The following is a 57260-nucleotide window of genomic DNA, read 5'->3' as shown; positions in this document are numbered from 1 at the left end:
TCAAGCGCAACCCGGACCTGCGCTCGATCGGGCTGCGCACGCGCGAGGGGAGGCTGGTGGTGGCCATCGGCGAGCACGCGCGCAACTGGCTGCCGATCGACGGCGCGCATGCCAGCGACGCGCAGTTGCAGGTCACGCTGTACGCGGCCGACCAGCCCTGGGGCCAGCTGGAGATGCGCTTCGAACCCACCGGGCCGCATGGCGTGATGGGCGTCGTGCAGACGCCGCTGGTGCTGCTGCTGGCCTTCGCCGGCCTGCTGTGCGTGCCCTCGTTCTACGTGTACCTGAGCCGGGTGCTGCGCCACCTCGATCCTTCGCGCGCCATCCCGTCGCGGGTGCGCTCCGCGCTGGACTCCCTGACCGAGGGATTGTTGGTCATCGACCAGAAACAGAACATCGTGCTGGCCAACGAGGCATTGACGCGCCTGCTCGGAAAGACGAACGAGCGCCTGATGGGCCGGCCGGTGGGCGAGATCGCCTGGCTGCAGGAATCCGGCGAGCCGCTGGCGGGCCGCCCTCCCTGGAGCGTGGCGCTGGAGACGGCCACCGTGCAGCGCGACGTGAACCTGAAGCTGCAGGACACCGAGGGCGGCCTGCGCAGCTTCGTCGTCAACTGCTCGCCGGTGCTGGCGAGCGGCGGCAAGGCCTCGGGGGTCCTGATCAGCCTGGAAGACATCACGCTGCTGGAACGCAGCCGCGTGGAACTGCGCTCCGCCCGGGACGAGGCCGAGGCCGCCAACCGCGCCAAGAGCGAGTTCCTGGCGAACATGAGCCACGAGATCCGCACCCCGATGAACGCGATCCTGGGGTTCACCGAGCTGCTCAAGCGCGGCTTCGGCAAGAGCGAGCGCGAGTCCTCCCGCTATCTCGACACGATCCACCAGAGCGGCAAGCACCTGCTGGGGCTGATCAACGACATCCTGGACCTGTCGAAGGTGGAGGCCGGGCAGCTGCAGGTGGAGAAGATCGCCTGCGCCCCGCACCAGGTGGTGCAGGGCGCGCTGCTGGAGCTGGGCCTGAAGGCGCAGGAGAGGGGCCTGCGCCTGTCGCTGCGGCTGCTGACGCCCGTCCCGGAGCGGGTGCAGTCGGACCCCGCGCGCCTGCGCCAGGTGGTGCTCAACCTCCTGAGCAACGCGGTCAAGTTCACGGAGCGCGGCGGGGTGGAGGTGGTCCTGGGCTGCAACGGCACCAGCTACACGGTGGAGGTCAACGACACCGGCATCGGCATGGACCCGGCCAAGGTCGAATCGATGTTCGACCCCTTCACGCAGGCCGAAGCCTCGACCACGCGGCGCTACGGCGGCACCGGCCTGGGACTGGCGATCAGCCGCCGGCTGGCGCGCGCGCTGGGCGGCGACCTCACCGGCAGCAGCCAGCTGGGCGTGGGCACGAGCATGCTGTTCACCTTCGCCACCGGCCCGCTGGAGGGCGTGCGGATGCTGGATGCCACGCATCTCGCGGCGCAGGGCAGCGAACGGGCGCCGCAGCACCGCACGCGCTGGCGCATCCCCTCGGCGCGCGTGCTGGTGGTGGACGACGGCCCGGAAAACCGCGAGCTGCTCTCGCTGGTGCTCACCGAGCAGGGGCTGTGGGTCGACGAGGCCGAAAACGGCCAGGTCGCCCTCGACAAGCTGGCGGCCGCCAGCTACGACCTGGTGCTGATGGACATGCAGATGCCGGTGATGGACGGCTATGCCGCCACCCGCGAGCTGCGCCGGCGCGGCCTCGCGATGCCGGTGGTGGCGCTCACGGCGCACGCGATGAAGGGCTACGAGGAGGAAGTGCTGCAGGCAGGCTGCACCGCGTACCTCACCAAGCCGGTGGACATCGACATCCTGCTGCAGCAGGTGGGCCTGTCGTTGGGCGGCTCGCCGGAGGAAGTGCCCGTGGAGGCGCCGAGTTCCGTGTTCATCGACCTGAGCGAGGAGCCCGTGGCCGAGGGGCCGATCCGCTCGCGTTTCGCCGACAACGCCAAGCTGGTGCCGATCGTGCGCAAGTTCGCCGCGCGCCTGCAGCAGCAGCTGGAGCTGACGCGCACCGCCCTGCAGGCCGGCGACCTGCCGGAGGTGGAGCGGCTGGCCCACTGGCTGGCCGGCGCCGCCGGCACCGTGGGCTACGACGACTTCACCGAGCCGGCCCGCGAGATGGAGGCCGCCGCCAAGGCGGGCGATCGCGAGACAACCGCGGGCGTTCTGCAACGCATTGCACGGATGGCCGACCTGCTCGAGGTGCCGGAGGTCGCCATCGGGTGATCCCCGAGGCACAATGTAACGATGAGCAAAATCGAAGGCGTCGGGAGACAGCGCCGCGACAACACGGACAGCGACAGCGATTCCGATCGCGACATGCTGGCCACCCAGCCGACGGTGTTCGCCCCCGGGGAGGACCGGCTGTCGATGAAGGAGCTGCGCGCGCTCGCGCCGCAGGACGAGGCCGGGCGCAACCGCTCGATGGGCCTCTCGGAGGCGTTGATCATGATGGTCGACGACGAGATGCTGAACATCGAGATGACCGAGGCCTTCCTGGCCGATGCCGGCTACCGCCATTTCGTGCACACCGACCAGCCCGAGCGCGCGGTGCCCATGATGCGCAAGGAGCCGCCGGGCGTGCTGCTGCTGGACCTGAGCATGCCCAAGGTCAGCGGCCTCGACATCCTCGCGGCGATGCGCGAAGACAGCGTGCTGCGCCACGTGCCGGCCATCGTGCTCACGAGCAGCACCGACGCGCAGGTCAAGCTCAAGGCGCTGGCGCTCGGCGCGATGGACTTCCTGTCCAAGCCGGTGGACCCGAGCGAGCTGGCCCTGCGCATCCGCAACACGCTGGCCGCCAGCGCCTACCGCGAGTACCTGGGCCAGCATGACGGCCTGACCGGCCTGCCGAACAAGCAGCGCTATCGCAAGGACCTGGCCTCGGTGCTGGACGAGGCGCTCGCCAGCGACCATCCCGGCGCGCTGATCCACGTCGGCGTCGACAATTTGGGCCGCATCAACGACGCCCTCGGCCGCGGCGTGGGCGACCAGCTGCTGCAGCGGGTGGCCAAGCGCCTGGCCAGCTGCGTGCAGACCGAGCACGGCGGCGAGCTCAGCTCGGAGCAGCACAACCCGAGCCTCTACCGCTTCGACGGCGACGAGTTCGCCATCATCGTGCCGTACATGGAGGGCGTGCCGAGCGCCGCCTTCATCAACAAACTGCTGGAGGACTCCACGGTGAGCTTCCAGCGCTCGGGCTTTCCCGAGCTGTTCGTCACCTGCAGCGTCGGCGTGTCGGTGTTCCCGAACGACGGCAGCGAACCCGACGTGCTGATGCGCAACGCGGGCCTGGCGCTGCGCCATGCCAAGCTCGCGGGCCCGCACCGCTACGAATTCTTCTCGCCGCAGTTCAAGGACCTGGCGCTGAGCCGCCTGGACCTGAGCGCCGGACTGCGCCACGCGGTCAGCCGCGACGAGATCGAACTGCTGTACGAACCGCGCGTGGAACTGGCCAGCGGCCGCGTCGTGGCCGGCGAGGCTTTGCTGCGCTGGAAGCACCCCTCGGGCCGCATCATCGAAGGCGACGAGCTGATGGACCTGGCCGGCAGCTCCGAGATGGACGTGGTGCTGACCGAATGGCTCTTCGAGCTGCTGATGAAGCACATGAAGAACTGGCGAAGCGCGGGGCTGCAGGCGGTGCCCATCGCGGTCAAGGTCTCGCTGGCCAACATGCGGCCGAGCGACCTCGTGCACCTGGTGAACGCGGCGCTCGCGAACGGCGTGGACGCGCGCCAGCTCTCGCTGGAGCTGCAGCAGGTCTCGGCGCTGGACAACCTGCCGGCCAAGGAGGCCACGGCCATCGCGGGGCTGCGCAAGAAGGGCGTGCGCATCGCGCTGGGCCGCTTCGGGGCGAGCGCATCGATCTCGCACCTGCGCCAGCTGCCCTGCGACGAGATCATGCCGGATGCCTCCTTCGTGCGCGACGTGGAGCGCGATGCGACGGTGCAGGCGATGCTGCTCGGGATCGCCGACATCGCGCGGCGGCTCAGGCTGTCCTGCGTGGCCTGCGGCGTGGAGACGGCGCAACAGCTTGCCTTCCTGAAGAAGAACGGCTTCGAGCAGGCCCAGGGCCGCCATCTGGGCGAGCCTGTCACTGGGCTGGTGTTCGCCGCGAAGTGGTTGACGCGCGGCGGGCGCCCCGTGCGCATTTCGACCCCAGGCGATCTTTCCTGAGCTTCGTCAACTGCGCGCTCTGCTCTTCGTAGTGGAATCCACCGAGAGGCAGCCTGCGCACCAGCGGCGTAGACTGGAAGAGGCCCATGAAACGGGCCGTGCAGTCCAGGAGGGTTCTTGCAACCGACCAACATCGCCAATCCGGCGTATTTCCACAAGGTGGTGGATTGCCAGTGGGCTTGTCCCGCGCACACCCCCGTCCCCGAATACATCCGACTGATCGCGCAGGGCCGCTACGGCGACGCCTACATGATCAACTGGGTGTCCAACGTCTTCCCCGGCATCCTCGGTCGCACCTGCGACCGTCCGTGCGAACCGGCCTGCCGGCGCGGGCGCGTGGAGAAGAGCAACGCCGGTGAGCCCGAGCCGGTGGCGATCTGCCGGCTCAAGCGCGTCGCCGCGGACCTCAAGGAGGACGTGAAGAAGCGCATGCCGCAGCCGGCGCCGAAGCGCAACGGCAAGCGCATCGCCTGCGTCGGCGCGGGCCCGGCCTCGCTGACCGTCGCCCGCGACCTCGCGCCGCTGGGCTACGAAGTGACCGTGTTCGACGGCGAGCCCAAGCCCGGCGGCTTCATGCGTACGCAGATCCCGCGCTTTCGCCTGCCCGAATCGGTGATCGACGAGGAGATGGGCTACGTGCTCGAACTCGGCGCCCGCTTCGTGGGCGGCCAGCGCATCGACTCCATGAAGGCGCTGATGGCGCAGGGCTACGACGCCATCTTCGTCGGCTGCGGCGCGCCGCGCGGGCGCGACCTCGAGATCCCCGGCCGCAAGGAGGCCGCCGCCAACATCCACATCGGCATCGACTGGCTCGCCTCGGTGTCCTTCGGCCACATCACCACGGTGGGCAAGCGCGTGATCGTGCTGGGCGGCGGCAACACCGCGATGGACTGCTGCCGCTCCGCCCGCCGCATGGGCGGCACCGACGTGAAGGTGATCGTGCGCAGCGGCTTCGAGGAGATGAAGGCCTCGCCGTGGGAGAAGGAGGATGCCATGCACGAAGGCATCCCCATCATCAACATGCACGTGCCGCTCGCCTTCGTGCACGAGCACGGCCGCCTCACCGGCATGCTGTTCGAGATCGTGCGCGCCGAGTACGACGACAAGGGCCGCCGCAGCCTGGTGCCCACTGGCGAGCCGAATGCCTTCTTCGCCTGCGACGAGGTGCTGATCGCCGTCGGCCAGGAGAACGCCTTCCCCTGGATCGAGCGGGATTCCGGGCTCGAATTCGACAAGTGGGGCCTGCCCGTCCTGGACAAGGTGACCTTCCAGTCCACCGTGCGCAACGTGTTCTTCGGCGGCGACGCGGCCCTGGGGCCGAAGAACATCATCACCGCGGTGGCGCACGGGCACGAGGCGGCGGTGTCGATCGACCTGCTGCTGAGTGGCCAGGACCCGCACGCGCGGCCGTCGCCGCTGACCAACCTGATGTCCCAGAAGATGGGCATCCACGAGTGGAGCTACGACAACGAGACCTCCCTGGACATCCGCTTCAAGGTGCCATGGGCGCAGGCGGAGAAGGCGCTGGCCAGCATCCGGGTGGAGGTGGAACTGGGCTTCGACGCCAAGACGGCGTTCAAGGAAGCGCAGCGCTGCCTGAACTGCGACGTGCAGACCGTGTTCAACCAGAGCGCCTGCATCGAGTGCGACGCCTGCGTGGACATCTGCCCGATGGACTGCATCACCTTCACGCCCGACGGCGCGGAGCCCGAAGTGCGCCAGCGCCTGAAGGCGCCGGCCCTGAACCTGGCGCAGGACCTGTACGTGTCCGGCCACCTGAAGACGGGACGGGTGATGGTGAAGGACGAAGACGTGTGCCTGCACTGCGGCCTGTGCGCCGAGCGCTGCCCGACGGGCGCGTGGGACATGCAGAAGTTCATGTTCAAGAACGCGCTGGCGGGCAGCAGCCGCCGCGAAGCGAGCAAGCAGCAGGAGGTGGCGGCATGAACCGCATCGAAGCCGTCAACGACTTCGTCGTCAAGTTCGCGAACGTGAATGGCTCGGGCTCCGCCTCGGCCAACGAGCTGTTCGCCAAGTCCATCCTGCGCATGGGCGTGCCCGTGAGCCCGCGCAACATCTTCCCGAGCAACATCCAGGGCCTGCCCACCTGGTACGAGGTGCGCGTCACCGAGAAGGGCTGGCTGGGCCGGCGCGGCGGCGTGGACATGCTGGTCGCGATGAACCCGCAGACCTGGGACGCCGACGTGGCGGAGCTCTCGCCCGGCGGCTACCTGTTCTACGACAACACGCGGCCGCTGCCGCCGTCGAAGTTCCGCGACGACGTGCACGTGATCGGCATGCCGCTCACGGAAATCTGCAACGCCGTCTACGACGATCCGCGCCAGCGCCAGCTGTTCAAGAACATCGTCTACGTGGGCGCGCTGTCGGTGCTGCTGGAGATCGACGCCAAGGAGATCGAGAAGCTGTTCGGCGAGCAGTACCGCGGCAAGGAAAAGCTGCTCGCTTCCAACGTGCAGGCGCTGCACCTCGGGCGCGAGTTCGCCGAGGAGCACCTGCAGTACCCGCTGGGCATCCGCGTGCGCCGGTCCAACCGCGTGGGCAACCGCATCTTCGTGGACGGCAACAGCGCCTGCGCGCTGGGCGCGGTGTACGGCGGCGCCTCGGTGATGGCCTGGTACCCGATCACGCCTTCGTCGTCGGTGGCCGAAGCCTTCCAGAAATACTGCAGCAAGCTGCGCGTCGACAAGGACACGGGCCAGAACAACTACGCGATCGTGCAGGCCGAGGACGAACTCGCCTCGATCGGCATGGTGGTGGGCGCGGGCTGGAACGGCGCGCGCGCGTACACGGCGACGTCGGGCCCGGGCGTATCGCTGATGACCGAATTCATCGGCCTGGCGCAGTTCGCCGAGATCCCGGTGACCATCGTCAACGTGCAGCGCGGCGGCCCCTCCACCGGCATGCCCACGCGCACGCAGCAGGCCGACATCCTGTGCTGCGCCTACGCCTCGCACGGCGACACCAAGCACGTGCTGCTGCTGCCGGAAGACCCGCACGAGTGCTTCGAGCACACGGCCAAGGCGCTGGACCTGGCCGACCGCCTGCAGACGCCGGTGTTCGTGATGACCGACCTCGACATCGGCATGAACCAGCGCCTGTGCAATCCCTTCGAATGGGAAGAGGGCAAGGAGTACGACCGCGGCAAGGTCATGACCTACGAGGAGCTCGAAGCCGGCAAGGACTTCGGCCGCTACAAGGACGTCGACGGTGACGGCATCCCCTGGCGCACGCTGCCCGGCACGCACCCCACCAAGGGCTCGTACTTCACCCGGGGCACCACGCGCGACCCGTACGCCCGCTACTCGGAGCGCGGACCCGACTACGTCTACAACATGGAGCGGCTGGTCCTCAAGTTCAAGACTGCGGCCACGCTGGTGCCGCAGCCGGTGGTCCGGCGCGCGGTCAGCAACACGAAGCTGGGCGTGATCTTCTATGGCTCGACCAGCCCCGCGATGAACGAGGCGCTCGAAGTGCTCGCCGGCCAGGGCATCCACGTCGACTCGATGCGCCTGCGCGCCTTCCCGTTCCCCGACAGCGTGGCGGACTTCATCGCCAGGCACGACAAGGTGTTCGTGGTCGAACAGAACCGCGACGGCCAGATGCGCTCGCTGCTGGTCAACGAACTCGAGGTCGATCCCGCCCGGCTGGTGAAGGTGGTGCACTACGACGGCACTCCGATCACCGCCCGCTTCATCACCCAGGCCATCACCGCGCAAGTGCAGGACAAGAGGGAGAAAGTGGCATGACCTATATCGCGAAGCCGCCGCTTCACCATCCGTCGCTGGAGAAGAACCGCGTCGGCTACACGCGCCGCGATTACGAGGGCAAGATCTCCACGCTGTGCGCCGGCTGCGGCCACGACTCGATCTCCGCCGCGATCATCCAGGCCTGCTGGGAACTCGACATCGAACCGCACCGGGTGGCCAAGCTGTCCGGCATCGGCTGCAGCTCCAAGACGCCCGACTACTTCCTGGGCGCCTCGCACGGCTTCAACACGGTGCACGGGCGCATGCCTTCGGTGCTGACCGGCGCCAACCTCGCCAATCGCGAACTGCTGTACCTCGGCGTCTCCGGCGACGGCGACTCCGCGTCCATCGGCCTGGGCCAGTTCGCCCACGCCATGCGGCGCGGCGTGCGCATGGCCTACATCGTCGAGAACAACGGCGTCTACGGCCTCACCAAGGGCCAGTTCTCCGCCACTGCCGACGCGGGCTCCAAGAGCAAGAAGGGCGTGATCAACAGCGACAGCCCGGTCGACCTGGTGGGCATGGCCCTGCAGCTCGGCGCGACCTACGTGGCGCGCAGCTTCTCGGGCAACAAGGCGCAGCTGGTGCCGCTGATCAAGGGCGCGATGTCCCACGGTGGTGCGGCGTTCATCGACGTGATCAGCCCCTGCGTGGCCTTCAACAACCACCCGGGCAGCACCCGCAGCTACGACTACGTGCGCGAGCACAACGAGGCGGTGAGCCGCATCGACTTCATCACGCCGCGCAGCGAGATCACCGCCGAGGCGGCCCCGGGCGAAGCGGTGGACGTGCGCCAGCACGACGGCACGCTGCTGCGCCTGCGCAGCCTGCACAAGGACTACGACCCGACCGACCGGCGCCGGGCGATGGCCTTCATGCAGGAGCATCAGGTGCGCGGCGAGATTGTCACCGGGCTGCTCTATGTTGACCCTCTGGCGACCGACCTGCACACGGCGCTGAACACGACGGCGCGTCCGCTCAACACGCTGGAAGCGCCGCACCTGTGTCCGGGCGTTTCGGCGCTCGAAAAGATCAACGCGTCATTGCGCTGAAACCGACTTCCCCGTAAAAAGGGGGACCAGCACTGACAAGGAAAAGGGGGTCGCCATGGCCGAACGTACCGTCTTCCAGTCGATCCCGAAGCGGGTCATCCTGAGCCTCCAGCCGCAGGCCAGCGTGTGGGAGGCGGCCTGCGCCATGACGCGGGCCAACTTCAGCAGCGTGCTGGTGATGGAGCCGCCCGACAAGCTGCTGGGCATCGTGACCGAGCGCGACCTCACCACCCGCGTGCTGGCGCGCGCGCTCGACCCGAAGCAGACCACGCTCGCCCAGGTGATGACGTCCAACCCGCTGTGCGTGACGCCGACGACCAAGGTCTCGGACGCCGTGCTGATGATGATCGAACGGGGCTTCCGCCACCTGCCGATCATCGGGCCCGAGCACAAGGTGATGGGCGTCTTCTCGGTGCGCGACGCGCTGCCGCGCGAAGTCGACGCGGCGCTGTCGCAGACCGAGTTCAACGAGCAGGTGAACGACGCGCTGGGTTGAACGCGTTCCATCGCTGGGGTTCGCGCGCTGGCGCGGCTCACCGCCAGCCTACGGGAAGCACGCGTCGGGCAGGCTGGAGGTGAGCGCCGCAGGCCGAACCCCGGCGCTCCAGCCTCAGAACGTCGTCGTGACGGTCAGGCGCGCCGACCGCGGCGCGCCCACGGTGATGTTGTTGTCCCCATCCGCCGTCGGGTAGTACTTCCTGTCCGCCAGGTTTTCCACGTTGAGCGCCACCCGCGTCCTGCCGCCCGCGAAGGTGTAGTACACCGCGCCATCGGCACGCGTGAACGCCGGCAGCTTCACCGCATTGCTGATCGAGGCGAACGATTCGCCCTGGTGGACGAGCCCCAGCGCCGCGGCCCAGCCGGCGCCGATCTCCCAGCGGTTCCACAGCGACAGCGTGTTGCGCGGCACCAGCGCGATGCGCCGCCCCACGGGGATCGCGGCGGCGTTCGCGTCCGTGCCCGTGTTGAGCGCCTTCCTCACCTTCGCGTCGAGCTGCGCATAGCCGCCGTACACCTGCCAGCGCGGCGTGACCTGGCCCTGCAGCCCGAGCTCCATGCCCTGGGTGCGCTGCTGCCCGGTCTTGAGGAACAGGCCGCTGCCGGCGGGGTCCCTGGCCCGCACGTCGTCCTTGTCGAGGCGGAACGCGGCGGCCGACAGCGTCAGCCGCGGCAGCACGTCCCAGCGCGCGCCGATCTCGTAGTTGGTGGATTTCTCCGGCGCGAGGTCCGCGGTGCTGGTGGCCAGTCCGAGCTGCTCGCCCGAGGGCAGGAAGGCGTAGCCGTAGCTCACGTAGTACGTGGAGCGCGCATCGGGCGTCCAGGTCAGCCCCAGGCGAGGGCTGAACGCGCGGTCGGTGCGCTGCAGGTCGGTGGGCGTGAGGGTGGTGCGGCGATCGTCGAAATCGACCTTGAACACGTCGTAGCGCAGGCCGGCCAGCAGCTTCCACGCGGACGTGAGCGCGAGCTGGTCCTGCGCATAGAGGCCCAGGATGTCGGACTTCACGCGGTTGTTGGCGTCGGTGCCGCGGAAGTCGAAGCCGGTGGCGGTGGCGACCGGGTTGCTCGCGGGAACGCCGTTGATCGTGCCCACGGTGCTGCCGAAGAGGCCGCTGCGGCGCTCGTTGCGGCTGTCCTGGTGCCCGAGCTCCAGGCCGGCGAGCAGCGTGTGGTCCATCCCGCCCGCCTTCAGCTTCGCCGTGAGGTCGGTCTGGTTGAAGACGTTGGTGCGGTCGTTGGCGTTGTTGTACGCGGAGATCCCCATCGTGCCCGCCGCGTTCACCGCGCTGCCCGGGAACACGTTCTGGTAGAACTTGTCGTAGCGGGTGGCGCGGAAGGTGTTGCGCAGGGCCAGGCCGCGGCCCAGGTCGTGGTCCAGGATGGAGTAGAGCGAATCCACCGTGCTGCGCGCGTGGCTCTGGTCCGCGTTGCCGAAGAAGCTGCCGCGGCCCGTGTCGAAGGGCAGGCCGTTGCGCGAGGGGATGCCGCGGTCGGCGGTGCGCTCGTCCTCGGTGTGCTCCAGGCCCAGCGTGACGGCGGTGGCGGCGCCGGCGGCCCAGGTCACCACGGGGTTGATCGCGGCACGCCGCAGGTCCACCCCGTGGCGGAAGCTGTCGGCGTGTTCGGCCATCGCATCGAGGCGCCAGGCGAGCGTGTCGCTCGCCTTGTTGCCGATGTCCACCGTGCCGCGCGCCTGGCCGAAGCTGCCCGCGGTGAGGCTGGCTTCGGCAATGCGGCCGAACACGGGTTTCTTCGTCACGCGGTTCACCACGCCGCCCGCGCCGCCGCGGCCGAACGCCATGCCGCCGGGGCCCTTGAGCACCTCGACGCGCTCGAGGTTGTAGACGTCGCGGAACACCTGCGCGTCGTCGCGCACGCCGTCGACGAAGAAGTCCGCCGTGGTGCTGTTGCCGCGCAGCACGACCTGGTCGCGGTTGCCTTCGCCCTGGTGCACGGTGGCGCCGGGCACGTAGCGCAGCACGTCGTCCATGCCGCGCATGGCCTGGTCCTTCATCAGGTCGGCGGGCACCACGGTGATGGAGGCGGGCACCTCCTTCAGGGGCGTGTCGGTCCTGGTGAAGGTGGAGGAACGCCTGGCGCGGTAGCCCTGCACGGGGCCGTCGGCGCGTTCGGGTTGGGCCTGGACTTCGACCTCCCGCAGCGTCGTTTCGGCGAAGGAAAGGGCGGGGAGGGCGGCGAGAACCGCGACGAGGCAAGGCTGCAGCCGGAAGGCACGCACCATGAGGAAGCTCCTGGATGGTTGCGGCTGGCTGGAGGGATGAACCGGGTCTGGCTCGCCGAGGGTGGACGATGAATGAGGTCGCCAGTATCGTCTGGATGAGAATAATTCGCAACTGGAAAGTGAAGTTGCGTTGCCGGTGGGCGGCGCGGGACGTAGGCTGGCGGTGACGCGCGACAGCGCCGGAACCCCAGCGCTTCGCGCATCGCTGGGGTTCGCGCGCTGCGCGGCTCACCACCAGCCTACGAATGCCGCGCGTTCCCGGATCGGAGGCTAAGCCCCCCGCTTGGCCCGCGCGCGCGCCAGTGCCGCCTCGATCACCGCCTTCTTGCGCGCGAGCTCCTCGCCCTCGGCCCCATGCGTGAGCGCCGGCAGGTCGGCCAGCTTGGCGCGGGCCTTCTCCTCCAGGCGCACGGCGTGGTCCCGCGCCTCGCGCTCCTTGCGCACCTTGCGCTCTTCGTAGCGCGCCAGCGCCTGCCGCGCCTCGGAGTCCGACCACGCCTGCCAGCCGGTGCGCTCGCCGCTGGCGTTCTCCAGTGCGATGCAGTCGACCGGGCACACCGGCACGCACAGCTCGCAGCCGGTGCAGTAGCGCTCGATCACGGTGTGCATGCGCTTGTTGCCGCCCAGGATCGCATCGGTGGGGCAGGCATCGAGGCACAGGGTGCAGCCGATGCACCAGTCCTCGTCGATGACGGCGACGGTGCGCGGAGCTTCCACGCCGTTGGCGGGATTGAGCGGCAGCACGGGCCGGCCGGTGATGGCGGCCAGGCGCGCAATTCCTTGCGCGCCGCCGGGCGGGCACTGGTTGATCTGCGCCTCGCCCGCCGCGACGGCCTCGGCGTATCCGGCGCAATCCGGGTAGCCGCAGCGGGTGCACTGCGTCTGGGGCAGCGCGGCGTGCAGCCGCGCCGCCAGCGGCGTCACTTGCCCGCGGCGCGCTTGCGGCTCGAAGCGCGCGGCGCGGTGGTGCGTGCCTCGCCCGTGCTGCGGCGCGCGGCGGCCACGGCCTGGCGCGCCGGCGCCTTGCGGGCCGGCATCGGCGCGATGTCGTGGAAGCGGGCGATGAAGTCGCGCACCTGCGGGTACACGGCGTCGCGCCAGCGGCGGCCGCTGAAGATGCCGTAGTGGCCCGCACCCTTGACCTCCAGATGCTTCTGGCGGTCCTTGGGCACGTTGAAGCAGAGCGCGTGCGCGGCCTCCGTCTGGCCGGAGCCGGAGATGTCGTCCAGCTCGCCCTCGATGGTGAAGTGCGCGGTGGTCGTGATGTCCTCCGGGCGCACGCGTTCCAGCTCGCCCTCGGGGCTGGCCACGTCCCAGGTGCCGTTGACGAGGCGGAATTCCTGGAACACGACGCGGATCGTGTCGAGGTAGTAGTCCGCGTCCATGTCGAGGACGGCGTTGTACTCGTCGTAGAACTGCCGGTGCGCCTCGGCGGAGGTGTCGTCGCCCGCGATCAGGTGCTTGAAGTAGTCGTAGTGGCTGGAGAGGTGCCGGTCCGGGTTCATCGCGACGAAGCCGGAGTGCTGCAGGAAGCCCGGGTACACGCGCCGGCCCTCGCCCGGGAAGCCTGGGGGCACGCGGTAGATCACGTTGCTCTCGAACCAGTTGTGGCTCTTGTTCATCGCCAGGTTGTTCACCGCGGTGGGCGACTTGCGGGCGTCGATGGGGCCGCCCATCATGGTCATCGTCAGCGGCGTGAGTTCGCCGCGCGTGGCCATCAGGGACACGGCCGCGAGCACCGGCACCGTGGGCTGGCACACGCTGATCACGTGGCAGTTGCCGTAGCGCGCCTGCAGGTGCCGGATGAACTCCTGCACGTAGTTGACGTAGTCGTCGAGATGGAACCGGCCCTCGGACAGCGGCACCATGCGCGCGTTGCGCCAGTCGGTGATGTACACCTTGTGGTCGCGCAGCATGGAGCGCACCGTGTCGCGCAGCAGGGTGGCGTAGTGGCCGGACAGCGGCGCCACGATCAGCACCGCGGGCTGCCCGTGCAGCGTTTCCAGCGTGTGCGGATGGTCGGAGAAGCGCTTGAAGCGGCGCAGCTCGCAGAACGGCTTGTTGATCTCGATGCGTTCCTGCACGGCGATGTCGACGCCGTCGATGTCGAGCGTCGTGATGCCGAATTCCGGCTTCTCGTAGTCCTTGCCCAGCCGGTACATCAGGTCGAAACCGGCGGAAATGCGCTGCGCGAACGGGTGTTGCCCGAACGGGGAAAGCGGGTTGCTGTACAGCTTGGAAGCCGCCAGCGCGAAATCGGCGAAGGGCTCCATGAGCGAGCGCTGCGCCTCGTAGATCTGGTAGAGCATGGGGGCTCCGGGGGTTTGTTGCACTGCAATATACCAGCCGCGACCCCACGCTGCCTGACGCCGGGCCAAGGATGAGTCAGGAAGCGGCCCGTTCGTCGAAAAGGTAAGGAAATCTTTCACGGCGCCGGCGGAGTGCCGGGCTGCCGAGCCTAGATCGCCTGCATCACCGAGGGCCCGACGGCATGCTGCTCTACAGGCGTGTCGCCGACGATGCCCAGCATGGCGCGCGCCACCGCCTCGGCCACCTCGATGCCGTCGACCCCCGCCGACATGATCCCGCCCGCGTAGCCCGCGCCTTCCCCGGCCGGGTAGAGCCCGCGCACGTTCAGGCTCTCGTACTGCCGGTTGCGCGTGATGCGCAGCGGCGAGGAGGTGCGCGTCTCCACGCCGGTGAGCACGGCGTCGCGCATGGCGAAGCCGGCGATCTGGCGGTCGAAGGCAGGAATGGCCTCGCGGATCGCATCCAGCACGTAGGCCGGCAGGCTTTCGCGCCCCGGCTGCGCCAGGTCCGTCAGGTGCACGCCCGGCTGGTAAGAGGGCAGCACCTTGCCCATGACGCTGCTGGCCTGCTTCTTCACGAAGTCGCCCACCAGCTGCCCCGGCGCGCGGTAGCCGCCTTCGCCCAGCTCGTAGGCGCGCGATTCCCAGAAGCGCTGGAAGCGCATGCCATCGAGCGGGTTCACGGGCCCCTCGGCCAGGCCGTCCTGCCGGTAGTCCTGCGGCGAGATGCCGACCACGATGCCGGCGTTCGCATTGCGCTCGTTGCGCGAATACTGGCTCATGCCGTTGGTCACGACGCGCTCGGGCTCGGAAGTCGCCGCCACCACCGTGCCGCCCGGGCACATGCAGAAGCTGTAGACGCCGCGCCCGTTCTTCGCGTGGTGCACCAGCTTGTAGTCGGCCGCGCCCAGGATGGGGTTGCCCGCGTTGGGCCCGAAGCGGGCGCGGTCGATCACGCCCTGCGGATGCTCGATGCGAAAGCCCACCGAGAAGGGCTTGGCCTCCATGAACACGCCGCGTTGGTGCAGCATCGCGAAGGTGTCGCGCGCGCTGTGGCCCAGGGCGAGCACCACGTGGTCCGCGCGCAGCTGCTCGCCCGAGGCGAGCGTCACGCCGCGCAGGTGCAGGCCCGCGCCATCGGGCTCGATCAGCACGTCCGTCACCTGCTGGCCGAAGCGGATCTCGCCGCCGAGCGCCACGATCTCGGCGCGCATCTTCTCCACCATGCCCACCAGCCGGAAGGTGCCGATGTGCGGCTTGGCGACGAACAGGATCTCTTCCGGCGCGCCGGCCTTCACGAATTCCGCGAGCACCTTGCGCGTGAGGTGGCGCGGATCGCTGATCTGGCTCCACAGCTTGCCGTCGCTGAAGGTGCCGGCGCCGCCTTCGCCGAACTGCACGTTCGAATCCGGGTTCAGCACGCCGCGGCGCCACAGGCCCCAGGTGTCCTGGGTGCGCTGGCGCACTTCCTTGCCGCGCTCCAGCACGATCGGCCGCAGGCCCATCTGCGCCAGCAGCAGCGCCGCGAAGATGCCGCAGGGGCCGAAGCCCACCACGATCGGGCGCGGCCGCTCCTGCGCCCGGAAGTCCGCCGGCGCGTGGCCGACGAAGCGGTACGTCGTGTCCGGCGCGGATCGCACGTGCGGGTCGCCCTGGTGCGCCGCCAGCACCGCGGCCTCGTCGCGCAGTTCGCAGTCCACCGTGTAGATCAGGACGATCGCGCTCTTCCTGCGCGCATCCCAGGCGCGCCGGAACACGTTGAACGAGAGCAGGTCGGCGTCGGCGATCCCGAGCCGCCGCGCGACGGCGGGACGCAGGGCGTCCTCGGCGTGGTCCAGGGGCAGGCGAAGCTCGGTGATTCTCAGCATGGGGGTGGCCTGAATGCAAAACGCCGCCCTCGGGCGGCGCGCTGCAGGCGGATGGCGATCAGCCGCCCTTGTGCGGGCGCTTGCCCGGGTTCTTCTTGCTGCGGGTGTGCGAGCCGCGCTCGAGGCTGACCTTCTGGCCGCGGCCGGTCGGGGTCAGCGTGACGCCCTTGGGGGCGGCGGGCCGGGGGGTGGCGCGGCGATCCGCTTCGGTGATGATCTTGTTGCCCATGACTGCTCCGTCGGGTGGTGGGTTGGGGAAAGGAACCGGCGATTATCCCTCAGGCCGCGGCCGGGGGGCCCGCGAGCCACTGCAACACCCCTTGCGCGGCCGTCCGGCCGGTCGCGAAGCACGCCGTCAGCAGGTAGCCGCCCGTGGGCGCTTCCCAGTCCAGCATCTCGCCGGCGCAGAACACGCCGGGCAGGGCGCGCAGCATGCCGTGGCCGTCCAGCGCTTCGAAGCGGATGCCGCCGGCCGTGCTGATCGCCTCTTCGACCGGCCGCGGCCGCGCCAGGGGAATGGGCAGGGCCTTGAGCGCCTGCGCGAGCCGTGCCGGGTCGTGCAGTTGCTCCGGGGTCAGCAGTTCGTGCAGCAGCGCCATCTTCAGGCCCTGGAGGCCGAGCCGGCTTTTGAGGTGCGTGGACAGGCTGCGCGGCCCGCGCGGCCGGCTCGTTTCGGCCAGCACCTGCGCGGCGGTGTGCTGCGGCAGCAGGTCGACGAGGAAAGTCGCCTGGCCGTCGCGCGCGATCTGCTCGCGCAAGGGCGCGCTGAACGCGTAGACCAGGCTGCCTTCGATCCCGGTCTCGGTGACGACGAACTCACCCTGCAGGTAGGCTGGGGTGACGTCAGGAACCCCAGCGATGCGCGAAGCGCTGGGGTTCGCCTGCGGGCTCACCGCCAGCCTACCGGCACCGGCACCGGCACCGGCACCGGCACCGCCACCGGCACCGGCACCGGCACCGGCACCGGCACCGGCACCGGCACCGGAGCCGGAACCGGAACCGGAACCGGAACCGGAACCGGAGCCGGAACCGGAACCGGGCACGCCGACCGCCGCGGCGACCGTCTTCACCGGCTGGCCCGCGAAGCGCTGCCGCAGGTGATCGCTCCAGCCGGCGCGCCCGGGGCCGGTCGGCACCACGTCGAAGCCGCAGTTGGAGGGCTGCAAGGGCGCGATGTCCACGCCGCGCTGCTGCAGCAACGCGACCCAGGCGCCGTTGGATCCCAGCCGCGGCCAGCTTGCGCCGCCCAGCGCCAGCACGGTCGCCGCCGCGGCGTGCACGACCTCGCCCTCCGGCGTGGCAAAGCGCAGGGCGCCATCCCCGGTCCAGCCCGTCCAGCGATGGCGCGCATGCAGCCGCACCCCCATGCCGCGCAGGCGGTGCAGCCAGGCGCGCAGCAGCGGCGCGGCCTTCATGTCCTGCGGAAAGACGCGGCCGGAGGTGCCGACGAAGGTGGGGATGCCGAGGCCCTCGGCCCAGGCGCGCACGGCGGGACCGTCGAAGGCTTCGACCGCCGCGCGCAGGTCGTCGCTGCGCTCGCCGTAGCGGGCGAGCAGCTTCGGTGTCGGCTCGGAATGGGTGAGGTTCAGGCCGCCGCGGCCGGCCAGCAGGAACTTGCGGCCGACCGAGGGCATGGCGTCGAACAGGTCGACGGCGACGCCGCCCTGCGCGAGCACTTCGGCGGCCATCAGGCCCGCCGGCCCGCCGCCGATCACGGCGACGCGGGCGGGCGAAGCGGGGTCGCTACTGGACGACCTTGGCAATGCACTCGACCACGTAATCGATGTTCTTGCTGTTCAGGGCCGCCACGCAGATGCGGCCGCTGTCGATGCCGTACACGCCGAACTCGTTGCGCAGGCGCAGCATCTGGTCCTTCGTCAGGCCCGAGTAGCTGAACATGCCGACCTGCTGCGCGATGAAGCTGAAATCGCGCTTGACGCCGGCAGCCTTGAGCTTGTCGACGATCGCCACGCGCATCTGCTTGATGCGCACGCGCATGGCGGCGAGTTCCTCTTCCCACAGGGCGCGCAGTTCGGGCGTGTTGAGGATCGTGGCCGCGACCTGGCCGCCGTGCGTGGGCGGGTTGCTGTAGTTGGTGCGGATCACGATCTTCAGCTGCGACAGCACCCGCGTGGCTTCGTCCTTGTCGTGGCACAGCACGGACAGGGCGCCCACCCGCTCGCCGTACAGGCTCAGGCTCTTGGAAAACGAGGTGGAGACGAAGAAGTCCTCGCCCGAGGCCACGAACTTCTGCACCGCCAGGCCGTCTTCGGCGATGCCCTGGGCGAAGCCCTGGTAGGCCATGTCGAGGAAGGCGACCAGCTTGCGGGCCTTGACGGCGGCGACCACCTGGTCCCATTGCGCGGGCGTGAGGTCGTAGCCGGTGGGGTTGTGGCAGCAGGCGTGCAGCACGACGACCGTGCCGGCCTCGGCGGTGCCCAGGGCCGTCAGCATGCCGTCGAAGTTGATGCCGCGCTTGTCCGCGTCGTAATACGGGTAGGTTTCGACCGTGAAGCCGGCGTCGCGGAAGATGCCGCGGTGGTTTTCCCAGCTCGGGTCGCTGATCAGGACCTTGGCCTGCGGGTTCAGCTTGTGCAGGAAGTCGGCGCCGATCTTCAGGCCGCCGGTGCCGCCCAGGGCCTGCACGGTGGCCACGCGGCCGGCCTTGACGACCTCCGAATCGGCCCCAAATACCAGGCTCTTGATCGCGGCGTCATAGGCCGCGATGCCATCGATCGGCAGGTAGCCTCGGGCGGCATGCGCCGCCATCATCTTCTCTTCCGCCTTCTGGACGCACTGCAGCAGCGGCAGCTTGCCGTTGTCGTCGTAGTACACGCCCACGCCGAGGTTCACCTTCTTCGGGTTGGGGTCGGCGACGAACTGCTCGGTCAGGCCCAGGATCGGGTCACGGGGCGCCATTTCGACGGCGGTGAAGAGAGACATGGGGTTCCTTGGGATGCGGTGGCAAAGACGCCCGGCCTGTTGTACGCTGGCCGGCTGCCCGCAATTTTAAGGGGTCGTCCCCGGAATAACCCGAATGAGTGCAATCCCCCAGACCGAAGAGGCCCAGCAGCAGGAGAAAAAGGGCACGTTCCTGACGTTCCCGGACTCGCCCTTCGAGCTGTACCAGCCGTATCCGCCCGCGGGCGACCAGCCCGAGGCGATCGAGAAGCTGGTCGAAGGCGTGCAGGACGGCGAGGTCTTCCAGACCCTCCTGGGCGTGACCGGCTCCGGCAAGACCTTCACCATGGCCAACGTGATCGCCCGCCTCGGGCGGCCGGCCATCGTGTTCGCCCCCAACAAGACGCTGGCGGCGCAGCTCTATAGCGAGTTCCGCGAATTCTTCCCGCACAACGCGGTGGAGTACTTCGTGAGCTACTACGACTACTACCAGCCCGAAGCGTACGTGCCGCAGCGCGACCTGTTCATCGAGAAGGACAGCTCGATCAACGAGCACATCGAGCAGATGCGCCTGTCGGCCACCAAGAGCGTGCTGGAGCGGCGCGACACGGTGATCGTGGCCACGGTGAGCGCGATCTACGGCATCGGCGCCCCCGAGGACTACACCCAGATGCGCTTCATCATGCGGGTGGGCGACAAGATCGGCCAGCGCGACGTGATCTCGCAGCTGATTCGCATGCAGTACAACCGCAACGAGCAGGATTTCGCGCGCGGTACCTTCCGCGTGCGCGGCGACACGATCGACATCTTCCCGGCCGAACACTCGGAGCTCGCCATCCGCATCGAGCTGTTCGACGACGAGATCGAAACGCTGCAGCTGTTCGACCCGCTCACCGGCCGCATCCGGCAGAAGGTGCCGCGCTTCACGGTCTACCCCTCCAGCCACTACGTGACGCCGCGCGAGAAAGTGGTCTCGGCGGTCGAATCGATCAAGCTGGAGCTGGAAGAGCGCGTGAAGTACTTCGTGGGCGAGGGCAAGCTGGTGGAGGCCCAGCGCCTGGAGCAGCGCACCCGCTTCGACCTGGAGATGCTCGCCGAGCTGGGGCACTGCAAGGGCATCGAGAACTACACCCGGCACCTGTCCGGGGCGCCCCCGGGCGCGCCGCCGTCCACCCTGACGGACTACCTGCCCAAGGACGCCCTGATGTTCCTGGACGAGAGCCACCAGATGATCGGCCAGCTCAATGGCATGTACGCCGGCGACCGCGCGCGCAAGGAAACGCTGGTGGCGTACGGCTTCCGGCTGCCCTCGGCGATGGACAACCGGCCGCTGAAGTTCGCGGAATTCGAGGCGCGCATGCGCCAGGTGATCTTCGTCTCGGCCACGCCGGCGGACTACGAGAAGACCCATGCCGGCCAGGTGGTGGAGCAGCTCGTGCGCCCCACCGGCCTGATCGACCCCGAGGTGGAAGTGCGGCCCGCAACCCACCAGGTCGACGACGTGCTGCAGGAGATCCGCCTGCGCGTGGAGAAGAACGAACGGGTGCTGATCACCACGCTGACCAAGCGTATGGCCGAACAGCTGACCGACTACCTGGCCGACAACGGCGTGAAGGTGCGCTACCTGCACAGCGACATCGACACGGTGGAGCGGGTCGAGATCCTGCGCGACCTGCGCCTGGGCCAGTTCGACGTGCTGGTGGGCATCAACCTGCTGCGCGAGGGCCTGGACATCCCCGAGGTGTCGCTGGTGGCCATCCTGGACGCCGACAAGGAAGGCTTCCTGCGTGCCGAGCGCTCGCTGATCCAGACGATCGGCCGCGCCGCCCGCAACCTGAACGGCAAGGCCATCCTCTATGCCGACCGGATGACCGATTCGATGGCCAGGGCGATCGGCGAGACGGAACGCCGGCGTGCCCGGCAGGTCACCTACAACCTGGAGCACGGCATCACGCCGCGCAGCATCCGCAAGCAGATCCGCGACCTGATCGACGGCGTCTACAGCGAGAAGGCGAGCAAGGAGCAGGAGAAGCAGGAACTGCAGCGCGCCATGGTGGAGGACATGTCCGAGAAGGACATCTCCAAGCGCATCAAGCAGTTGGAAAAGCAGATGCTGGAGCATGCCCGCAACCTCGAATTCGAGAAGGCCGCGCGCGTGCGCGACCAGCTGGCGGCGCTCAAGGAGCAGGCGTTCGGGGCGGTGGTGCACGACAACGTCGTGCCGATCCAGGTGGGCAAGAAAGGGTGACCGGCGCGGCACAGGTGAAAATCCCTCCATGCCGACCGTCTTCCGCGTCCTCTTCGTCTGCATGGGCAACATCTGCCGCAGCCCCACCGCCGAGGGCGTCTTCCGCCACATGGTGCGCGACGCCGGCCTGCAGGACCGCATCCGCACCGACTCGGCCGGCACGCACGACTACCACGTCGGCTCGCCGCCGGACGAGCGCAGCGCCCACCATGCCTCGCTGCGCGGCTACGACCTGACGGACCTGCGGGCCCGCCAGGTGCAGGAGCTGGATTTCGAGCGGTTCGACCTGATCTGCGCCATGGACTGGGAGAACCTGCGCCTGCTCGAGGAAGACTGCCCGCCGCAGCACCGCCACAAGCTCAAGCGCCTGATGGAATTCGCGCCGGAAGGGCTGGCCGATGTGGTGGCCGATCCGTACTACGGCGGCGACCGAGGCTTCGAAACGGTTCTCGACCACGTCGAGGCGGCGTGTGTAGGACTGCTCCAACACATCCGCTGCAAGCCCAATCTCCAAGAGGGTTGATGCAGCGCAAAAAGACCGGAGTACCCGAGCCCGGAGCCGGGGCTTCTGGTATACTTGACGGAAACAGTCAGGAACCCAGGATATTCAGAAAACAGCCGGCCCACGTAGGCCGGTCGAGGGCCGGCATTTGCAACACAGCCGGAACCATGGGTGGAGACGGCCTTGCCAGCGGGCGCTGGCAAGGTACGGCAAGCAAGCCAGCAGGAAGGAGCTAGCGATGCGTCTCACTACCAAAGGCCGCTTTGCGGTCACCGCAATGATCGATCTGGCGCTGCGCCAGAACAACGGTCCCGTCACCCTGGCGGCGATCAGCCAGCGGCAGCAGATCTCGCTGTCCTACCTGGAGCAGTTGTTCGGCAAGCTGCGCCGGCACGAGCTGGTGGAATCCACCCGCGGGCCGGGGGGCGGCTACACGCTCGGCCGCAAGGCGGCGGAGATCACGGTCGCGGACATCATCGTCTCGGTCGACGAGCCGATCGACGCCACCCAGTGCGGCGGCAAGGAAAACTGCCATGGCGACGGCGGCCGCTGCATGACGCACGAGCTGTGGTCGGCGCTCAACCAGCGCATGGTGGAATTCCTCGACTCGGTCACGCTGCAGAAGCTGGTCGACGACCAGCTCGCCAAGGGCATGCAGATCGAGGACAAGCCGGCCACCAAGCGCGCGATCTCCAGCGCGCCCGTGGTCAAGCCCATCCGCGTGAACGCTCCGAACTCGGTGTTCGCGCTGGGGAATTCCTTCGCCAAGCAATAAGAACAGCACGACGGATCCAGACGCCATGGACATGACTCCGCACTTTCCGATCTACATGGACTACGGCGCGACGACGCCGGTCGACCCGCGCGTGGTCGACGCCATGGTCCCCTGGCTGCGCGAGCATTTCGGCAACCCGGCTTCGCGCAGCCATGCGTGGGGCTGGGAGGCCGAAGAGGCGGTGGAGAAGGCGCGCCAGCAGGTCGCCGACCTGATCGGGGCGGATGCGCGCGAGATCGTCTGGACCTCGGGCGCCACCGAGTCGAACAACCTCGCGCTCAAGGGGGCCGCGCACTTCTACAAGACGCGCGGCAAGCACCTGATCACGGTGAAGACCGAGCACAAGGCGGTGCTCGACACCACGCGCGAACTCGAGCGCCAGGGCTTCGAGGTGACCTACCTCGACGTGCAGGAAGACGGCATGCTGGACCTGGAGAAATTCAGGGCCGCGATCCGTCCCGACACGATCCTCGCCTCGGTGATGTTCGTGAACAACGAGATCGGCGTGATCCAGGACATCCCCGCCCTCGGCGCGATCTGCCGGGAAAAGGGCGTGCTGTTCCACGTCGACGCGGCGCAGGCCACCGGCAAGACGCCGATCGACCTGGCGAAGCTGCCGGTCGACCTGATGAGCCTGGCCTCGCACAAGACCTACGGCCCCAAGGGCATCGGCGCGCTGTACGTGCGCCGCAAGCCGCGCGTGCGCCTGGAAGCCCAGATGCACGGCGGCGGGCACGAGCGCGGCATGCGCTCGGGCACGCTCCCCACCCACCAGATCGTGGGCATGGGCGAGGCCTTCCGCATCGCGAAGGAAGAGATGCAGAAGGACCTGGAGCACGTGCGCGCGCTGCAGAAGCGCCTGCTGGACGGCCTGAACGACATCGAACAGGTCTTCATCAACGGCAACCTGGAGCACCGGGTGCCGCACAACCTGAACATGAGCTTCAACTTCGTCGAAGGCGAGTCGCTGATCATGGGCATCAAGGGCATCGCGGTGTCGTCGGGCTCGGCCTGCACGTCCGCGTCGCTGGAACCCAGCTACGTGCTGCGCGCCCTGGGCCGCAGCGACGAACTGGCGCACAGCAGCCTGCGCATGACCATCGGCCGCTTCACGACCGAAGAGGAAATCGATTACGCGGTGTCGACGATCCGGCAGAACGTCGCCAAGCTGCGCGAGCTGAGCCCGCTGTGGGAGATGTACCAGGACGGCATCGACATCAGCACCATCCAGTGGTCGGCTCACTGACCAAGGTATACCAGGAGTACGAACATGGCCTATTCCGAGAAAGTCGTCGAACATTACGAGAACCCCCGCAACGTCGGTTCGTTCGCGAAGGGCGATGAGGATGTCGGCACCGGCATGGTGGGCGCGCCCGCCTGCGGCGACGTGATGAAGCTGCAGATCAAGGTCAACCCGGCCACCGGGGTGATCGAGGACGCGCGCTTCAAGACCTACGGCTGTGGCTCGGCCATCGCCTCCAGCTCGCTCGTGACCGAATGGGTCAAGGGCAAGACGCTGGACCAGGCCGCGTCGATCAAGAACAGCCAGATCGCCGAGGAACTGGCGCTGCCGCCGGTGAAGATCCACTGCTCCATCCTCGCCGAGGACGCGATCAAGGCCGCCGTCGAGGACTACAAGAAGAAGCACGCAAATTGAACATGGCCGTCACGCTCACTGAAGCCGCGGCTCGGCACGTGACCCGCTACCTTGCCAAGCGCGGCAAGGGCGTGGGCGTGCGGCTCGGCGTCAAGACCACCGGTTGCTCGGGGCTCGCGTACAAGCTGGAATACGTCGACGAGGTGGCACCGGAAGACCTCGTCTTCGAGAACCACGGCGTGAAGCTGCTGGTGGACCCGAAGAGCCTGGCGTACATCGACGGCACCGAGCTGGATTTCGTGCGCGAGGGCCTCAACGAGGGCTTCCGCTTCAACAACCCCAACGAACGGGATCGCTGCGGATGCGGAGAATCCTTCAGAGTGTGACCCACCCCCGAAGCGCCTGCGGCGCCTCCCCCTCGAGGGGGCGCCACCAGCGGCCCGGCAAAGCCGGTTCGGCGGTGGCACTGGGTTGGAGCCGCCGGATGGCGGCTTTTTATTGCGAATGATGGACCTGAGTACCAGCGACTTCGAACTCTTCGGCCTGCCGCAGCGCTTCGCGCAGGAGCGCTCGGAGATCGACGCGCGCTGGAAGGAACTGCAGCGGGGAGCCCACCCCGACAAGTTCGCGGCCCAGGGCGCGGCGGCGCAGCGCGTGGCGCTGCAGTGGTCGGTGCGCATCAACGAGGCCTACCAGCGCCTGAAGGATCCCCTCAGGCGCGCGGCCTACCTCTGCGAGCTGGCGGGCGCCCCGATCGACGCGCACAGCAACACCGCCATGCCGGGCGACTTCCTCATGGAGCAGATGGACTGGCGCGAGGCGCTCGACGAGGCCGACAGCGAGGACGAGCTCGACGCGCTGTCCGAACGCGTGACGAGCCGCCGCCGCGCCATGCTGGCCCGCATCGCCGAACTGCTGGACGTCGAGCGCGACCCGCGCGGTGCGGCACAGCAGGTCAGAGCCCTCATGTTCATCGAGCGCTTTGCCGAGGACGTCGAGGGGCGGCTCGCGCAACTGGGACAATAGCGGGTTCACCGCACAAGCCATGTCCCTGCTGCAGATCTCCGAACCCGGCGCCTCGCCCGATCCCCACCAGCGCCGCATCGCCGTCGGCATCGACCTCGGCACCACCCATTCGCTGGTCGCCTCGGTGCGCCACGGCGTCGCCGAATGCCTGCCGGACGCGCAGGGCCGCGTCATCGTGCCTTCCGTGGTGCGCTACCTGGGCGAAGGCCGCCGGCAGATCGGCTGGGACGCCATCGCCGCGCACGCCGAGGACCCCGAGAACACGATCGCCTCGGTCAAGCGCTTCATGGGCCGCGGCCTGGCGGACGTCGCCAATCGCGAGAAGCTGCCGTACCAGTTCCTCGACGAGCCGGGCATGGTGAAGCTGCAGACCCGCGAAGGCCCCAAGTCGCCGGTGGAAGTCAGCGCCGAGATCCTGGCCACCCTGCGCTTTCGCGCCGAGGACACCTTCAACGAAGACCTGTACGGCGCCGTGATCACGGTGCCGGCCTACTTCGACGAGGCGCAGCGCCAGGCCACCAAGGACGCCGCGCAACTGGCCGGCCTGAACGTGCTGCGCCTGATCAACGAGCCCACCGCGGCCGCCATCGCCTACGGGTTGGACAACGGCAGCGAAGGCCTCTACGCCGTCTACGACCTGGGCGGCGGCACCTTCGACATCTCCATCCTGCGGCTGTCGCGGGGCGTGTTCGAGGTGGTCTCCACCGGCGGCGATTCGGCGCTGGGCGGCGACGACTACGACCGCGCGCTGGCGGACTGGCTGCAGCAGCAGTCGGGGCTGGTGGCCGGCTCCTCGGCGGAGAAAGCCTCGATCAAGATGCTGGCGCGGCAGGTGAAGGAACGGCTGTCGGACGAGGAAGCGGTGGATGTGCCGCTGGCGCTCGGCGGCCGCAGCGCGCAGGTGCGCGTGACGCGGACTGCCTTCGAATCGATCACGAAGGAGCTCACGGCGCGCACGCTGACGGCGGTGCGCAAGGCCGTGCGCGACGCGAAGGTGCAGCGCGACGAGGTCAAGGGCGTGGTGATGGTGGGCGGCTCCACGCGCATGCCGCAGGTGCGCCGTGCGGTGGCCGAGTTGTTCGGCACCGAGCCGCTGATCAACCTGAACCCCGACGAAGTGGTGGCGCTGGGCGCCGCCATCCAGGCCAACCAGCTGGCCGGCAACAACCCGCAGGGCGAGCTGCTGCTGCTGGACGTGATCCCGCTGTCGCTGGGCATCGAGACCATGGGCGGGCTGGTGGAGCGCATCGTGCCGCGCAACGAGACGATCCCCACCGCGAAGGCGCAGGACTTCACGACCTTCAAGGACGGCCAGACGGCGATGGCGATCCACGTGGTGCAGGGCGAGCGCGACCTCGTGGCCGACTGCCGCAGCCTGGCGCGCTTCGAGCTGCGCGGCATCCCGCCGATGGCGGCCGGTGCGGCGCGCATCCGCGTCACCTTCACGATCGACGCCGACGGCCTGCTGAACGTGTCCGCGCGCGAGCAGGGCAGCGGCGTCGAGGCGCGCATCGAGGTGAAGCCCTCCTACGGCCTGTCCGACGACGAGATCGCGCGCATGCTGCGCGAGAGCTTCACGACCGCCGAGGCCGACATGAAGGCGCGGGCGCTGACCGAGGCGCGCGTGGACGCCGAGCGCATGCTGCTGGCCACCCAGAGCGCGCTCGATGCCGACGGCCAGCTGCTGGAGGCCCAGGAGCGCCAGGCGATCGAGGAACTCATGGCCTCGCTGCGCGCGACCGCCGAGGCCAGCAACGATGCCGGCGTGGTCGAGGCCGCGGTGCAGGCGCTGGCCAAGGGCACGGAGGCCTTTGCCGCCGAGCGCATGAACGAAGGCATCCGCAAGGCCCTTGCAGGACGCAAGCTGGAATCCATCTGAGGGGGATCACCGCACCACTTATGCCCACCATCAAGATCCTGCCCCATCCCGAGTACTGCCCCAACGGCGCGGAAGTGAAAGCGCCCGCCGGCACCTCGATCTGCGAAGCGCTCCTGGACAACGGCATCGAGATCGAGCATGCCTGCGACATGAGCTGCGCCTGCACGACCTGCCACTGCATCGTGCGCGAGGGCTTCGAGTCGCTCAACGAGATGGACGAGAACGAGGAAGACATGCTGGACCGGGCCTGGGGCCTGGAAGCGAACTCGCGCCTGTCGTGCCAGGCGATCCTGGCGCAGAAGGACCTCGTGGTGGAGATCCCGAAGTACTCGATCAACCACGCCAAGGAAAAGCACTGACGCTGGGGTTCCGGCGCTTCGCGCGTCACCAACAGCCTACCGGCGCAGCCCCGGATCGTAGGCTGGCGGTGGAGCGAAGCGAAACCCCAGCGTTTGTTGAAGCTCCACGTGCTGATCACGAATACTGCTTGCCGCGCTCCAGCAGCTCCGCAGTCCCGATCAGGGCATTGATCCCCTCGAAATCCAGCATCTCCCCCCTGAGCGCCGCGGTCGTCCCGTCCTTCTGCAAGGTCCCGTAGTACCGCTGCAGCGTGTGCGCCACCGCCCGCGCCGTGCCGCCCGGGAAGATCACGATCCGGAAGCCGATCGCGCCCAGTTCCTGCGCGCTCAGCACCGGCGTCTTGCCGCCTTCCACCATGTTCGCGAGCAGCGGCACGCGCTGCGCGAAGCGGTCGCAGGCCGCGTGCATCTGCTCCGGCGAGCGCAGCGCCTCGATGAAGAGCGCGTCCACGCCGCAGGCGAGGTAGGCCTCGGCCCGCTCCAGCGCCGCCTCCAGCCCTTCCACCGCCACCGCATCCGTGCGCGCCAGGACCAGGGTCTGAGCGTCGCGCCGCGCATCCAGCGCCGCCCGCAGCTTGCCGCACATCTCCGCCTGCGCGATCACCGTCTTGCCGTCCAGGTGCCCGCAGCGCTTGGGAAAGCCCTGGTCCTCCAGCTGGATCATCGCGGCGCCCGCGCGCTCGAAATCGCGCACCGTGCGCTGCACGTTCAGCGCGTTGCCGAAGCCGGTGTCGCCGTCGACGATCACCGGGAGCGCCACGCGGTCCGTGATGTGCGCCAGCGTCTGCGCGACTTCCGTCGCCGTCGTCAGGCCGATGTCGGAGCGCGCGAGGCGCGTGTACGCGATGGAGGCACCGGACAGGTACAGCGCCTCGAAGCCGGCCTGCTCGGCCACCAGCGCGCTGAGGGCGTCGTAGACGCCGGGGGCCAGCAGCGGCTGCGGCCGCGCGAGCAGGGATTTCAAGGTGGAAGCCATGGACTACCTTCGTGAAGCAAGCTGCGCGGCGGCCGTGTGGCCGGCGATCCAGCCGCCGGCCACGGCGCTGAGCAGCCCGTTGCCGGAAAGATAACCCCACACCGCATTGCCGCTGACGCCGCGCGCCGCGCCGCCGGCGGCCAGCAGGTTGGGGAACACGGAGCCGTCGGTGCGCCGCACGCGGCATGCCCCGTCGATGTCCAGCCCGCCCTGGGTGTGGAAGAGGGCGCCGGTGACGCGCACCGCATGGAAGGGCGGCCCGAAGCGCGCGATCTCCGCCGGCGGCGCCGCGGCCTCGCAGCCGATGATGCGCGCCAGCGCCGCGCCGTCGGCCGCGGTGCGCAGCGCGCCGGCGGCCTCGGCCGCCCGGAAATCCGGGAACTCGCGCGCGAGCGCGAGCTGCGCGTCGCCGAACACGTTCCACGCGATCCCGCCCGGCTGCGCCAGCACGTCCACCGCCGCTTCCGAATAGCCCTGGGTCTCGTCGTGGAAGCGCTCGCCGCGCGCATTGAGCTGCACGCCGCCCTCCATCATCACCGCCCAGGTCATGAGCGCGCCCTGCGGCACCACCCAGGAGCCGTGGCCCTGGTAGCCGCCGAGGTCCGCGAGCGCTGCCCCGAGCTGCCGGCCCCACAGGATCGCGCTGCCGTCGTTGCCCGTGTGGCCGGCGAAGATCGCGTCGCGCATCTCCGGCAGCAGGTCGCGCACCAGTTGCGGATTGCCGCCGAAGCCGTTGCAGGCGAGCAGGAGCACGTCGCAGGCGATGCGCTCGATGGTGCCGCCGGGACGCTCCACGCCGACGCCGAGGATGCGGTCCTGCGGGTCGGCCCAGAGCTCGGTCACGCGGGCGGAGGCCAGGAGGTCCGCGCCGTCGCTGTTCGCCGCCTCCAGCAGCGCCGCGACGAGCGCCGCGCCGGTGCGCTGCGGCAGGCTGTGCATGCGGTGCACGCCGTGGCCCGGATAGAGGAAGTTCGTGAGCACCTCGAAACGCAGCCCGCGCGCCGCCAGCGCATCGAGTGCAGGGGCCGCGGCCCGCGTGTACGCCTCCACGAGGTGCGCCGCCGCCGCGCCGCGCGACTTGTGCTGGATGTCCTGCGCGAAGCGCTGCGGATCGTCGTCGATCCCGAGCGCGCGCTGCACCTGCGTGCCGGCCGCCGGGATGAAGCCCGAGGACAGCGCGGTCGACCCGCTGGGTGACGCATCGCGTTCCAGCAGCACGCACTCGAGGCCGGCCGCCCGCAGCGCGATGGCCGCCACCAGCCCGCACGCACCGGCGCCGACGATGGCCACCGGCACGTGCACCGGCGCGTCCATCCGAGCGGCGCGCACCACGCGCGGCGACGCGTCCATCAGGCCGTCGGCCGGAACAGGTACTGGCCGCGCGGGGCACCGATCACGCCGCGGTCGCTGGCGTAGATCTGCTCGCCGCGCAGCCAGGTCGATTCGACGCGCGCCGACAGTTCGATCCCCTCGAAGGGCGTGTAGCCCTGCGTCGAGGGCGAGTCCTGCGCGCGGACCGTCCACGTCTTGGCGGGATCGACCAGCGCCAGGTCGGCGTCGTAGCCCTCCGCGATGTCGCCCTTGCGGTTCAGGCCGAAGCGCTGCGCCGGCGCCCAGCTCGTCACGCGGGCCATGTGGTTGTAGCCCATGCCGCGCCGCGTGCCTTCGCTCACCAGCGCCGGCAGCAGGTATTCGGTGCCGCCGAAGCCGCTCTTGGCCATCCAGATGTTGCCGAAGTAGTGCCTGGGGATCTTGCTTTCGTGGCGGCAGCACGCATGGTCGGACACCACCCAGTCCAGCTCGCCGGCGAGCAGCGCCTGCCACAGGAACTCCACGTCCTCGCGCGGGCGGATCGGCGGGTTGACCTTCGCCAGTTCCGCGGCGGGCGAATGGATGTCCAGCATCAGGTGCCCGATCGTCACCTCGCGCCGGAAGTCGATGTGCGGGAACGTGTCGGCCATCATCAGCGCCGCCTGCACCGCCTTGCGCGAACTCAGGTGCAGCAGGTTGACGTTCGGCAGCGCCGTCTCGTGCGCGAGGTAGCTGGCGATGAACACGGCCAGGCCCTCGGAGTGCTGCGGCCGCGAGGCACTGTAGGCGGCCAGGCCCTTGAGCGATGCGTCCTTCTCCACGATCTTCGTGTAGGCGGTCATGATCTCCGCCGTCTCGCAATGCAGCGACAGCGAGATCTGGTGCGCCCGTTCGGGGAAGCGCTCGCGTGCCGCCTGCACGCCCCGCATGATGAATTCGAAGTGCGCGTAGTCGTAGCGCTGGTCTTCGCCGATCATCAGGAACTGCCGCTGCGAATCGCTGGCGCCGTGCAGGCCGTGCGAGCCGTAGAACATGAAGATCTTGAAGCTCGCCACGCCGAACTTCTCGACCAGCATCGGGATCTCGGCTATGTGCGTGGCGTCCATCGGCGCGAGGTGGTAGCCGTAGTCCACGTGGAAGCGGTCCTTCGAGGTCTCCAGCACCTCGGGGAAGAAGTCGGCGTAGGGCCCGCCCTTGTTCAGGTAGTACTGGCCGGTGCGGAAGTAGTTCAGGCTGGAGGTCACGCCGCCCATGGCAGCCGCCTTCGACTCGCTCACGGCATCCTCCGCCAGCGGCGAGTAGATGCCGCTGTGCATGTGGGCATCGACCACGCCGGGGAAGGCCAGCAGGCCGCGGCCATCTTCCACCTGCGTGGCCTGCAGGGGGTCGATGCCGGGGGCCACGCGGGCGAACTTGCCGTCGCGGATCCCGATGTCGGATGTGTGCACCACGTTGCCGTGCGGTCGCACCACGCGCACGTTGCGGATCAACAGGTCGTAGGGCGGGCTGGTCATGGGCAGGGCCTCCTCTCGAAGCGGCGTTTCAGCTGGTTCAGCAGGCCCCCTGCCTCGACCATCTCGAGCAGGAAGCCGGGAATGGGATCGGCGCGCAGCACCGTGCCGTCGGCGCGGGTGACGGTGCCCGCGCGGGCATCGAAGGCGATCCGCTCGCCTTCCGCGATGGCCTCGCAGCCGCCGCACGTGAGCAGCAGCAGCCCCAGGTTGAAGGCGTTGCGGAAGAAGAGGCCCGAATACGAGGGCGCGATCACGGCGGCCACGCCCAGGTGGCGCAGCGCGTCCGCGGCCTGCTCGCGCGAGGAGCCGATGCCGAAGTTGGCGCCGGCCACCACGACGTCGCCCGGCTGGACGCCCGCGGCGAAATCGGGACGCATCGCCTCCAGGCAATGCCGGGCGATGACCTCGATGCCGTGCTGCATCCACGCGCCCGGCGCCAGCGCATCGGTGTCCACGTCGGCGCCGAGCTTCCACACGCGGTGCGTCGCGGTCATGCGAGCACCTCCCGCGGGTCGGCGATGCACCCCGCGACCGCGGAGGCGGCCACCGTGTACGCAGAGGCGAGGTACACCCGCGTGCTGGGCGGCCCCATGCGGCCCTTGAAGTTGCGCGCGGTGCTGGAGATCACGGTTTCGTCGGCGGCGAAGCTGTCGCCGTAGCCCGCGCACACGCCGCAGGCACTGGGCAGCATCTGCGCACCGGCCTGGCGCAGCACTTCGAGGACGCCTTCGCGCTCGGCTTCGTCGCGGTCCTCGTGGCTGGCGGGCGCGACCAGCAGGCGCACGCCGCGCGCCACGCGGCGGCCGCGCAGGACTTCGGCGGCGAAGCGCAAGTCCTGAAGCTTGGCGCCCGTGCAGGCGCCGATGTAGGCCGCCTGGATCGCCGTGCCGGCGAAGTCCCCCGCCGGGCCCGCGTTGGCGGGGCTGAAGGGCGCGGCCACCTGCGGCGCGAGCGCGGACGCATCGAAGCCGTGCTCCTCGTCCGCCGAGCCCTCGTCGGAAGACCAGGGCGCGAAATCCACGCCCGGCGCGCCGTGCGCTTCCAGCCACTCCTGCGTGACCTCGTCCGGCGCCACCAGCCCCACCTGCGCGCCCAGCTCCGCGCTCATGTTGGCGAGCGTCATGCGCTCGGGCATCGCCAGTTCGCGCACGGCCTCGCCCGCGTATTCCACCGCCTGGTAACGCCCGCCGTTCATGCCGAAGCGGCCGATCATGGCCAGCATCATGTCCTTGGCGGAGACGCCCGGGGGCAGCCGTTGGTCCCATCGCATGCGGATCGTCTGCGGCACCTGCACCCAGAGCTCGCCGGTGGTCACCACGCCCAGCATCTCGGTCGCGCCGATGCCGAACATGTAGGCCCCGAAGGCACCGCCGGTGGGCGAATGCGAATCGCCGCCCACGCAGAACATGCCGGGGCGGATGTGCCCGTGCTGCGGCACCACCACGTGGCAGATGCCGATCGAGTCGTACACGTGCGGCAGGTCCTGCTCGCGGGCCCATTCGCGGGCGATGCGCACGATGCGCCGTGCGTCCTCGTTGCGCTCGGGGACGTAGTGGTCCATCACGAGCACCACTTTCGACTTGTCCCAGATCGCCGCGCCCAGTTGCTGCAGCATCGGCGCCAGGCGCCGCGGGCCGGAGGAATCGTGGAACATCGCGAGATCGACCTGGCAGGTCACGATCTCGCCGGGCGTGACGCGCTCGCGCCCGGCGGCGCGCGCGATCAGCTTGCAGGCCAGCGACATGGACATGGCCGGAACCTATTCGGGCTTGGCGCCGGAGTACTTCACGACCTTGCCCCAGCGCGCGATCTCCTCGTGCACGAAGCGGGCGAATTCGTCCGGCGCGTTGCCCACCGGCGCGGCACCCTCGTTCTCGATGCGCTTCTTCACCTCCGGCGTCGCGATGGCCTGGCGCGCCGCATCGCTCATGCGCCGGACCAGTTCCGGCGGCATGCGGGCCGGCCCGAACAGGCCGAACCAGGCGCTGGACTGGTAGCCGGGCAGCACCTCCGCGATGGCGGGAACGTCGGGAAAGGCCGGCAGGCGCCTCGGGCTGGTCACGCCCAGCGCCTTGAGCTTGCCGGCGCGGACGTGCTGCTGCGCGTTGCCGACGTTGGCGAACATCATCTCCACCTGGCCGGCCAGCACGTCCTGGATCGCCGGCGCCGTCCCCTTGTACGGGATGTTCACGATGTAGGTGCCCGACATCATCTTGAACGCCTCGCCCGCCAGGTGCACGGAGGAGCCGAGCGCGCCGATGGCGAAATTGAGCTTGCCGGGCCCCGACTTCGCCAGCGCGATCAGTTCGCGCAGGTTGTTCGCGGGCAGCGAGGGATTCGCCACCAGCAGCGCGGGCGTGGTCGAGACCATCGTGAGCGGCGTGAAGTCCTTTTCCGGATCGAAGGGCAGGCTCGGATAGAGGCTGGCGTTGATCGCGTGGCTGGTGAAGCTCATGAGCAGGGTGTTCCCGTCCGGCGGCGACTTGGCCACGAGGTCTGCCGCGATGTTGCCGCCCGCGCCGGGGCGGTTCTCCACGACCACCACGCGCCCGAGGGAGCGCCCGAGTTCGGCGGCGAGCGCGCGCGCCATGGTGTCGGTGGTGCCGCCCGCAGGCGCCCCCACGAGGATGCGCACGGGCTGCTGCGTGCCCTGCGCGTGCACGCCGCAAGCGGCGAGACCTGCTGCCAGGAGCAGGCCGCGCCGCGTGAATCGAAACTTGTCCATGTCCATCACACTCCCAGGTACGCCTGGCGCAGGCGGTCGGTCGCGAGCAGTTCCTCGCCGGTGCCGGAAAACTGGATCGCGCCGTTCTCCAGCACGTAGGCGCGCTGCGCGATTTCCAGCGACTGCGCCACGTTCTGTTCCACCAGCAGGATGGCGAGGCCCTGCGCGTGCAGTTGCGCCACCAGTCCGAACAGCTCCTCGACGAGGAGCGGCGACAGGCCCAGCGAAGGCTCGTCGAGGATCAGCAGCCGCGGCTCGCCCATCAGCCCGCGGCCGATAGCGAGCATCTGCTGCTCGCCGCCGCTCATGGTACCGGCGAGCTGCGTCGTGCGTTCCTTCAGGCGCGGGAAGATCTCGTATACCCGCTGCAGGTTGGTCGCGCGATGCGCCCGCGCCCGCGCGAAGGAGCCGAGCTCCAGGTTTTCCAGCACCGACAGGTTCGGAAAGATGCGCCGGCCTTCGGGCACGTGGATCAGCCCCTGCGCGACCACGTCGCGGTAGTGGGCGCGCGTGATATCGCGGCCCTCGAAGCGGATGCTGCCGCCGCGCGCCGGCACCAGCGCGCTCACCGTCTGGTTGAAGGTCGTCTTGCCCGCGCCATTGCTTCCAAGCAGGGCCACGATCTCGCCCGGCGCGATGTCGAGGTCGATGCCGCGCAGCACTTCCACGGCACCATAGCCGCTGCGCAGGCCGCGCACGGACAGCAGGGACTCGTTCATGGTGCTGCCCTCGCCGCGAGCCTGCGCGCCGTGCCGTGCCCCAGGTAGGCCTCGATCACCTGCGGATCGCGCGTGACCTCGCCCGGCGTGCCGGAGGCGATGAGGCGTCCCTGTGCCAGCACCCAGACGTGCTGCGCCAGGTTCATCACCGCCTGCATCACGTGCTCGATCATCAGGATCGTGATGCCCCCGGCGGCGATCTCGCGCAGCACCGGCACCATCTCGCCGACTTCCTGCGGATTCAGCCCCGCGAGCACTTCGTCGAGCAGCAGCAGGCGCGGGCGCGTGGCCAGCGCGCGCGCCAGTTCCAGCCGCTTGCGGCCGGCCACGGTGAGCTCGCCGGCGGGCTTGTCCAGCTGGGAGGCCAGGCCGAGGCGCTGCGCGACGGCCTCGGCCCGCGCGAGGGCCTCGCGCCGCCCCGGGCAATGCAGGTGCGCGCCGACGGCGATGTTCTCGCGCACCGTCTGCGCGGCGAAGGGCTGCACGACCTGGAAGGTGCGCGTCATGCCCCGGCGTGCGTTCAGGTGCGGGGGCACGCCGGAGATGTCCGTCCCGTCGAAGGCCACCGAGCCTGCATCCGGCCGCAGGAATCCGGAGACGAGCGCGAAGAGCGTGGTCTTGCCGGCGCCGTTGGGTCCGATCAAGGCTCCGAGCATGCCCGCCGGCAGGTCCAGCGACACGTCCTGCACGGCGGCCAGTCCGCCGAAGGACTTCGACACGCCCTGCACGCTCAGGAGCGCGCTAGCCATCGGCTTGCTCCCGCACCGCGGCCGGTGCCGTCGCGCCGGCCCACAGGCCGCGCACCGAGCGCCCCAGCCCCAGCAGCCCGCGCGGCGCGAACATCACGATCAGGATCAGCACCGCGCCGTAGATGATCATGTTGATCCCCGGCAGCGCGCCGAACAGGTTGCGCGTGAGGTCGCCCAGCAGGTGCAGCACGATCGCACCGAGCACCGGCCCCCACAAGGTGCCCAGGCCGCCGACGATCGCCGCCACCAGCGCCTCCACCGAGGTGTGCGGGCCGTAGGCGATGCCGGGGTCGATGTACTGGAACACCTGCACGTAGAACGCGCCGGCGGCGCCCATCAGCGCGCCGGACAGGCCGATGGCGCCCAGCTTGACGCGGAAGGGATCGACGCCGATCGCGCGGGCCGCGTCCTCGTTGTCGCGCACCGCCTGCAGCCAGGCGCCGAAGCGCGAATGGCGCAGCCAGCTCGTGACGAGCAGGCCCGCGACGACCAGCGCCAGGGCGAGCACCACGTAGCCGCGCCGGTCGGCGAACTGCATGTTGGCCGTGCCTTCCTTCAGCGGCACCATCAGGCCCACGCCCGCGCCGGTGAAGGGCACCGACAGCGACACGATGCGGAACACCTCCGCGAACGCGAGCGTCACCAGCGCGAAGTACGAGCCCTTGAGGCCGTAGCGGAAGGAGAGGGCGCCGAAGAAGAGTCCCACGAGGGCCGCCGCCGCGATGGCCAGCGGCAGCGCGAGCCAGGGATTGATGCCGCCCTGCACCTGCGCGATGGCCTGCGCATAGGCGCCGGTGCCGAAGAAGAGGGCATGGCCGAAGGAGAACTGGCCGCCGTAGCCCCCCAGCAGGTTCCAGGCGATGGCCATCAGCGCGCCGTACAGCGCCATCATGGCGAGGTTCAGCACGACGCCGGAGCGCGCTGTCAGCGCCAGCAACAGGACGGCCACCGCGAACATCGCGATCTGGATCAAATCCCGCCGGGCGCTCATCGTGCCCCCACGCTTGTCACTTCGTGTACTGCGCTGCCCCCCGAGGGGGCCTTCGCGTCTTGGGGCGGCCCGGCGACGCTCATGCCTTGGCCCCGAACAGCCCCTGCGGCCGGAATAGCAGCACCGCGATGAACAGCAGGAAGATCCCGATCTGCCCCAGCGACTCGCCGAACCACAGGCCGCCCAGCGATTCCACCACGCCCACGAGGAGCCCGCCCAGGAGCGCCCCGGCGAAGCTGCCCATGCCACCCAGCACCACGATGGTGAAGGCCACCAGCACGAAGCCGTTGCCCACCTGCGGGTTCACGTAGTACGCCGGCAGCAGGAAGCAGGCTGCCGCGCCCAGGCAGGCCAGGCCGATGCCGAAGCTCATGGCGTACACGTGGTCCACGTCGATGCCCACCAGCCGCGCGCCGTGCTTCTCCCTGGCCACGGCGCGGATCGCGCGCCCGAGCTCGGTGCGCCGCACGATCCACAGCAGCAGGGCCGACACGACCAGCGCGCCGAAGAAGGCCACCACCTTGGGCACCGAGATCGCGGCCGGCCCGATGGCGATCGTCGACAGCGTGTAGGGCGTGTCGATGGTGCGCGTGTCCGACTTGAAAGCGAGCAGGGCGACGTTCTCCAGCACGATGGCCAGCCCCAGCGTGACCAGCAGGATGTTCTCGTCCTTGCCGTGGCTGGCGCGGGTGATGATCCCGCGCTGGATCGCATAGCCGCCCACGAACATCACGGCGGCCATCGGCACCAGCGCGAGATACGGGTCGATGCCCAGCTGCTTGAGGAAGTACACGCCGTACAGCGCCATCATCAGTGCCGCGCCGTGCGCGAAGTTGATGATGTGCAGCACCCCGTAGATCAGCGTCAGCCCCAGCGCCACCAGCGCGTACACCGCGCCGGTGGTGAGGCCGTTGAGGAACGCCGGGAACAGGATGCCGAAGTCGAACATGCAGCCTCCGCTGCCCGCCGCTCAGGCCGCCTTCAGCGGGAACACCGGCTCGGCCTCGCGGTACTCGCGCGGCACGATCACCTTGATGTCGTTGGCCAGCACCTGCGTCATGAGCGGCTGCGCACCCGTGTTCTGGCCGTTGACGAACTTCGTCGGGCCGTAAGGCAGGAAGTGGTCGGAGAACGTGCTGGTCTCCAGCGCATTGATGATCGCGGCGCGGTCGGTGGACCTGGCGCGCTCCAGCGCATCGGCCAGCAGGCGCATCGCGGTGTAGGTGAGGAACACCTCGTAGCTGTAGAACAGGTTCTTCGCCTCGGTGCGCTGCTTCAGTGCAAAGGAACGCTTGTCCTTCGGGTTGAACCAGTGGTTGCAGTCGATGATGCCGTTGGCGGCCTGCGGGAACTCCTTGACGAACTTGTAGCTGGAGGCCGCGCCGCCCAGCACCGAGTAGATCGCCTTGGGGCGCACGTTCTGCTGCTGCATCGTGCGCACCAGCAGCGCGTATTCGTTGTAGTAGTTGGCCGGGATGACGATGTCGGGATTGACCGCCTTCATCCGCAGCACGATGTTGTTGAAGTCGCGCGTCGGGTTGGCGTGCTTGATCACTTCCTTGACGTCGTAGCCGTAGCCGGGCAGCTCGCGCGCCAGCAGGTTGGCCGTGCCGGAGCCGAAGAGGGACTCCTCGTGGATGATCATCACCGTCCTGGCGGGCTTGCCGGCGGCGGTGTTGAGCACGTGCAGGTTGGCCAGCGCGATGTCCGCGCACTTCTTGTAGCCGGGCGCGAAGCGGAAGGTGTTCTTCAGCCCGCGTTCGACGATCTGGTCGGCCACGCCCACGTCCACCACGTGCGGCAGCCCGTACTTGGCCGCGGCCTGCGTGGTCGCCAGGCAGATCGCGGAGGCGTAGGCTCCCACCACGGCGCTCACGCCGGCCTCGTTCATCTTCTCGATTTCCGCCGTGCCCGCGGCGGGCGTGGACTGCGCGTCGCCCAGCAGCGGCTCGATCTTCGCGCCGCCGAGGGACTTGATGCCGCCGGCCTTGTTGATGTCGTCGATCGCCATCAGCGCGCCTTCACGGCACTGCTGGCCGGAGTAGGCGAGGGCGCCGGTCACGGGGTGCAGCACGCCGATGCGCACGGAGCGCGCCTGCGCGCCCCCCACGAGCGGGAAGGCAAGCGCCGAAGCCGCGGCGCCTGCCTGGGCGACGAAGCGGCGACGGCTGGGGAAAGCTGCGGACATTTCGTTCTCCTTGTTGCAATACCGTCCTTCCCGCCCCGCCTGCGCGGGGGCAGGCTCCGGGGGGAATCCAGGGTTCCGGGCGTCACGAAACGGAATACCCGCCGTCGACGGGAATCGCCGCGCCGGTGACGAACTCGCTTGCCGCGCTGGCCAGGAACACCGCGATGCCGGCGAGATCCCGCGGGGTGCCCCAGCGCCCCGCCGGCGTGCGCGCCAGCACGCGTTCGTTGAGCCCCGCCACCTGCGCCCGGGCGCCCACCGTGAGCTCGGTGTCTATCCATCCCGGCAGCACCGCATTCACCTGGATGCGGTCCTTCGCCCAGGCGATCGCCAGCGACTTGGTCAGCTGCACGATCCCGCCCTTGCTCGCGCAATAGGCCGGCGCATAAGGCGCGCCGAAGATCGAGAGGATGGAGGCGATGTTGATGATCTTGCCCGCGCCGGCCGCCACCATGAGCGGGTGCGCGGCGCGCGCGCACAGGAACACGCTGGTCAGGTTCACGTCCATCACGCCGTTCCATTCGTCCAGCGTGAAGTCCTGCGGCGGCTTGCGCACCGTGGCGCCGGCGTTGTTCACGAGGATGTCCAGGCGGCCGTGGCGCTCGCGCACCTGGGCGAACAGGCGCTGCACGGCGGCCTCGTCGGTCACGTCGCAGGGCAGCGACTCGGCGCGCACGCCCGCCGCCTGCAGTTCGCGCAACGCCGCCGCGGATTTCTCCTCGTTTCGGCCCACGACGATCACCGTGGCCCCGGCTTCGCCCAGGCCCCGCGCCATCCCGAGGCCGATGCCGCCGTTGCCGCCGGTGACGAGTGCGATCCTGTCGGTCAGGTTGAATGAGTCGGCCATGCGCTCAAGCATAATTCCGCCACCATGCGCCAGATCGTCCTCGACACCGAAACCACGGGTTTGTCCGCAGAAGCCGGCGACCGCATCATCGAGATCGGCTGCGTCGAGCTGTTCGCCCGCAAGCTGACGGGAAACAACAAGCACTGGTACCTGAACCCGGAGCGCGACTCGCACGAGGACGCCCTGAAGGTCCACGGCATCAGCAACGAATTCCTGCGCGACAAGCCCAAGTTCGCCGCCATCGTCGACGAACTGATGGAGTACGTGGCCGACGCCGAGATCATCATCCACAACGCCGCCTTCGACATCGGCTTCCTGAACAAGGAGCTGGAACTGCTCGGGCGGCCCGCGTTCACCGGCCGCGTGGCCCGCGTGATCGACAGCCTGGCGATGGCCAAGGAGATGTTCCCCGGCAAGCGCAACAGCCTCGACGCGCTGTGCGACCGCCTGGAGGTGGACAACTCCGGCCGCACGCTGCACGGCGCCCTGCTGGACGCCGAGCTGCTGGCGGACGTCTACATCAACATGACGCGCGGCCAGGACGCGCTCCTGATCGACGAGTCGGACGCCCGCTCGCCGGGCGCCATCCTCACGCGCGTGGACCTGCGCCAGTTCACGCTGCCGGTGCTGACCGCCAGCGAGCAGGAGGCCGCGGCGCACGAGGAAGTGCTCAAGCAGTTGGACAAGGCCAGCGGCGGCAAGACAGTGTGGCGTCAGGTCCCGTTTTCACCTGTGGCATAATGGCGGTCTTGCCGCAATGCCGGCAAACGGGTGATTAGCTCAGCGGTAGAGCACTGCCTTCACACGGCAGGGGTCACATGTTCGATCCATGTATCACCCACCAGAAATTCGGAAGGAAATCAGGCACTTAGCGGAAACGCGGGTGCCTTTTTTCTTCGCAGTGTCAAAAAAGTGTCAAAACCTTTTTGGTAAGCGCTTCAGGCGCTGTAGCCAGCGGATAGGCCTCCCTAACGGCACTCGCTCCGGCGACGGCGTCTCCATGACCTTCTTGGGCTCACTGGACTACCTTCGCGTCGTTGATGTGCGCAGGAATGGAGCTGGGCAGGGTTGTCCGCGGCTGAAGGTTGCGTGTGACGAACGCATGCCGTCGGTGGCCACCCCGCATTCAGCTCGCTCGACTCGGCAAGCGCGGTCGGTTTGGGGGGCTCGCCTCCGAGGACGGGATCTTGAGGGCACTCGACGCGTGAAGCTGGAGGAGCCTGTGTTGCGCCGAGGATCCAGCGCCGAAGTCATGGCATGCACGTGGGGCAGGTCCGCAGTGGGCGCCCAAACCCCACTGTGCCCGTGTCTGCAGACCCTGCAGACTGTCTGAGCATATTTGCATGTAGAACAAGTCGGTCTAATGCGTCCGATGCCGAGTCTCTACTAGGCGGCAGTGGGCCCGATGGACAGGAGGATCGCCTCTGCCCCCGAGCACCTTGTCCTGCGTCGTTATCTATCCGGCGGGATGGGCATGCAGCCACGCAAGAAAGCGCGCCTCGTCGCCGAAAAACACAATCATGCAGTCCCTTCCAAGTGCACTGTAGCGCGCGACACCAGAGTGGTTGATCTGCCGGGCATTATTGCCAACTGCTGCCCGTGGGCTGTTTGGATCAGAAGCGGTCACGCGGAAAGGCTGAAAGGTCCTTCTCAGCCAAAATTTGCTTCTTAAAGCTGCCGGTACCGTGGACGGTTAACATGGAACATCAATGTGACAGCAGATCAGCCTGCCCCTGCGTGTCTGCGCGATCCGAGCGGGCTGCCACTCGAATAGCAGAATGACAGCTCAGCGCCCTAACGCGGTCGATTCAAAGATCAACCTACACGACTCTCAGCGTGCTGCAGTCCTCCGCTACGTGCAAGCCTTGGATCTGTACTCGTCCAAAGGGGGCGTGTTCAACGAGCGGTTTGCTGAGTTCAAGTATTTGGTGCACTCGTTGCCGAACTGTAAGGACCTCGCTGAAGCTGACGTGATTTCGCTTGCCTCGTCAGCGTATATGCTGTTCTGCCGAAACTATGATCCAAACCAGACACCGCCGTCTGACCTGCCCGATCGCGCTGCAAGGTACTTGATTTCCTATATCGAGTCGCTTCCACGTGAGTACAGCGTGCAGATCACGCTACCCAGCGTGCCGTACTGGGGTGAATACGAGGTGGCTCTGACGCCCGAGACGATTCTGAAAAGCTCTGAGCCCAGGGAAGTGGCCGAAAACAAACGCATTGCGGCATTGGGCCGCAAAGACCAAGACCCATACATCGCGATCTCGCCGGTGATGCTGCAGGTGCGTATCTCGGGATTCGCACAGCCGATAGGAAGGTCTGGCAGCACGCAACCCGCCGTTGCCGATGCGCTTTCCACAGTGAAACAGCTCCTGTTCGTTCTGAACCTGACGCGCGCCGTCACCACGCTGTCACTCAAGCAGGCCGCAGCGAGAGCGCACTACCTTGATGTAGCAGCCGATACGAGCATTCCGTGCGAGTTGCCGGGCCCACTAGCCCGGGCACTTGGAACGCTCGAGCCCGCTTCAGACGCCTTGGGAATCGAAGAGCCCGGCGGCACTCTTCTGACTCCCAAAATCCGACCGGCAGCAAATGACCCCGAGAAGGTGTTGGCATTCACAAGGCGTCTGGAGTTCGCCAGCCGGTTCTTTGGTCGGGGCTCAGTACCTGGTTTCGGCCGCATCGTGGCGGCGATCGAATGGTACCAAGACTCGGCTTTTCAAGAAGACGAAACGATGGCTTTTATCGCGGCATGCATCGGACTTGAATCCATTTTGGGGGACGAGGACCGCGGCATGTCAGAGCTCTCGAATCGTCTTACGGACCGGTATGCCTTCATGCTGGGCAGGGATAGACAAGACCGGCGCAGACTGGCTGAGGAGTTCACGGGCATCTTGCGGGTGCGGGGGGAGCTTGTACATGCACGTACCACTCGCCTGCGCGCAAGGCAACGCGAGCAACTCTTCATCGCACAGCGAATGCTGCAAGACGTCATTCGGCACGAGATGCGGCCGATCCTCTTTGACGAACCTCTTGGGCCAGGCGCGCCACGCTCTGGGCCGGAAGATCAGTGAAATGGGCGTGCCTGCGGGAACTGGAGGCTCCGCGCCTCACGGCGTTCGCTTCCCCCCGACACTTTTGCGGGATCGGTAGCCTTTCAACGGCCGTGCCACGGCCTCGCTCTAAGAAGCGGATCAGCGACGAATGAGGACTGCTGTTCGGCCAGAACCGGCCGAAGGTGGCCAGATCTCGATCTCTGGCGCGACGGGGCTCTCCGGACTTGTTGCTCGCGAAGGAGCATGGCGACGTGCTCCGGGGCCTTGTTCTTGCGTTGATGCTGAATGAGCGGTCTTAATCAAGGTCCCAGGCTGCCATTTCAGCAAGGTCTGCTTCTCACTGAGCCGAGCTTGGGGCGTCCAGCCCTTGCGAGCACTGCGTCTCAGCTCCAATGTCCGTGTGTCTTGTCATTCGCAGCTCAGTGAACTTGCAGCAATAGGACTTGTTGACCTCATAGGGGCTGCTCTCCTTCCCCTTTCCCGGCCAGTGCGCGCTCGTTCGCTGCGGATCGTGTGGATGCGGCGTGTGGTGTTCGCCTTCTTGCGGGCTCGTTGCGTCATCCCCTGATTTATCGACGCAGAGCTCTCCTGCCCGTGGCGGTCCTTGTTGGTGAAGAACCGGGATTCCATCGCCAGAACCGCAAGACGGGTCTTTGATCGTGGGGTGTAGTGTAGAACTGGACCTCATGCGTTTAGGTCGTTAGCGGATGTCGTACCGAGTGCCTTCCCAAAGGGTCTACAGGTGGGTGCGCTGGACGACCTTGATGACGTCGTCGTCCATGTCGTCAAAGCCACGCCTTCCACGCCCAGGTCAGAGCACCGCCGCTCAGGATCGCCGCTGCTAGCACTGCTGCGCCTTTGCACGCGGGGCCCAGCTCTCTGAGGATGTCCGGGATCCTCTCCACCAGCAGAGCGGCTAGCAGCCATCCGGGCCCGTGCTTAGCTAGGTGCTTGTACGGGTCCGATGACGATGACTTAGTTGACGAAGGCATGGGCTTGCTCCTGTCCATGCCGTAATTGTCTGCTGTTTCACAGGCACCTCCCCCTGGCTTGGCTACCCGCGGGGCCCATCAGACGCCTCTAATTCATCAGCGTCTGTTCCCTATTTCGGCTCGGATTGGCTCTCTAGGTCTCGATAAGGCTCTCCGCGCGGAAAGCTATGCTGGAAGTTACGCCGAAGCGAGCCGACGAGCGGCAAAAAATCCCAGCGATTGGAGTGTCTTGTACACACCCAGCGCCTGCACGTTGTAGTGTAGGTTGCTGCCAATACCCGCACTTGTGATTCTGCCGTGCTCCCGGCCAAAATGTGCGACAGTGAATCCTTCGGACGTGAGGCCCACGAGGAAGCGACATGAGGGCACGAATAGGGCGTATGCGGCTGCTTGGGCGGCTCGCGGTCGGGAAGCATGGCTGGCAACGTTCGCGGCCGAGGCCAGACAGCAAGACCCAGTTGGTGGGCCAGTGCGTCAAGGTCATGAGCAGATCGGTGAGTTCTGGGACCGCGAGATGGCTCGCTACCTGTCGATAAGAATCGAACCGCGCGAGATTTACGTTATCGGAAAGCACCCGGTAATGGTCTGGACGATCCGTGGTGTCACCGCGGGTGGCCCCATAGTCTTCTCGGGAGTCGACGTTTTCGAATTCGATCTGTCTGGATTGATCCACAGCGTCCGCGCCTTCTGGAACAGCGATGCGGTGCAAGTCAGCTCCAGCGTCGCCGGACGCCGGACTAGCGGTGGCTCGCGGGGAAGCCCGGTGGAAGGGCAGCTCCCGGCCGAGGCCGTGTGAAATCTCGGCCGGAGGCTCTGGAGAAACGGCGTGGCCAGCAGGACGCGCATGCCGTGGCGGAGTCGTCCAGTGGTGTGTTGCGCGCGATATGCGGGATGGGTGGCGTGTATCCCTTCTGGGGCCCTCCGGAGCGCATATACGCGATCTCAGCCGCTCACCCAGATCATCGCGTTCATGGTCTTGGTTATACCCAGGATCGAAATCACACGCTTGAAGTTGTATGCAAGCACGTGCAGGCTCATTGCCGTGCTCACGTTGTCCAACCCCTTGGTCAGGAAGTGCGCTGTTCCCATCCAGTGCTTCAGGGTTCCGAATACATGCTCTATCGTGCGCCGTCGCAGCGTCATCGCCTCTGGTTGCTTGTTCAGCCGGAGTTGCACGTCTTCGAGCACCGATTCGTGTTCCCATCTTGAGATACGCCGGAAGGGACTTGGCGTGCAGCGTTCCTTCATCGGCAGTGCGGGCAGGCGCTGCTCCAATACCGACGGATCTGCAGGCCGTTCTCCTCGCGCGTGAAGCGGTAGATCGCGCGCTCGCCTGCGGGGCACTGGTATTCGTCGTCCTTGGCGATGTAGATGAAGTCGCTCTTGTCGAACCTGCCTTCGGCCTTCGCACCCGATGTCATCGGCTTGGGGACGTACGCGGCGATTCCGGCGTCGGCGCAAGCCTTGATCTCTGGCGCGCTGTAATAGCCGCGGTCGGCGTACGCGCGCAGCTTCTTCTTCCCCAGGGTGTCCCGCGCGGCGATCGCCATTCTTGCCAGCTGTGCGCGGTCGCTTCCGACGTTCGTCACCTCGTGGTCGACGATCAGATGGTGCTTCGCATCCACCGCCGCCTGGACGTCGTAGCCCACAGTGCCGGTCCTCTTCGCCTGGGAAATCATGGAGCGGGAGTCAGGGTCCGTCAGCGAGAGCTGACCGTCCGGCTCGCAGGCGAGTTGCTCCTTGATGGCATCGAGCCGACGCATCTGATCGCGCAGGGTCGCGATCTTCTGCTGCAGCCGCTTGGTCTTTGCCTGAAACTCCTGTGGGTGCGTGCGATCCGCCGTCTCCAGCGCGTCAAGGTAGCGCTGCACACTCTGCTCGATCTGCTGCTTGCGCCGCTCGATCTTGCCTGGCGTGAAGTTGCGGTCGCGGCTGTTGACGGCCTTGAACTTGCTGCTGTCGATGGCGACAGCGGCCTGCGAGAACAGCTTGAGTTCCCGACACAGCACAACGAAACGAACGCATGCCGCGCGGATGCCAGCACCACTGTCACGTCGGAAGTCCGCGATCGTCTTGAAGTCCGGCGCCAAACGGCTCGTGAGCCACATCAGCTCGATGTTGAGCTGACACTCCCGCTCGAGCCGCCGGCTCGATTGGATCCGATTCAGGTAGCCGTAGATGTAGATCTTGAGCAGCACCGCCGGGTGATAGGACTGTCGCACCGTGCTCGCCGGCGCCGTCCTCTCGAATCCGAGCTTCTCGAGATTCAGTTGCTCGACGAAGGCATCGACCACGCGGACCGGATTGTCCTCCGTGATGTAGTCGTCCAGGCACTCGGGCAACAGCGTCACCTGGTCTCGGGCACTGCCTTCCACGTAACGAGGCATGGGCACCTCCGGCGCGAGTTGCCGGAGTGTACGAGCTTAGACCGTTTTCACACAGCCTCGGCCAGGAGCAGCCAAACTGTCGGTGGCCACCCGCTCAGGCCCAGTGCGACGCAGCATTAGTCCGCGGCCGGCAGGCTCGGGTGAATTCTGGGGCGATGCCCAGCTCGAGGCAAGCCTGCGAAACAGCGCCGAATAGGAAGAGCGCGGCTGGGGAAGGTCGGATCAACGCGGCCGCGCCGCGACTGTTTACTTGATGCCTGAGAGTCGCCATCGCAGCAGCTTGCTGACGACTGCTCCGTTTGGTGGCTGCACGGCTGTGGTCGATGCGCCAATGATTGCCGTGTCGGTCCACGTGTCGTATGCGCCTAGTCGGTCGAGTCCGTACGACAGAATGGATCCGGAGAGGCAGGACACGTCTGAGCTTGCCATCAACTTCCCGGTCAGAGCGTAGGCTGAAGCGTTGCAGGTTCCATTCTGGAACGTGAACGTGACCAGCAGGTTTCCGAGCACCGTGTAGCCGTCAATGAACTTGAGGCCGAACAGGCGCACTGCGCTCGATTGCTTCGCAACGTCGACGACCTCCAACGTCGCGGTCGAATTCGCTCGCGCGACACACACGTCAGCGCTGCACGCAAGCTCTCCGATTGTTCCTTGGCTTGGCTGCTGGAGCGTGACTTGAGCGACGGACTGCGAGTCGGGCCCGTCGTTCGCGTACTTGCGCAGCTTGTCGTCTCCGCCTTGCACGTAGAGGTATGCATCGGCGAGGTATGCTGCGCGAACAAACGTGCCCGGCAGCCGGATAGTCTTCACGAGAGTTGCCCTTCCAGCGTCCAGTTTGAAGATCCACACGGGTGCAGTCCCGTCCGCCGCGGCGCTGGTGTTGTTGGCGACGGCGATGTACGGCGTGCGCGGGCTCTTGAGAAGAACCCATGGCTGCGCGAGTTGATTCCCTGGCAGTGTGATGTCGATGGGGAACTGGGCCCCAGCACCCGCAATCTGGGTCTCGACCCACCCTACGCCAGGCGTAAAGTCCGTGCGGCCATTGCGAGCGTAAACAAGCGCAGAGCCGTCCCCTCGCGCCGTAAGAACCACCATCCCATCGTTGTTCGCCGTCGCCTGGGTGAGCCAAGTGTTCGTCGTGAACAGGTCCGAGATGCTGGTGACGCCAGTCGCTGGATCGAGGGCGGTCAAGCGGTCGCTTTGCTGCCCCGATTGAATCGTCAGGAAATATGGGGCCGAAGCCAATCCTTTCACGAGCCGCTCGCCGCCGGAGAGTGGTGCCGTTCCGAGCGGTGTGAGGGAAACGACTTGCGTCGACTGCGTGAAGCACGACAGGTTAACCAGGTTCGATTCAGCCGCCTCACCGTTGGAACGGGTCAGGCGAACGGTGAAACCACTGTTGGCGGGCGCGAGCGCCGGGGTCGATCCGGCGACGGCCGACCTGGTGTCGATGATCTCGGCATTCCTCAATATAAGGGCAGTCTGTGCCGTCTCACCACCCGTCCAACTCAGGTTGGCGCTGTTGCCACTGCAAGCACCGGAGAGCACTGGTGTCGCCAGCGGTTTAGCCTGTGTCGCTGGGGCGCATGATGCTAAAGAGGGCGCCGAACTCGTGCCGTCCGCATAAGTCGCGGAGACCGTGTAGCAGGCGGAGGCAGTAGTTTGAGGGTCGGAAAACGTTTGGGCGCCGGTCGTTGCGAGCAGCGCTCCGTCGCGCTGGACGCTATAGCTTGCGATCCCCGAGCTTCCGCTTGGCGGCGTCCAAGACAGGGTGGCTGCGCCGCTGCTCAGTCTTGTCACGAAGAGGGACGGCGGACCTTCAGGTTTGGAGAGGCCGATTGACTTGTAGTCGCTCTCGTCCATGTAGATGAAGAAGCTGTCATCGTCTTGGCTGTCCTTCAGCGGGAGGTCCTTTTTCGGATTGATCTTCACGAAGCTCCACGTGGGGATCGGACCAGCGCACGATCCATAACAGCGAAAACCAATCTCTCCTGGCGTGTAGTTTCTCTCTGAGACCAAGTACCCCAGCAGTACGCCAGATTTACTGGACCAGACCTTTTCCACGAACTGCACGTGATTGATGCTGGTCACGACCCTTACCGCTCCGGGTCGGGGAACGTGGCCTGTCGTGTAACCCGCCACTTGGTACGCGGCCTTCCACTTCTTCGCGTCGCCGGCGCCGGTAAGGCTCGGCTTACTCTTGCCGAGGAGAACACGAATCTGTTCGCGCCGGTTGTACGCGTATTCCGTACAGTTATACGGGCAGTAGCCACCGATTACGGACGGATAGCGGCATCCCGGAGTGTCCTTCTCCTTGAAACCTGCTGGAGCAGGCTTGTTGTAAGGAACTGCGGGCGCGCTGTCGGCGGTTGCCATGAGCGCTGGCGGAAATTCGTTGCTTGGTTCCTGAACGATTTCGACTGAAGCGAGCTGCTGGGCGGCCAGCACCCGTACGCTTGCAAGGACTTGACTGGAGATGTCGAAGGTCGAGGCGCGATCGACAGGCGCGTCCTCGACTCTCCCCGCGTAACCCCCGCCCGCCAAGTCGGAGGCATTGGCGTAAATAACGACCTGAGAGGCCAGGGGAGAATCTGCAGGCGAGGTCGGCGAGGTCGGCGAGGTCGGCGAGGTCGGCGAGGTCGGCGAGGTCGGCGAGGTCGGCGTCGTCGGCGCGGGGGCCGCAGTTACTCCGTCGCCCCCGCTGCCGCCGCCACACGCTGCCAACAAAATGCTTGCCCAAGCAGCTGCAAGAAATCTTCCGCGTCGCGACGGTAGGCGCGCGCCGTGTTCGATGGCGTCCATTGCTTTTCCTCTCGATCCCGCTTGTACACGAAGGTCGTTTGCCACGCAGCCTCAAGTCGCACGATGGCTTTTCGCTGCGCCGCATAAAACTACGAAGCAGGGTCGTCGCAGCCAGCGACTCCAGCGGAGTGAAGGAGCAATTGCGCCTTCCACTCACTCACGTCTGAATCGCGTCCGAAAGCCAGCCTTCGACCTCCGCGGCGAGGCAAGAATGCGCAACCCAGGAAGCATCAAATGGCCCTCGCGCGTTCGCCCGCCCCCGGCGCGCTGAGTCTTACCCCGCTTTTACGGCGGACAAAGTGTCGCCGCAGTGGGCCACGGGATCGGCACCTGGCGGAGTGCTCACATTCGTGGCTCACTGTGAAAGAGACTGCTCGATCTGCTCGTACATCCAGTTCCGCAACTGCTCCGCATCGTGCGGGTTGTCCCCCGTTGCGTCAATCCAGTTCACGTCACTGACCGCATTGTTGCCAGACAAAGCTTTTCCCAGACCAGCAGCGAGTCGTCGAGCTTCCAGAATGGGCGTCACGTTGATCTGAGTCGCTTTCGGCGAAACCGCAACAAACGTGATGACGTATCGATACTGGGTAACCAGCTTGCCGACAAAGACGCCCCCACCTTCAGAAGGGCCAGCCTTGCCGGCCGTGCTAATCTGGTTCGCGTCACGATTTGCATTTGCGATGGCAAGGCCGTTCAAGTTGATTGCGTCAATTGCAGCTTTCCAAGCTTTGGAGGAATCAACTTGATAGAGCTTCTTCGGCGTGAACCCCGGAGTAGCTCGGGGGAAGGCTACACCGTCCGCTTGCGAAAGGGCAACTCTGCATGTCACCAACAATAGAGAGGCGACGAGGAGGCGCCTCCCGATTTGGCGGCCGTATCCGAACTGAGAGCTTCGATGTCTCATAGGATGTCCTTTTAACGCTAATTGAACCTTGAGAGCCTGCCGCAGGAATTCGCCGGAACGTTTGAGCTGGAGCAATCTTGCTCGTCGTTCGTTCTCCTCTGTTTGGAGGATGCGCGATACCACCGCCCAAAATGCTGCTGCCGTGAGGGCCGCTTTGGTAGAATGACGTGCTGCCGTACCTTTCGCAGCCCGGCGACGCTGAGAATGAAGGTGCCATCTCGAACTGCTGCGGCCCTACTAGCGCCTGATTCGGGTGAGCTGGTCTCCTTGCAGGCCGGACTATCTCGCAGGCAGCAGTGCGAGGGCAGAGTTCGGCCACTACCGGCCTTGATACTGGGCGCGCGAGCGACTTTCTTCCAGCTCCGCTAGCGCCAACGAATACGAGATCTCCGACATGCAGGAGCCAACCTTCGGTGGCCGTCACGCCGTGGGCAGAGGCGGCTGCGTCCTCCATTCAGGAGGCACGCGCCCAATCGCGAGGGTAGGATCGCAGGAGGTTCGCAATCCTCCAAGTAGTGGATGCGGTGACCCCAATGCGCACACGCGCCGCCGTGTCCCCGCCACAGTTCCATTGCTGCAGGCCGGCCTCCAACCTTACACTGCCCAATAGCAAGCCGCCGGCGCCGGCGGTTCATTTCAGCGAGGTTTATCTGCCGCGGGAGGACTCGTGAACTATCGAAACGCTGCGTGGCGGCAGATAAACGCTATTCGTTAGGCCGCAGACAAGACATGAGTATGAGAGTACATGCCCGTCCCCAACGGGGTCAGTGGGCCCGCGACTTCGCGATTCCCGTGTTGGTTGGCATGGTGGGCGTTGCCGGATCTCTTGGAGGTGTTCTTATCGCTGGCGTGACGAGTGCACGTCAGGCCGAGATTCAGAAAACCATCGAGCTTGAGGGGAAGCTCGTGGATCAACGAATAGCCTTGATTGATCGGGCTGCAAAGGTGTTTGGAAAGTCACCTGGCCTGCAGGACCTATGGGAGCGCTACAGGCAACACCTGAGCGCGCCCGACGGCGCTGCCAAGATGCCAGCCGAACTCATTGAGAAGCTCGCCGAAGCACAAGGCGAATTTCAGAGCGTTTTGCTCCTCAGTCAAGCCTACTTCGGTCCAAAGACCAAGGTGGCAATTTTCGAGCTGTCTGCAGCAGAGGGGCCGTGGTGGCAGAAGCCCAAAGCCAAGCAAGACGCTCTCATTCAGGCAATGCTTTCGGAAACGGGCTATGGTCTGAGTGCAATTCCCACAGTGCAAAAACGAGCGCCATGAGCTTGCGGCCTAACAGGTCGGTCGACTCGGACACGTTGCGGCAAGGCGCCGCGAGGCGCCGTTGGATATCCTGCACCTCGCGGCGCCTTGCCGCAACGTGCCGGTCACCTTTACGTTAGACCGCAAAGGCGTGGACCTCGACTTGTTCTACGCGCTGCCTGCGCTGCCAGTCGTGACTCGGCTTCTGCTGTCGGTCTATTGGGACTGGCTGATGATCCCGCGCGTTGCTGAAGCGGCGCAAGAGCGCGACCTCCATCGAGAAACCATTCTGTCCCTCGCAGGCTTCAGCTTCACGGCAGTTGCGGCCTTGGCAGTCCTGGACGCGACTAGCCGATTGGGATTGCAGGCTTCCATCTGGTTTTCACTTGTCAGTTTTCTTAGCTACGTGAGCGCTTCGAATCTGCAGTCGTACAAGTCGCGGCGTTGGCATGGTCAACTCGAGTCTGCCTTGACTGAAATGGCCTCCTTATCGTTGATCCTCACGCTGATCACGCTCCTGTTCGGTGCCAAGCTAGAAGAACATTTCGTCTATGCGGCGTCCCTGGCTGCCTTGATCCCATGGGCACTTGACCACACAATTCGGATCTCAGTGGACTGGCAGTACTTGAGCGCTCTCGACGAAAGCCAACGAGAAGGAGAGGACCTGTGGCGACAAAGAAGACCCCCGGTAAGAAGATTACGGCGAAAAAGATAACCCGGACAGCGAAGAGCACAAGTGCGGGTTCGAAGAAGTTGGCTGCGAAGGCCACTGCGAAGAAGACGACAGCGCGGAAGGCAGTCCCGGCGAAAACAGCGGCAAAGACGATCGCCCGAAAGAGACTTTTTAGCGGTGGGGCAGCGAAGAAAACGACAGCCAAACGCGCAGGGGCGAAGAAGAGTGCGGCGAAACGGCCTGCTGCGAAGAAGGCCGCCCGGGCTTCCCATTCTGGCGGCGGATACTACGGAGGATCTGGAGGGGCTATCAGCATGTACGTCTACTGCCCTGAACACGGCATCCCCTACCCTAGGGGTGAGGCATGCCCGAGGTGTCGGTGAAGTTGCGGTCTAACAGGTCGACGCGGACACGCACCGGCAAGGCGCCGCAAGCCGTGCCCGGGAGCATACGTCTCGCGGCGCCTTGCCGGTGCGCGCCGGTCAACTCCGACGTTAGGGAAGGTCTGAACAACTCGAAGTCGCGGGTCGCTCGCGCTGGCGCAATTCGCGAAATCTAGTGTAGGTGGCCTCCTCCCCCCGCGACTGTGCTTGCATCACCACTGATATGGTGTAGAAACCCACTCGTGACTCAGCTTTCCGAACCTCCTTTCGTCCTTGCGGATGCATCTCTGGAGCCATCCGACTTGGTCACGTGGCAACACAGTGCGACGGCCACGTCCAATATCCTTCTAAAGGCGTATTTGCAGGCACTTGAGGACATTGAGTCCGTCGACCTCCCGACAGGCATGGAACCTGGTCTTTCAGGCCTGTTCGTGGCGGGGCCTCCAAGTGGCGGCCGCCCTGGGGGGCGCCGAATCATGATCATCGGACGCGAGACCCGGAAATGGCGGATCACCGGGCTTGGGCCGGCCGCGGGAGTTTCCGAGTACGTCGCAGCAGCCATCAGCAAACAGGCTGCGTTCTTTGACGAGGTTCTCCGGAAGACTTGCCCGGATCGCGGCAGGAGCTTCCACAATTTCACGCGACGCGTGGGGCGTACGTATCCGAACGACGCGATCATCTATGCGAACCTGTTCTGCTTCGCTTGGAACGCAGGCAATCCGTTGCAGTGCAAGGATCAGGCAGTGCGGGAGAAGGTGAAGCGCTACTCAGAGGTCCTGCTGCGTGCGCAACTACGGGTGCTGAAGCCAGACATCGTCATCTTCGCGCACGGCGTCCATCGAGATGTGGTGGAGTATCGGCGCAGCCTGTTCCCAACGCAGGGCCCGAACGCGGCTTGCACAGAGTCTCGGCACTATGACGCTGACATCGGGATCCCGAAGGATCACCTTTGGTCCTGCAAACTGCCTGGCTCCATACGTTGCTTCAGGATTCAGCATCCTTCCTCGACGAGTCCCGACGCGGTGCCCGCGCAAGACTATCTCGTCGCCACCTTAATGCGGTGAGCTCCCCCAATGGGGCAAGCGGAGCAAGGCTTCCGGAGAATCAGAATGATGATGTCTCCGTCGCGTGGGACCCGACGTGGACCGGCTAGCCATTTCTCCGTTGGTCCACTATTACCTCGATGTGGCTGATCGCGCTTCCTACTGAGGGACACTTTGGCCGCGGCCCCCCAAGCTTCCATGTGGGAGAGGCTGGATCTGGCCGGGTGACCGGCAGCGCCTCGCGCACGTCGCCCACCACGAGCAGCTGCTCGCCTTGGACCACCCGGTCCCCAAGGGCCACCTCCAGCGACCGCACCATGCGGGAGCGAGGCACCTCCACGTCGACGTACACGCAGGGCGTCTCGAGCGTCACGAGCAGATCTCCGGCCGCGACCTGCGCGCCGGCAGCAACGTGGATGCGCGCGACTTCAGCGGCGCCGCTGTCCACGGGCGGCGCGCACACGATCGTAGTGCTCAATGCAGCTGCCCTCCCTGGAGGCTGTGCTCCAGCCACGCGAACATCTCGTTCCCGCTCACGGCGGGCTCGAAGTCCTTGGGCTGAATGTCCAGGACGGCCATCTCCTCCACCCACCAGAGGAGCGCGGCCTCTTCCTCGTCCACCTCCCCGGGAAAGCCCGGGTACTTTAGCGAGATTCCCTGCGGGTGATCGGCGAGGGCGAAGGTCGTCTCGCACGTGCGGTGCCATGCGGCTTGCGAGAGCGACATCGCGCGCCGGCCAGGGATGAAAGTGGCGCGCTTGCGACGGTGACGGTGGCGCACGCGCCTCTCAGACCACGCCCAGAGCAGCACCCGTGCCGGCTTGCGAGCCCTTCGCGCGCCGGGGTCGCGCCGGCGCACGCGCCACCGGGTCGATCCCGGCCGTGTCGTAGCCCGCCATGAACAAGGCCGCCTCCACGCAGTGCGCCACCCGCCAGTCCCGATCGCCGCGCAGCAGCTCCTGAATCAGCCATCCCAGGCGCACGGTCGCGCCCGCCCAGCGGGACGCAGTGGTCAGGGCGCCGTACCGCAGCCGACCAGGGTCCTGTGCACCGGGGTAGCGGCGCTGCACGGTGCGGTCTTGCCGGTTTGCCACCGACGGAAAGGTGAGCTCCACCGGGAGGGGCAGGTGCGTCGCGCGGCTCTGGATGCGCCACGTCTCCACCAGCGTCGCGATCGCGCCGGCAACGCGCGAGTCGTAGATGGGGCTACCGCTCATGAGGGCATAGACCTTCACCCACATGCTGCTGAAGTGCGGCACGCCCGCCAGGCTGCCGTCCGCGGCGAGGTCAGCGGTGTCCAGGCGGATCAGGGCATCGCAACTCCGCAGGTACTGGCACAGGCAAGCGGCCATGGCTTGAATCTCCGGCCGGGCGCCACGCTCCCGGTTCCGCTCCCCGCCCCACAGTAGCAGATCGAAGCAGACGTTCTGGGCCCAATTCCAGTCGTTGCAAGCCGTCGCCTGCTGCAGCTGGTCGCGCAGCATTCCCAGGTAACGCCCGGCCTCGGCGATGTCGCCATAGACCATGTTGGGCGCGCGCCACAGGTAGTGCAGCGGCAGCTCAGAAAAGGGCACCGCCTTGGAGATGCCGCGCGGCACGAATTTGCTGCTCGGGATGTCCAGGCGCACCTGAAGGCCGGCCAGCGGATGTCGCGGCGCCACCGCCAAGCCGCCGTGCATGCCCGCCGGCGGGAGCGCACCCTGTTGCAAGTCCTTGGGACGAGCCCAGGGCAGCGGGCCGGCCCACTCGAGGAAGGCGCGGACGGAGGGGGAGGCGCGGAAGGTCTGGCGGTTCATCTGGGCTCCAGGTAGAAGGTAACGGGATAGGAGACAACCATGATTTGCGTCCGCTGGCGCGAGACGTGCTAACCCTATGGTTCGACTACATGGAGGCGAGCGACCGTCAGCAGTGGGACGCCATCATGTTGGACTATTTGGGCCCTCGCGAAGAAGAGGAATTCGACGCTTGGTTTCAACGAAACAAGTCGGAATTCCATGTTGCGCCGCCTCTATTCGATGTGTCGCTTCCGGATGTCAAGAAGGCAGTGAATGGCTTCGAATTCGCGATGCGCATGTTCCCTGCTTACTATTGGTACCACGGAGTCTTCTTCGCTGACCTTCGTGCACCGAAGGCCTTGCTGATGAAAGCATTCGAAGAGACCTTGGACGCACGCATCCGGTGCTTGGAGCCGGCCGAGTTTCCAGTGGGTCGTCGTCCGTGGGAAGCGCTCGCCCACGCGCCCAATGCGGAGGTCAAAGTGGGTTACCTTCGCCGTGCACTGCGCCTCGTCTTGCTTGAGCGTGCGATCCGAGAGGGCTCGCATCGCCCCATGACATCCGAAGAGAAGTTCAAAGAGGTCACTGGTGGGAAGGAGCATTCCAGCGACGGTTCCGAACGGACTGCCTTGAGCAAGCTCCGCTCGAAGGCGATTCGCACTCTGGAAGCAGTCTGCACTGGTCGCTTCCCTGAGCCTGACCGGCTACCTGGCGGATTCGTCTACTTCGCTAGGGAGATCAAAGAAGGAGCGCGCCCGCACCCGTGGCGCGAGAACCCTGCGCCATAAGAGCGCGCTTTTCGCGCGATCGCTATGCAGCGCAAAACACAGCGCCCGGTGCAATTCGAAATCACGGATGCGACTCGCGACGCTTTGGCCGCACGAGTTGCACGTCCGCAGCTGCGCCCCGGTGACTACCTCTTTCCAGGGCGGAAATTCGGGGTGCACCTTCTCCGTCCGCCATTACGCAGGACGACGCGATGCAGCAAAGTATCGTTCAGTAATTGGGAGTGGAAGTGGACGACGCGCTCGAGATCTCGGAGCAAATAGAGATCTAGGCTGGTTTCGGCCATTTGCGGGCATCGCCGACGGGGGAGCACAGCGCTAGTTCGTGCTTCGCGCCTGCATGGGGCCGATCACCCGAGGGCGTGCCTAATCCACTCATGAATGCCGAACCGCGCGCAGATTCACTGCACCGAACTGCGTCGCGCCTCCTCCTCGAGGCGACGCTGCCATTCTTGGGCCGCGCGCGTGCTCACGTATGTGCGAGTGCCAACCTTATAGACCTGCAGGCGCCCCGCATTGATCTCTTCATAGGTTTTGGTCTTGCCGATCTTGTGGGTCTTGGCGAACTCTTTGAGGGTATAGGCCTGTTCGGTCATCCTGCGCTACTCCTTTTCGCATGTCTTCCCAAGCTGCCGCGCGGCCCCTGGCGAATGCCGTTGCACTCCCGGAGGAACTCCGCCACGGAGCGAATGGGTTCATGCGCTGCGACGGACGGCACACGGGCTGAAAGGGAGGTAGTCTTGAGGTGAGGAGCGACGCTGGCAATCGTCCAGGGCCAGGGCCCATTGGTGTTCGGCGCTGTGCCGGTGAACGTCGCGCCAGCTCTACACTGGGGACAAATCCGGGGACAAATGTGGGGACTGATGGGGACGCGGTGGGGGCCTTCCCTCTGAACACCGACGATCTTCACCCCGTTTAACCCCCTTGATTCCCATTTTTCTTGGTTCGAGTCCAATCGCGCCTACCAGATGCAAAGGCCTGGAAATCCGGCTCCGGATTTCCAGGCCTTTTTTCGTTGGCGGCGGCCACGGTAAGCTGCAACGTCCGCTTGCTGGAGGCGCCATGAACGAGGAACTCGATGCGCTTGCTGCCGCCGTCCGCTTGATGGACGACGAGAGCGCGGACCTTCGGCTCGCGTTCGGCCTCGCCTGTGCGCGGCGGGTGGTGCACCTGCTGGAAGATCCCCGCGCCGTGGCGGCGGTGGGCGTGCTGCAGGCTTTCGTGGAAGGCCGGTGCGACGCGTCGACCTTCCTCGCGGCCCGCCGGGAGGTGGAGGCCGTGGCACGCAGCCATCCCGGCTCCCGCTCGCTCGACGGAGCGGCCCACGCGGCGGTTTCCGCGACGAATGCCGTGGCGAATGCGCTTGCCGGGCGCGCGCTGGATGCGGCCGGCTACGGCGCGTATGCGGCGGTGTACGCCTATTCGGGCTCGGCGGTGATGGACCGGTCGGCGTTCGAGGGGGAGTTCCGGTGGCAGGTGGAGGAACTGGCGAGGCTGGCGGGAGCGCGGCTTATCCCACCGTCAGCATCATCCCGCCGGCCGTTCGGCCCATGATCTCCGCGCGCATCACGGGCATTTGCGAGATCAGTTCCAGGCACCCGCGCAGCATCGGCGGTGCCGCATGGAGCATGTTGTTGAGCTCCTGGACCGCGGCCAGGCTCTCCAGCCCCCAGACCATCCGGTATTCGAACGCGGGCGCCAGCCCGGAGGCGGTCACCGTGTATGTGCCCTGATAAAGCACGCCAGGACCGGTCTGCAGGGCCGCACTCTCGAGTGCCGCGATCCTCAGCTCGAAGGTGGCGCGATTCGAGGGCGGGACGGTGAAGAACCACACCGCCTCGAATCGTGGCCAGAAAGGTCCCCCGCCATCCGGCGGCTCGAACGTGAAGCTGGGGTTCACGAACGCTGCCGAGGCGCTCAGCCGGCGGTGAGCTTCGCGGAGCCGACCGTTCGCCCCATGATCTCGGTGCG

At 67.0% G+C, this 57260-nt stretch carries 50 protein-coding genes, 1 tRNA gene and 1 pseudogene (2 of these 52 cut by a window edge); 24 read left to right on the top strand and 28 right to left on the bottom strand.

Annotation, left to right across the window (positions count from 1 at the left end):
- From WG923_RS18730 to WG923_RS18705, 6 genes are all read left to right on the top strand, one after another.
- Positions 1–2252 carry the 3' portion of a hybrid sensor histidine kinase/response regulator gene (locus tag WG923_RS18730; protein WP_340352503.1) on the top strand. 217 nt of this gene lie to the left of the window's left edge, so only the last 2252 of its 2469 coding nucleotides appear in the window; its start codon lies beyond the left edge, outside the window; the stop codon is at positions 2250–2252.
- A 21-nt stretch (positions 2253–2273) separates the two neighbouring features.
- Positions 2274–4202 (top strand): putative bifunctional diguanylate cyclase/phosphodiesterase, encoded by a 1929-nt coding sequence (locus tag WG923_RS18725; RefSeq protein ID WP_340352502.1) that lies wholly within the window; start codon positions 2274–2276, stop codon positions 4200–4202.
- Between the two features lie 117 nt (positions 4203–4319).
- Positions 4320–6149 (top strand): FAD-dependent oxidoreductase, encoded by a 1830-nt coding sequence (locus tag WG923_RS18720; protein ID WP_340352501.1) that lies wholly within the window; start codon positions 4320–4322, stop codon positions 6147–6149.
- Positions 6146–7969, top strand: coding sequence for a 2-oxoacid:acceptor oxidoreductase subunit alpha (locus WG923_RS18715; RefSeq protein WP_340352500.1), 1824 nt, complete (start codon positions 6146–6148; stop codon positions 7967–7969). The genes WG923_RS18720 and WG923_RS18715 overlap by 4 nt, the downstream gene beginning before the upstream one ends.
- Positions 7966–9021, top strand: a complete 1056-nt coding sequence (locus WG923_RS18710) for a 2-oxoacid:ferredoxin oxidoreductase subunit beta (protein ID WP_340352499.1) — start codon at positions 7966–7968, stop codon at positions 9019–9021. Before WG923_RS18715 ends, WG923_RS18710 begins: the two co-directional genes overlap by 4 nt.
- A gap of 55 nt (positions 9022–9076) precedes the next feature.
- Positions 9077–9517 (top strand): CBS domain-containing protein, encoded by a 441-nt coding sequence (locus WG923_RS18705; RefSeq protein WP_340352498.1) that lies wholly within the window; start codon positions 9077–9079, stop codon positions 9515–9517.
- Between the two features lie 114 nt (positions 9518–9631).
- Here WG923_RS18705 and WG923_RS18700 read toward each other — a convergent pair whose 3' ends face one another.
- The 7 genes from WG923_RS18700 to WG923_RS18670 all read right to left on the bottom strand — a co-directional run bounded on the left by WG923_RS18700 (position 9632) and on the right by WG923_RS18670 (position 18881).
- Entirely contained in the window at positions 9632–11761 is a 2130-nt protein-coding gene (locus WG923_RS18700; protein ID WP_340352497.1) for a TonB-dependent receptor, read from the bottom strand.
- A gap of 270 nt (positions 11762–12031) precedes the next feature.
- Entirely contained in the window at positions 12032–12685 is a 654-nt protein-coding gene (gene rsxB / locus WG923_RS18695) for an electron transport complex subunit RsxB (protein WP_340352496.1), read from the bottom strand.
- Positions 12682–14070, bottom strand: a complete 1389-nt coding sequence (locus WG923_RS18690; protein WP_340352495.1) for a polyhydroxyalkanoate depolymerase — start codon at positions 14068–14070, stop codon at positions 12682–12684. Before WG923_RS18690 ends, rsxB begins: the two co-directional genes overlap by 4 nt.
- A 149-nt stretch (positions 14071–14219) precedes the next feature.
- Positions 14220–15938, bottom strand: coding sequence for an NAD(P)/FAD-dependent oxidoreductase (locus tag WG923_RS18685; protein ID WP_340352494.1), 1719 nt, complete (start codon positions 15936–15938; stop codon positions 14220–14222).
- A gap of 58 nt (positions 15939–15996) precedes the next feature.
- Positions 15997–16167 (bottom strand): hypothetical protein, encoded by a 171-nt coding sequence (locus WG923_RS18680; protein WP_340352493.1) that lies wholly within the window; start codon positions 16165–16167, stop codon positions 15997–15999.
- A gap of 49 nt (positions 16168–16216) precedes the next feature.
- The gene (locus tag WG923_RS18675) at positions 16217–17701 is read right to left on the bottom strand and encodes a TIGR03862 family flavoprotein (protein WP_340352492.1); all 1485 of its coding nucleotides are present in this window, start codon (positions 17699–17701) and stop codon (positions 16217–16219) included.
- Positions 17682–18881 carry an amino acid aminotransferase gene (locus WG923_RS18670; RefSeq protein ID WP_340352491.1) on the bottom strand — a complete coding sequence of 400 codons (1200 nt, stop codon included), beginning with the start codon at positions 18879–18881 and terminating at the stop codon, positions 17682–17684. Before WG923_RS18670 ends, WG923_RS18675 begins: the two co-directional genes overlap by 20 nt.
- Positions 18882–18975: 94 nt before the next feature.
- Here WG923_RS18670 and uvrB point away from each other — a divergent pair, with 94 nt between their 5' ends.
- From uvrB to fdx, 9 genes are all read left to right on the top strand, one after another.
- Positions 18976–21087 (top strand): excinuclease ABC subunit UvrB, encoded by a 2112-nt coding sequence (gene uvrB / locus WG923_RS18665; RefSeq protein ID WP_340352490.1) that lies wholly within the window; start codon positions 18976–18978, stop codon positions 21085–21087.
- Positions 21088–21115: 28 nt separating this feature from the next.
- Positions 21116–21610: a low molecular weight protein-tyrosine-phosphatase gene (locus WG923_RS18660; protein WP_340352489.1), complete on the top strand. Its 495-nt coding sequence runs from the start codon at positions 21116–21118 to the stop codon at positions 21608–21610.
- 217 nt (positions 21611–21827) lie between these two features.
- Positions 21828–22364, top strand: coding sequence for a Fe-S cluster assembly transcriptional regulator IscR (iscR, locus tag WG923_RS18655; RefSeq protein ID WP_340352488.1), 537 nt, complete (start codon positions 21828–21830; stop codon positions 22362–22364).
- Between the two features lie 25 nt (positions 22365–22389).
- Positions 22390–23610 carry an IscS subfamily cysteine desulfurase gene (locus WG923_RS18650; RefSeq protein ID WP_340352487.1) on the top strand — a complete coding sequence of 407 codons (1221 nt, stop codon included), beginning with the start codon at positions 22390–22392 and terminating at the stop codon, positions 23608–23610.
- A gap of 24 nt (positions 23611–23634) precedes the next feature.
- Entirely contained in the window at positions 23635–24021 is a 387-nt protein-coding gene (gene iscU, locus WG923_RS18645) for a Fe-S cluster assembly scaffold IscU (RefSeq protein WP_340352486.1), read from the top strand.
- A gap of 2 nt (positions 24022–24023) precedes the next feature.
- Complete coding sequence (gene iscA, locus WG923_RS18640; protein WP_340352518.1) at positions 24024–24347, top strand: iron-sulfur cluster assembly protein IscA; 324 nt, start codon at positions 24024–24026, stop codon at positions 24345–24347.
- A gap of 121 nt (positions 24348–24468) precedes the next feature.
- Positions 24469–24987: a Fe-S protein assembly co-chaperone HscB gene (gene hscB / locus WG923_RS18635; RefSeq protein ID WP_340352517.1), complete on the top strand. Its 519-nt coding sequence runs from the start codon at positions 24469–24471 to the stop codon at positions 24985–24987.
- A gap of 19 nt (positions 24988–25006) precedes the next feature.
- The gene (gene hscA, locus WG923_RS18630) at positions 25007–26866 is read left to right on the top strand and encodes a Fe-S protein assembly chaperone HscA (RefSeq protein ID WP_340352485.1); all 1860 of its coding nucleotides are present in this window, start codon (positions 25007–25009) and stop codon (positions 26864–26866) included.
- A gap of 20 nt (positions 26867–26886) precedes the next feature.
- Positions 26887–27225: an ISC system 2Fe-2S type ferredoxin gene (gene fdx / locus WG923_RS18625; RefSeq protein WP_340352484.1), complete on the top strand. Its 339-nt coding sequence runs from the start codon at positions 26887–26889 to the stop codon at positions 27223–27225.
- A 115-nt stretch (positions 27226–27340) separates the two neighbouring features.
- On the opposite strand, the gene WG923_RS18620 is transcribed toward fdx, so the two are convergent.
- The 12 genes from WG923_RS18620 to WG923_RS18565 all read right to left on the bottom strand — a co-directional run bounded on the left by WG923_RS18620 (position 27341) and on the right by WG923_RS18565 (position 39245).
- A complete protein-coding gene (locus WG923_RS18620; RefSeq protein ID WP_340352483.1) occupies positions 27341–28201 on the bottom strand; it encodes an isocitrate lyase/PEP mutase family protein in 861 nt (286 codons plus the stop codon).
- Between the two features lie 3 nt (positions 28202–28204).
- Positions 28205–29551 (bottom strand): FAD-dependent oxidoreductase, encoded by a 1347-nt coding sequence (locus WG923_RS18615; RefSeq protein WP_340352482.1) that lies wholly within the window; start codon positions 29549–29551, stop codon positions 28205–28207.
- Positions 29551–31026, bottom strand: coding sequence for a dihydroorotase (locus WG923_RS18610; RefSeq protein ID WP_340352481.1), 1476 nt, complete (start codon positions 31024–31026; stop codon positions 29551–29553). The genes WG923_RS18615 and WG923_RS18610 overlap by 1 nt, the downstream gene beginning before the upstream one ends.
- Complete coding sequence (locus WG923_RS18605) at positions 31023–31520, bottom strand: LeuD/DmdB family oxidoreductase small subunit (RefSeq protein ID WP_340352480.1); 498 nt, start codon at positions 31518–31520, stop codon at positions 31023–31025. Before WG923_RS18605 ends, WG923_RS18610 begins: the two co-directional genes overlap by 4 nt.
- Positions 31517–32776, bottom strand: coding sequence for a 3-isopropylmalate dehydratase large subunit (locus WG923_RS18600; RefSeq protein WP_340352479.1), 1260 nt, complete (start codon positions 32774–32776; stop codon positions 31517–31519). The genes WG923_RS18605 and WG923_RS18600 overlap by 4 nt, the downstream gene beginning before the upstream one ends.
- Positions 32777–32785: 9 nt before the next feature.
- Entirely contained in the window at positions 32786–33751 is a 966-nt protein-coding gene (locus tag WG923_RS18595; RefSeq protein WP_340352478.1) for a tripartite tricarboxylate transporter substrate binding protein, read from the bottom strand.
- A gap of 5 nt (positions 33752–33756) precedes the next feature.
- Entirely contained in the window at positions 33757–34470 is a 714-nt protein-coding gene (locus WG923_RS18590) for an ABC transporter ATP-binding protein (RefSeq protein ID WP_340352477.1), read from the bottom strand.
- A complete protein-coding gene (locus WG923_RS18585; RefSeq protein ID WP_340352476.1) occupies positions 34467–35219 on the bottom strand; it encodes an ABC transporter ATP-binding protein in 753 nt (250 codons plus the stop codon). Before WG923_RS18585 ends, WG923_RS18590 begins: the two co-directional genes overlap by 4 nt.
- The gene (locus WG923_RS18580) at positions 35212–36210 is read right to left on the bottom strand and encodes a branched-chain amino acid ABC transporter permease (RefSeq protein WP_340352475.1); all 999 of its coding nucleotides are present in this window, start codon (positions 36208–36210) and stop codon (positions 35212–35214) included. The genes WG923_RS18585 and WG923_RS18580 overlap by 8 nt, the downstream gene beginning before the upstream one ends.
- A gap of 79 nt (positions 36211–36289) precedes the next feature.
- Entirely contained in the window at positions 36290–37159 is an 870-nt protein-coding gene (locus WG923_RS18575) for a branched-chain amino acid ABC transporter permease (RefSeq protein WP_340352474.1), read from the bottom strand.
- 21 nt (positions 37160–37180) lie between these two features.
- A complete protein-coding gene (locus tag WG923_RS18570; protein ID WP_340352473.1) occupies positions 37181–38398 on the bottom strand; it encodes an ABC transporter substrate-binding protein in 1218 nt (405 codons plus the stop codon).
- Between the two features lie 82 nt (positions 38399–38480).
- Positions 38481–39245, bottom strand: coding sequence for an SDR family NAD(P)-dependent oxidoreductase (locus WG923_RS18565; protein WP_340352472.1), 765 nt, complete (start codon positions 39243–39245; stop codon positions 38481–38483).
- A 24-nt stretch (positions 39246–39269) separates the two neighbouring features.
- Here WG923_RS18565 and dnaQ point away from each other — a divergent pair, with 24 nt between their 5' ends.
- The 4 genes from dnaQ (at position 39270) to WG923_RS18545 (ending at position 44089) form a co-directional block, all read left to right on the top strand.
- A complete protein-coding gene (gene dnaQ / locus WG923_RS18560) occupies positions 39270–39986 on the top strand; it encodes a DNA polymerase III subunit epsilon (RefSeq protein WP_340352471.1) in 717 nt (238 codons plus the stop codon).
- Between the two features lie 28 nt (positions 39987–40014).
- Positions 40015–40089, top strand: a tRNA-Val gene (locus WG923_RS18555).
- 934 nt (positions 40090–41023) lie between these two features.
- The gene (locus WG923_RS18550) at positions 41024–42319 is read left to right on the top strand and encodes a hypothetical protein (protein WP_340352470.1); all 1296 of its coding nucleotides are present in this window, start codon (positions 41024–41026) and stop codon (positions 42317–42319) included.
- A 1260-nt stretch (positions 42320–43579) separates the two neighbouring features.
- Positions 43580–44089, top strand: coding sequence for a nuclear transport factor 2 family protein (locus WG923_RS18545; protein WP_340352469.1), 510 nt, complete (start codon positions 43580–43582; stop codon positions 44087–44089).
- 146 nt (positions 44090–44235) lie between these two features.
- Here the strand turns inward: WG923_RS18545 and WG923_RS18540 are convergent.
- The 3 genes and pseudogenes from WG923_RS18540 to WG923_RS18530 all read right to left on the bottom strand — a co-directional run bounded on the left by WG923_RS18540 (position 44236) and on the right by WG923_RS18530 (position 49461).
- Positions 44236–45680, bottom strand: a pseudogene (locus WG923_RS18540) (IS1182 family transposase).
- A gap of 246 nt (positions 45681–45926) precedes the next feature.
- Entirely contained in the window at positions 45927–48482 is a 2556-nt protein-coding gene (locus tag WG923_RS18535) for a CHAP domain-containing protein (RefSeq protein WP_340352468.1), read from the bottom strand.
- Between the two features lie 355 nt (positions 48483–48837).
- Positions 48838–49461 carry a hypothetical protein gene (locus WG923_RS18530; RefSeq protein ID WP_340352467.1) on the bottom strand — a complete coding sequence of 208 codons (624 nt, stop codon included), beginning with the start codon at positions 49459–49461 and terminating at the stop codon, positions 48838–48840.
- Positions 49462–50178: 717 nt separating this feature from the next.
- Here WG923_RS18530 and WG923_RS18525 point away from each other — a divergent pair.
- The 3 genes from WG923_RS18525 to WG923_RS18515 all read left to right on the top strand — a co-directional run bounded on the left by WG923_RS18525 (position 50179) and on the right by WG923_RS18515 (position 52751).
- The gene (locus WG923_RS18525) at positions 50179–50652 is read left to right on the top strand and encodes a hypothetical protein (protein WP_340352466.1); all 474 of its coding nucleotides are present in this window, start codon (positions 50179–50181) and stop codon (positions 50650–50652) included.
- Positions 50653–50713: 61 nt separating this feature from the next.
- Positions 50714–51346 (top strand): hypothetical protein, encoded by a 633-nt coding sequence (locus WG923_RS18520; protein WP_340352465.1) that lies wholly within the window; start codon positions 50714–50716, stop codon positions 51344–51346.
- Positions 51347–52163: 817 nt separating this feature from the next.
- On the top strand, positions 52164–52751 hold the full coding sequence (locus tag WG923_RS18515) for a hypothetical protein (protein WP_340352464.1): 588 nt from the start codon (positions 52164–52166) through the stop codon (positions 52749–52751).
- 85 nt (positions 52752–52836) lie between these two features.
- On the opposite strand, the gene WG923_RS30440 is transcribed toward WG923_RS18515, so the two are convergent.
- The 3 genes from WG923_RS30440 to WG923_RS18505 all read right to left on the bottom strand — a co-directional run bounded on the left by WG923_RS30440 (position 52837) and on the right by WG923_RS18505 (position 54525).
- Positions 52837–53178, bottom strand: coding sequence for a biotin/lipoyl-containing protein (locus WG923_RS30440; protein ID WP_445322946.1), 342 nt, complete (start codon positions 53176–53178; stop codon positions 52837–52839).
- A 26-nt stretch (positions 53179–53204) separates the two neighbouring features.
- Complete coding sequence (locus WG923_RS18510; RefSeq protein WP_340352463.1) at positions 53205–53456, bottom strand: hypothetical protein; 252 nt, start codon at positions 53454–53456, stop codon at positions 53205–53207.
- Positions 53457–53517: 61 nt separating this feature from the next.
- A complete protein-coding gene (locus WG923_RS18505; RefSeq protein ID WP_340352462.1) occupies positions 53518–54525 on the bottom strand; it encodes a hypothetical protein in 1008 nt (335 codons plus the stop codon).
- Positions 54526–54614: 89 nt separating this feature from the next.
- Between WG923_RS18505 and WG923_RS18500 the strand changes: the two genes are divergently transcribed.
- On the top strand, positions 54615–55292 hold the full coding sequence (locus WG923_RS18500; RefSeq protein ID WP_340352461.1) for a hypothetical protein: 678 nt from the start codon (positions 54615–54617) through the stop codon (positions 55290–55292).
- Between the two features lie 398 nt (positions 55293–55690).
- Here the strand turns inward: WG923_RS18500 and WG923_RS18495 are convergent, their stop codons facing one another.
- Positions 55691–55885, bottom strand: a complete 195-nt coding sequence (locus WG923_RS18495) for a hypothetical protein (RefSeq protein ID WP_340352460.1) — start codon at positions 55883–55885, stop codon at positions 55691–55693.
- A gap of 466 nt (positions 55886–56351) precedes the next feature.
- Between WG923_RS18495 and WG923_RS18490 the strand changes: the two genes are divergently transcribed.
- On the top strand, positions 56352–56843 hold the full coding sequence (locus WG923_RS18490; protein WP_340352459.1) for a putative immunity protein: 492 nt from the start codon (positions 56352–56354) through the stop codon (positions 56841–56843).
- Here WG923_RS18490 and WG923_RS18485 read toward each other — a convergent pair.
- Both WG923_RS18485 and WG923_RS18480 read right to left on the bottom strand, forming a co-directional pair.
- Complete coding sequence (locus tag WG923_RS18485; RefSeq protein WP_340352458.1) at positions 56800–57189, bottom strand: hypothetical protein; 390 nt, start codon at positions 57187–57189, stop codon at positions 56800–56802. The two genes, WG923_RS18490 and WG923_RS18485, sit on opposite strands and share 44 nt — an antisense overlap.
- 17 nt (positions 57190–57206) lie before the next feature.
- Positions 57207–57260 carry the 3' end of a hypothetical protein gene (locus WG923_RS18480; RefSeq protein WP_340352457.1) on the bottom strand. Its footprint extends 423 nt past the window's final position, so only the last 54 of its 477 coding nucleotides appear in the window; its start codon lies beyond the right edge, outside the window; it ends in the stop codon at positions 57207–57209.

This window comes from Ramlibacter sp. AN1133, assembly GCF_037890035.1.
Classification (GTDB): domain Bacteria; phylum Pseudomonadota; class Gammaproteobacteria; order Burkholderiales; family Burkholderiaceae_C; genus Ramlibacter.
This window is presented reverse-complemented; position numbering and strand designations above follow the sequence as displayed.

Coding starts and splice junctions, on each gene's coding strand:
- WG923_RS18505 (WP_340352462.1), bottom strand. CDS start 54,525: ATGAACCGCCAGACCTTCCGCGCCTCCCCCTCCGTCCGCGCCTTCCTC.
- WG923_RS18585 (WP_340352476.1), bottom strand. CDS start 35,219: ATGGCTAGCGCGCTCCTGAGCGTGCAGGGCGTGTCGAAGTCCTTCGGC.
- WG923_RS18670 (WP_340352491.1), bottom strand. CDS start 18,881: ATGTCTCTCTTCACCGCCGTCGAAATGGCGCCCCGTGACCCGATCCTG.
- WG923_RS18605 (WP_340352480.1), bottom strand. CDS start 31,520: ATGACCGCGACGCACCGCGTGTGGAAGCTCGGCGCCGACGTGGACACC.
- hscB (WP_340352517.1), top strand. CDS start 24,469: ATGGACCTGAGTACCAGCGACTTCGAACTCTTCGGCCTGCCGCAGCGC.
- WG923_RS18610 (WP_340352481.1), bottom strand. CDS start 31,026: ATGACCAGCCCGCCCTACGACCTGTTGATCCGCAACGTGCGCGTGGTG.
- iscU (WP_340352486.1), top strand. CDS start 23,635: ATGGCCTATTCCGAGAAAGTCGTCGAACATTACGAGAACCCCCGCAAC.
- WG923_RS18725 (WP_340352502.1), top strand. CDS start 2,274: ATGAGCAAAATCGAAGGCGTCGGGAGACAGCGCCGCGACAACACGGAC.
- WG923_RS18620 (WP_340352483.1), bottom strand. CDS start 28,201: ATGGCTTCCACCTTGAAATCCCTGCTCGCGCGGCCGCAGCCGCTGCTG.
- iscA (WP_340352518.1), top strand. CDS start 24,024: ATGGCCGTCACGCTCACTGAAGCCGCGGCTCGGCACGTGACCCGCTAC.
- WG923_RS18600 (WP_340352479.1), bottom strand. CDS start 32,776: ATGTCCATGTCGCTGGCCTGCAAGCTGATCGCGCGCGCCGCCGGGCGC.
- iscR (WP_340352488.1), top strand. CDS start 21,828: ATGCGTCTCACTACCAAAGGCCGCTTTGCGGTCACCGCAATGATCGAT.
- WG923_RS18565 (WP_340352472.1), bottom strand. CDS start 39,245: ATGGCCGACTCATTCAACCTGACCGACAGGATCGCACTCGTCACCGGC.
- WG923_RS18495 (WP_340352460.1), bottom strand. CDS start 55,885: ATGACCGAACAGGCCTATACCCTCAAAGAGTTCGCCAAGACCCACAAG.
- fdx (WP_340352484.1), top strand. CDS start 26,887: ATGCCCACCATCAAGATCCTGCCCCATCCCGAGTACTGCCCCAACGGC.
- WG923_RS18590 (WP_340352477.1), bottom strand. CDS start 34,470: ATGAACGAGTCCCTGCTGTCCGTGCGCGGCCTGCGCAGCGGCTATGGT.
- WG923_RS18710 (WP_340352499.1), top strand. CDS start 7,966: ATGACCTATATCGCGAAGCCGCCGCTTCACCATCCGTCGCTGGAGAAG.
- WG923_RS18515 (WP_340352464.1), top strand. CDS start 52,164: ATGATCATCGGACGCGAGACCCGGAAATGGCGGATCACCGGGCTTGGG.
- WG923_RS18510 (WP_340352463.1), bottom strand. CDS start 53,456: ATGTCGCTCTCGCAAGCCGCATGGCACCGCACGTGCGAGACGACCTTC.
- WG923_RS18570 (WP_340352473.1), bottom strand. CDS start 38,398: ATGTCCGCAGCTTTCCCCAGCCGTCGCCGCTTCGTCGCCCAGGCAGGC.
- WG923_RS18660 (WP_340352489.1), top strand. CDS start 21,116: ATGCCGACCGTCTTCCGCGTCCTCTTCGTCTGCATGGGCAACATCTGC.
- WG923_RS18715 (WP_340352500.1), top strand. CDS start 6,146: ATGAACCGCATCGAAGCCGTCAACGACTTCGTCGTCAAGTTCGCGAAC.
- WG923_RS18685 (WP_340352494.1), bottom strand. CDS start 15,938: ATGCTGAGAATCACCGAGCTTCGCCTGCCCCTGGACCACGCCGAGGAC.
- WG923_RS18615 (WP_340352482.1), bottom strand. CDS start 29,551: ATGGACGCGTCGCCGCGCGTGGTGCGCGCCGCTCGGATGGACGCGCCG.
- WG923_RS18595 (WP_340352478.1), bottom strand. CDS start 33,751: ATGGACAAGTTTCGATTCACGCGGCGCGGCCTGCTCCTGGCAGCAGGT.
- uvrB (WP_340352490.1), top strand. CDS start 18,976: ATGAGTGCAATCCCCCAGACCGAAGAGGCCCAGCAGCAGGAGAAAAAG.
- WG923_RS18575 (WP_340352474.1), bottom strand. CDS start 37,159: ATGTTCGACTTCGGCATCCTGTTCCCGGCGTTCCTCAACGGCCTCACC.
- hscA (WP_340352485.1), top strand. CDS start 25,007: ATGTCCCTGCTGCAGATCTCCGAACCCGGCGCCTCGCCCGATCCCCAC.
- WG923_RS18705 (WP_340352498.1), top strand. CDS start 9,077: ATGGCCGAACGTACCGTCTTCCAGTCGATCCCGAAGCGGGTCATCCTG.
- WG923_RS18500 (WP_340352461.1), top strand. CDS start 54,615: ATGGAGGCGAGCGACCGTCAGCAGTGGGACGCCATCATGTTGGACTAT.
- dnaQ (WP_340352471.1), top strand. CDS start 39,270: ATGCGCCAGATCGTCCTCGACACCGAAACCACGGGTTTGTCCGCAGAA.
- WG923_RS18700 (WP_340352497.1), bottom strand. CDS start 11,761: ATGGTGCGTGCCTTCCGGCTGCAGCCTTGCCTCGTCGCGGTTCTCGCC.
- WG923_RS18535 (WP_340352468.1), bottom strand. CDS start 48,482: ATGGACGCCATCGAACACGGCGCGCGCCTACCGTCGCGACGCGGAAGA.
- WG923_RS18690 (WP_340352495.1), bottom strand. CDS start 14,070: ATGCTCTACCAGATCTACGAGGCGCAGCGCTCGCTCATGGAGCCCTTC.
- WG923_RS18680 (WP_340352493.1), bottom strand. CDS start 16,167: ATGGGCAACAAGATCATCACCGAAGCGGATCGCCGCGCCACCCCCCGG.
- WG923_RS18650 (WP_340352487.1), top strand. CDS start 22,390: ATGGACATGACTCCGCACTTTCCGATCTACATGGACTACGGCGCGACG.
- WG923_RS18580 (WP_340352475.1), bottom strand. CDS start 36,210: ATGAGCGCCCGGCGGGATTTGATCCAGATCGCGATGTTCGCGGTGGCC.
- WG923_RS18550 (WP_340352470.1), top strand. CDS start 41,024: ATGACAGCTCAGCGCCCTAACGCGGTCGATTCAAAGATCAACCTACAC.
- WG923_RS18490 (WP_340352459.1), top strand. CDS start 56,352: ATGAACGAGGAACTCGATGCGCTTGCTGCCGCCGTCCGCTTGATGGAC.